This window comes from Citrobacter sp. CK180, assembly GCF_030333655.1.
Taxonomy (GTDB): domain Bacteria; phylum Pseudomonadota; class Gammaproteobacteria; order Enterobacterales; family Enterobacteriaceae; genus Citrobacter_B; species Citrobacter_B koseri.
In genome coordinates this window covers 1-44,118 of the sequence record NZ_JAOWFM010000051.1, presented here as the reverse complement: position 1 = coordinate 44,118, position 44,118 = coordinate 1, and the positions used below count along the sequence as shown (strand labels likewise).

Sequence of the window (44,118 nt, the reverse complement as noted above, 5' to 3'; positions counted from 1 at the left end):
GCCCCCTCCTTACAGATCGTCAGTTCATTACCCGACAGGGTGTGGATTTTCCGGGGCGTTACGGGGATGGCAGGATAATCTCCTGCATCAGGGAACCAGATCCTGACCTTGCCGCCAGGCGCAAGGCCGAACAGAATATTGTTGTACCACAGAGGCTCCCCGCCAAACAGATGATCGGCAGGTGTCTTCATACGCTGCCACATTGCGGGTGAAAATATCACGCGGGTTTCATAAGTCCGGCGATCGATTAAGGAATCCCAGCAGAACACAATAAACTGCGGAGGCTTGTTGATTTTATTGAAATTAACGCTTCCGCCATGCATATTTTTGGTCCATTTATCAATGGAATCAGGATCTCTTGGTGTGGAGTCCAGTGTGTAAAAGGTATAGAGATACCCGTCGGTATCGATTACCCGCGCTTGTGTAACATATGCAGGCAACTGCCAGGGGGTGATAAAAGAAAAACTCCCTTTCCCGTAGGGCAATGTCCAGTCGCCGCTGGCAGCCTGCTTCGACTGTAAGGGATACGTCTGCGGGTGACTGCACCCCGCCAGCGCCAGCAGGACTGCCAGAATATGTAACCATCGTGCGTTCATCATTGTTTCCCGTCCATGTTGTAAACTGTTCTGAGCCATCCTGCGTCAGGCCGGTTAACGAAGCCGATCGTTTCAGAAGCAGAAACCCCGCCTTGTGGTTTACCCGTTTTACTTACGGCGACGGCATTCCAGTTTGCTGAACAGTGGATATAGGTTTTGGCGATAATTTCGATGTCTTGCCCGGAAAAACCGATTGCTGGCTGTCTCAAACGCGCGAATTTACCTATCCTTGTTGCATGTTCATAGAAAGTGAGAAGCTCACCTGGAATCTGAATATCTTTTTTGTTCTCAAGGGGTTCAAACATCACTCCCGCCTCCTTCGCCGCATCGACCATCACCCACAGAATTACCTTCGACCAGTCATTTCGGACAATACGCTGGCGCAGAGTCAGTGCGGCAAAGCTGCGCTTTTGCATCTGACCATAACGGTCAGTAGCGGCGTAGTCGTCTGACCAAACTTCAGGGGTGATTTCATTAGTACGAATAATCGGTGCGATAGCAGGAGAGGCTTCCAGAACCGGTAGTTGTGCCATGGTCTTCCGGTAAGCGCCGGAACGTTCATCAGGCTGATTTAATGGTAAAGTGTCCACCTGTGGGCGGGTAAGAAACAGATCCTCACGCGTCTTAGGCAGGTAACCGCCGCCAATGTCGGAATGCACTCCGGGTAAGGTTATCTCCGGCCAGGCAGGTGCCACGCTGTTAAGCGCAAAGTTATAGCGACATTCATGCTGAGCGGTGATATGGAAAACTTTTTGCGCCACGCCGGGCCGCAAATGAATATTGACGTCGCCCGTATCAGCGCTGTGCGGATTCAGACCATTAAAGGGAGTTCCAACGGCCGTGACGGTATCAAAAATACCCATAAAGCGGGTCTTTCCTGCAGGTTTCCCCGTGTAGACCTGCTTTACCATGCCAGCATTAATGGCATTCACAATTGCGCCGTCTTCTGACTGTACGCGATTCGCAAAATGACGGGCCGCCGCCGCACCGCGACTGAAGCCGAAAATATCAAACAGCAAGTTCTCAATAATAAGTTTGCCCTCCAATATACGTATTGTGGCCTTTATTGCTTCAGCCAGTTGCGCTACCGCATCGTCAGTTTTAGCGATTACACCGTAATCAGACGTGCCAAGCCCTAAGCCGATCATGCTGTCCGCTTCACCAGCCTGCGTACCTATGCCCTCAATATATACGGCATGTTGAATATATTTCCCGTCAGCTGGAAATCGTTGCAAATACAATTCATTTAGCCAGTGTATATTTGTATAGTATCCGTAGTAGCTGGTTGCCTCTGTACCACTCAGCCCCATTTTTTCGGAAGCACTCTTTTGGAGAATTCTTTCCGCATCAGGGTTATCAATGTCAAAATGCTGCGCGGTACAAGCCGCCAGCATATTTCGCGTATTGACCGCGTTATTGCCCGTACCATCGAAGAAGATCCCCAGCACCAGCGTAACCTTTCGTTTCTCCGGCTCCGGGGGAGGAGATATAACCTGCGCCACTGGAAAGAGCTGATTATATCGTTCAGGCGTAACAAGGTAATCGAATTCAGTACCAGCGAGAAGATGCTGACAATGAATATAATCATAATCCAGCGAAATATATTCATAATCCAAACTATTTTGCCGTGATTCAGATACCAGCCGATTTAATCTTGCCCCTCTCAGTTTAATGACATAATACTTCTCCCACCGGCCAAATCTATTGATCCGATAAATATCAAAGCGCATTTTAAGATTTTCATTATTATTGATCGCATTTGTCAGTAACGGTGACGCCCTGTCAATTACTTTACTAAAGGACAGCCCCTGATGCTTCACCCCCATTCCAGTGTTTGATATCCCCTGCGTAAGGCTAAAAACGAAAATTTCATCTTCATGTCCCTGCTGCCAACGATTCCCCACTGAAGTTGTGGTTCCACAACCAGAGGAAATATCCCCTTGATGCTCACCCTCAATGGTTACATAAATAATATCACCCATTTGTGCCCCTGATTTATTACACCATTTTTATGAGAGTAATTCTCTGGGGACAATGATATTTTGTGCATCGTCAAGAAATAACGTATTGCCACCACAATTTAAGAATAATAATGTCGCAAATAAAAAGCAGAACAATAAATACCCTTAAAGCATACTGAACATGAATATCATAAAATTCTCATAAGCATCACATTAAACCCTTATAATAGGCCCTCACTTAAGTTTCATGATAATTTTACTGAGCGATTTTAATAATACGATTAGCGTTAATAGATAACCGTTCAATGATAGAAAATAATACCACCGGGTGAAACCAGTGACTTTATGGGCTATTCCTCCCGGTTCAATTTACCCACTTACAGAAACCAGTGACAGACGCGCCGCCGTGCAGGTATTGCTTTTTGCATAAAACGGTTATGTGTAGCAACCAGGGCTGTGTTATGAGCTGCTTCTCGGCGTTTTACGCAGAACATGGTAAAGTAGAAGATTAACCTTTCACGCAATCCGAGGTGCCACATGGAAAAGACCACCACGCAAGAGCTTTTAGCGCAAGCTGAAAAGCTCTGTGCGCAACGCAATGTGCGGCTGACACCCCAGCGCCTCGAAGTGTTGCGTCTGATGAGTCTGCAGGAAGGCGCGATCAGCGCCTATGACCTGCTGGATCTGCTGCGTGAAACGGAGCCGCAGGCCAAACCGCCGACGGTGTATCGTGCGCTCGATTTTCTGCTTGAGCAGGGTTTTGTTCACAAGGTCGAATCCACCAACAGCTACGTGCTCTGTCACCTGTTCGATCAGCCGACCCATAGCTCGGCCATGTTTATCTGCGACCGTTGTGGCGTGGTAAAAGAGGAGTGTGCTGAAGGCGTGGAAGACATTATGCATACGCTGGCGGCAAAAATGGGGTTCGCTCTGCGCCATAACGTGATTGAAGCACACGGGTTATGCCCGGCGTGTGTGGAAGTCGAAGCCTGTCGCCACCCCGGCGAGTGCCAGCACGACCATTCTATTTTGGTGAAGAAGAAACCACGTTAAATAAATCGGGCGGCTAATCCGCAGACGCCGCCCAAAGCAAGTACGTTGAACAGAGGGGAGTACGTCCTTGTACTCACGGGCAGGAGAAGTTGATTACCAGCGGTAGTCGTTACGGTTTTCCCATTCTTTCACTTCTTTTTCCGCCTCATCTTTTGCGTAACCATAGCGTTCCTGGACTTTACCCACCAGTTGATCACGCTTACCTTCGATGACAGTCATATCGTCATCGGTCAGTTTGCCCCATTGCTCTTTCACTTTACCTTTAAACTGTTTCCAGTTGCCGCCGATTTCGTCTTTATTCATCATCAAGTCCTCATCGTTCGGTTGTGAATAGCGGGAGAACGTCGCTCAAACGCATTACGTTTTCTGCTGAACGTGAGATTAATTGTAGTCAGTGATTCGGCCTTCGTTTTTTAATTCAGAGTTTTTAACCACTGGACTCAGGCAAACCAGGTCCCTTTTCGCCAGTGTCGCCGCCAGATAAATGCCAGAGAAAGCCCACGAAGCGCCAGAAAAACGGTTAGCGCAAGCCACAGTCCGTGGTTCCCCAGCAGCGGTATCGTCAGTAGGGTGAGCGCAAACCCGGCTGCGGCGACGGCCATGCTGTTACGCATTTCAGCCGCCCGCGTCGCCCCGATAAACATACCGTCCAGCAAATAGCACCAGACGCCCACCAGCGGCAGAACCACCTGCCAGATAAGATAGCGATCGGCCAGAAGCTGAATCTGCGGCAGCGAAGTCAGCAGTGCGATGATGTACTCCCCCGCCAGCACATAAACCAGCGCAAACAGCAGCGCCACAATTCCCGACTGGCGACACGCCGCCCGCCATACGTCCAGTAGCTGGCTGCCGTCCCGCGCGCCATAAGCCTGACCCGAATGGGCTTCTACCGCATAGGCGAAGCCGTCCAGCGCATAGGCAGTAAAGGTCAACAACGTCATAAGAACGGCATTCACCGCAATGATATCGCTTCCCATACGGGCGCCCAGTACCGTGATTGCGCCAAAACAGAGTTGCAGCAGCAGCGAACGCAGCATGATGTCGCGATTAAGCGCCAGCAAACGACGGAAGTTCCCGCGCCAGGCCTGTTTCAACATACCAGGAGAGACACCGCGCAAACGAAGGACTTTGCGTACCATCAGCAGACCAATTAACAGCGTGGCATATTCGGCGATGACCGTCGCCAGCGCAGCCCCTTGCACGTTCATGTGCAGCCCCATAACCAGCCACAGGTCGAGGACGATGTTCAGGATATTCCCGACAATCAGCAGGATAACCGGCGCACGGGCGTACTGAACGCCGAGCAGCCAACCAAGCAAAACCAGATTCGCCAGAGATGCCGGGGCGCTCAGCCAGCGGATCGCCAGAAAGCGTCTTGCCTGCTCCAGCACCGCTTCGCTACCGCCAACGATATGCAATGCCAGATCGATAATCGGCGTGCGCAGCAGCGCAATCAGCGCCCCCGCGCTCAGCGCCAGGATGAGTGGTTGCACCAACGCTCTCGCCAGCGCTTGCGGATTTTTCGCGCCAAAGGCCTGCGCCGTTAACCCGGTAGTGCTCATGCGTAAGAAGAGCAACAGCATGAAAAGGAAGCTGGTTGCGGTTGCGCCAATGGCAACACCACCCAGATAGACGGGGCTATCGAGATGACCAATAACAGCCGTATCCACCAGACCCAGTAAGGGGACGGTGATGTTGGAAAAAATCATGGGTAAGGCGAGGCGCCAGAGTGCTTTGTCAGAGGATGTGAAGAAAGGCATGCAGATGAGCCTGAGAAAAAGTCAAATAAACCAATCGATTAATCGCCGGATGGCGGCATAAATGCCTTATCCGGCCTACGGTATTACGGGTACATTTGCCGGATGGCGGCATAAACGCCGTATCCGGCCTACGGTACTATGGGTACATTTGCCGGATGGCGGCGTAAATGCCTTATCCGGCCTACGGTACTATGGGCACATTTGCCGGATGGCGGCGTAAACGCCTTATCCGGCCTACGGGGATATTTGTAGGCCTGATAAGCGCAGCGCCATCAGGCGTTGTGCCAGCGCCTGATTACAGCCATTCACCGTTACGGATAACGCCTACCGCCAGCCCTTCGATGGTGAAGCTCTGCTCACGCAGGTCAACCACGATCGGTTTAAATTCGCTGTTTTCTGGCAAAAGTTCAACTTTATTGCCCTGTTTTTTCAGGCGTTTTACCGTGACTTCATCGTCAATACGCGCCACAACCACCTGGCCGTTACGGACATCCTGAGTTTTATGCACTGCCAGCAGATCGCCGTCCATAATTCCGATATCTTTCATCGACATGCCGCTAACACGCAGCAGAAAATCAGCATTGGGTTTAAACAGCGAAGGATCGACCTGATAATGGCCTTCGATATGCTGCTGCGCCAGCAGCGGTTCACCGGCGGCGACGCGACCGACCAGCGGCAACCCTTCTTCTTCGTCCAGAAGCAGGCGAATACCGCGCGATGCGCCGGAAACAATTTCAATCACCCCTTTACGCGCCAGCGCTTTCAGGTGTTCTTCAGCGGCGTTTGGGGAACGGAACCCCAAACGCTGCGCGATCTCCGCACGCGTTGGTGGCATACCTGTCTGGCTGATGTGATCCCGAATGAGATCAAACACCTCTTGCTGCCTGGCCGTTAACGCTTTCATTCCGCCCCCTGGGTGTATATACAGTTATGCTGTGAGTATATACAGCTAAAGGTGATTTTGGAACCATAAACTGCGCAGAAAACAGGAGTTTTATACCGTTATGGAATCTTTATCGAAAAAACCTTAGCGGAAATGTGACCATAGCAGGAGACCCCAGGTCATCAGCGCGACGAAAATAGACAGCAGCACCGCCGCAGACCCCATGTCCTTCGCGCGGCCGGAGAGTTCATGGTATTCAGAGCCAATACGATCAACAACAGCTTCAATGGCGCTGTTAAGGATTTCAACAATCATCACCAGCATCACGGAACCAATCAGCAATACGCGAGTAATGGCATCCACATCCAGCCAGCAGGCAATCAGCACACCTGCCAGCACGGCGATGCTTTCCTGGCGAAACGCCGCTTCGTTGACCCATGCGGCGCGAAAACCTTTCCAGGAATAGCCTGCGGCTTTAATGATTCGGGTGAATCCAGTGGTATTATTGGCCATTAAAAGAACCTTTTTGCATTATTAGCGTCAATGAAATTATATCGTTGGCCCGTATGATTCGGGCGACGGCAACGCAGCGCGAAGTATGACGGGATACACCAGAAATTCACCAGACTTTCTGATATCCTTGCAGCGCATTTGCATTATTAACCAGAGGCTTTACATCGTTTATGTCCGGCTGGCCACGAATTTACTACAAATTACTGAATTTACCATTAAGCGTGCTGGTAAAAAGCAAGTCTATTCCGGCAGATCCTGCCCCGGAGTTGGGGCTTGATACATCGCGCCCTATTATGTACGTATTGCCGTACAACTCCAAAGCAGACCTGCTGACGCTGCGCGCCCAGTGTCTGGCGCACGATCTTCCCGACCCGCTGGAGCCGCTGGAGATCGACGGAACGCTGCTGCCGCGTTATGTCTTTATTCACGGCGGGCCGCGTGTCTTCACCTATTACACGCCAAAAGAAGAGTCCATTAAGCTTTTCCACAACTATCTCGATCTCCACCGCAGCAATCCCGATCTGGATGTGCAAATGGTGCCGGTATCGGTGATGTTTGGCCGCTCTCCGGGGCGCGAAAAAGGAGAAGAGAACCCGCCTTTACGTATGCTGAACGGCGTGCAGAAATTCTTTGCCGTCTCCTGGCTGGGACGCGACAGCTTTGTTCGTTTCTCGCCGTCCGTGTCTTTGCGTCGGATGGCTGACGAACACGGCACTGACAAGACAATAGCGCAGAAACTGGCGCGCGTGGCACGTATGCACTTCGCCCGTCAACGTCTGGCGGCGGTCGGGCCGCGTCTGCCAGCCCGTCAGGATCTGTTTAACAAGCTGCTGGCTTCAAAAGCCATCGCTCGCGCCGTGGAAGATGAAGCGCGCAGCAAAAAAATCTCCCATGAAAAGGCGCAGCAAAACGCCATTGCGCTGATGGAAGAGATTGCCGCCAACTTCTCCTACGAGATGATCCGTCTGACCGACCGTATTCTGGGCTTTACCTGGAACCGTCTTTATCAGGGGATTAACGTCCATAACGCCGAGCGCGTGCGCCAGTTGGCGCACGACGGGCATGAAATTGTCTATGTGCCCTGCCACCGCAGCCATATGGACTATATGCTGCTTTCCTACGTGCTGTATCACCAGGGGCTGGTGCCGCCGCATATCGCTGCGGGCATCAACCTGAACTTCTGGCCGGCGGGTCCGATTTTCCGCCGTCTGGGCGCGTTCTTTATTCGTCGTACCTTCAAGGGCAACAAGCTCTACTCCACCGTTTTCCGTGAATACCTAGGCGAGCTGTTCAGCCGTGGTTACTCGGTCGAATATTTCGTCGAAGGCGGTCGCTCGCGTACCGGTCGTCTGCTCGACCCGAAAACCGGCACGCTGTCGATGACCATTCAGGCGATGTTGCGCGGCGGCACGCGTCCTATCACGCTGGTGCCGATCTACATCGGCTATGAGCATGTGATGGAAGTGGGCACTTACGCCAAAGAGCTGCGTGGCGCGACGAAAGAGAAAGAGAGCCTGCCGCAGATGTTGCGCGGTTTAAGCAAGCTGCGTAATCTGGGCCAGGGCTACGTCAACTTTGGCGAACCGATGCCATTGATGACTTACCTCAACCAGCATGTGCCGGAGTGGCGTGAATCCATCGATCCTATCGAGTCTATCCGCCCGGCCTGGCTGACGCCGACGGTGAATAACATTGCCGCCGATCTGATGGTGCGCATTAACAACGCCGGCGCCGCCAACGCCATGAACCTGTGCTGCACCGCGCTGCTGGCTTCCCGCCAGCGCTCTCTGACCCGTGAGCAACTGACTGAACAGCTCGACTGCTATCTGAGTCTGCTGCGCAACGTGCCGTACGCGGCAGATTCTACGGTTCCTGCGCAGAGCGCCAGTGAACTGATCGACCACGCCTTGCAAATGAACAAGTTTGAGGTCGAGAAAGACACTATCGGCGATATCATCATTCTGCCGCGCGAGCAGGCCGTGTTGATGACCTACTATCGCAACAACATCGCGCATATGCTGGTTCTGCCTTCCCTGATGGCGGCCATCATTACCCAGCACCGCCACATCTCGCGTGACGCGCTGATGCAGCATGTTGACGTGCTCTATCCGATGCTGAAAGCGGAACTGTTCCTGCGCTGGGAACACGATGAGCTTGCCAGCGTGATTGACGCGCTGAGCAGTGAGATGCAACGTCAGGGGCTGATCGCCGTGCAGAATGATGAGCTGCATATCAATCCGGCACATTCTCGCACGCTGCAACTGCTGGCGGCTGGCGCGCGCGAAACGCTGCAACGCTATGCCATCACCTTCTGGCTGCTGAGCGCGAATCCGTCGATCAACCGCGGTACGCTGGAAAAAGAGAGTCGCACGGTCGCGCAACGTCTTTCCGTTCTGCACGGCATTAACGCGCCGGAGTTCTTCGATAAAGCGGTGTTCAGTTCTCTGGTGCTGACTCTGCGTGATGAGAAATACATCAGCGATACCGGTGACGCCGAGCCTGAGCAGACGATGAAGGTGTATCAGATGTTGGCCGATTTGATCACGTCGGATGTGCGTCTGACCATTGAGAGCGCAACGCAGGGCGAGTGACAATAAAAAGCCGGGTGGCGGCTTCGCCCTACCCGGCCTACATTCTGCGCAATATGTTATGTAGGCCCGGTAAGCGCTACCGGGCTTTTTTTCAGCCAACGTAACTCATCGCCAGCCCTAAAAACAGCACCAGGCCGACGTAGTTATTGTTCATAAACGCTTTAAAACAGGCTTCACGTTCGCGCCCGACAATCAGTTTCTGCTGATACACAAACAGCGCGCCGGCCACCAGCACCGACCAGTAATACCCCCAGCCCAGCCCGTTCAGCCAGCCAATCAGCGCCATTAGCGCCAGCACCGCAATCTGCAAAATCCCGATAATAAGTTTGTCATGTCGCCCGAACAGAATGGCCGTCGATTTAATGCCGATTTTCAGATCGTCGTCCCGGTCAACCATCGCATACTGCGTGTCGTAGGCCACCGCCCAGAGGATATTGGCCAGGAACATCAGCCAGCAGCTCAGCGGCACGGACTCACTCACCGCCGCAAACGCCATAGGAATAGACCAGCCGAACGCCGCGCCCAGCACAACCTGCGGCAAATGGGTGTAACGCTTCATGAAGGGATAGACCCACGCCAGCGCCAGCGCCGCAATCGACAGCAGAATGGTCATCGTATTCAGCGTTAATACCAGCAGGAAGGAGAGCGCTACCAGTACGACAAACAGCGTGCGCGCCTCTTTCTCCGTGACCGCCCCGCTGGGCAACGGTCGGTTGGCCGTGCGTTTCACATGTCCATCAAACTTACGATCGGCATAATCGTTGACCACGCAACCGGCGGCGCGCATTAACCAGACCCCGGCGACAAACACCGCCAGAATCCACAGTTGCGGCACTCCCGGCGTCGCTACCCACAGCGCCCATAATGTCGGCCAGAGCAGCAGTAAGGCGCCGATTGGCTTATCCGTACGCATCAGGCGGTGAAACGCCAACAGCTTATTCTGCGTCAGACTCCACTCCATTTTGTTTTCCTCTTAATACAACGGTGATGCGGGCAAAAACAGCTCGGTAAGCATCAGCGGCTTACCGCTCAGACGCAGGCGGGAACGACGCCCCCACAGTGCGGCATCACGACCAATCTCAATAAAATCTCGGGTCAACGTTGATGATGTAAACAGGTAGCGCCCTAACGGCGTTTTTCCCAGATTTTGTAAGGCCAACTCAGGGCCGCACAACGTTGATTCAGGCACGACGGTACGCCCGGCAAGCCAGGGTTCGCCGTCTGCACATAACAAAATTTCACGTAACCAGTAGCGGGATTCGACCGGTAGCAGCGCCACCTCTTCAGCCACTTCATGTGGACCAACAAACGCTTCCCGAAGCAATGTCACGCTTACCCGTTTCCCTTCTTGCTCAAAACGTTTGGTCATGGAATCTTCCAGAAGTAACCAGTCGAGCAACCGGGAATCCAGCGCAGGAATCTCTTTAAAATAGCGCAGCGCACGCAGTTGCGTTAACGCAGGGTGTGACATGCCGTACTCTCCGTTTCATAACGTAAAGGCATTGTATCGCAGAAAAGAGATTACGGGAGGCGTAAACATAATTAAGTGATCGGTTGCGCAACAGAAGTGTAACAACTCGCATGGAATGCTAAAAAAAAGGTGCGCCAGGAGACGCACCAGTTGTTGCAAAATCAGCAATGTGGGGAGACGCTTACCCCTTGCCTTTTACACTGCTGATAAACGTGGAACGGGCAGATGTCGATCCCAGGCGTTCGGCTTCATCAAGCAGTTTCAGAGCTTTATCAACGTCACCTTTCGCTACCGCGTCCTTAATCGCATTGTTGAAGTAGCTTTCCGTGTCGTTCAGCATTGGCTCGCTTTTCTTCGCCGGGGCAGGCGCTGGCGCGGCAACGGCTGGTGCGGTATAGGCGGTCGCCGGTGCCGCAGTGTTGCCGACGGTGACAGGTCCCGGACCGGAAGAACCAAACAGCGGGCCAACCAGTACGCTGGAGCTGCTGTTGGTTTTCACTTTCAGTTTCAGCAGGCCATCAGTCGTGTGGCGCGCGATCGGATCGGGAATATCCGGGACGGCATTACCCACGCCTTTCGCATACGCTTTTGCCGGGTCAAGCAGCGTGGTGGTCTGCTGGAGATCGTTATTGGTGGTAAACACCAGAACGTACAGCTTCTGCTGGCCCAGCGCAGGCGTCAGGCGCATCACCCCTTCCAGACGATCCGCGCTCATCACGCCGGGGGCCTGGTAGGTAAAGTAGCTGCTGGGGAAAAACGCTGAAGGCGTCAGGTTCTGGTCGAGAATCAGCACGTTCGGTGCAAATACGCTGGTTTGTTTGTTAACTTCGCTGCTCAATGTCAGCGTGAGCTCACCGATATTCGCCGGTACGCTATACGCGGCAACCGAGCCTGTAATACCGGCGACGTCAAGCCGCTGACCACCGGTGGAAAGCTGTGTGGACTGCGTACTGGACTGGTCGACAGGCGTCCAGGTGAGTTGTTGTAGTGCGGCGGTCGGAATCGCAGGCGCTGCGCTGGTGTTTTGCGGAACATAGTTTACCTCCGCCAGGCTGATGCCTGGTGCGCTTGCCAGCAACCCCGCCGATAAACAAAGGGCGACGAGACTTTTCTTCATTTTCATTGTTATCACCTCAGATAGCACGGGTTCAGCGGTGGCCAGGCAATAGCGCGCTAAACCGCGAGAAACGGTGCAGATAATGCCGGATAGCGGCTACGCCTTATCCGGCCTGCATCTCGTTACCGGGGGACTTACGCCCCCCTCGTTATGTCACGTATTACCACCAGATTTCCATCTGGGCGCCGAAGGACCACTCATCGTTGTCGCCACGGCTGGTTGTGTTGAAGCCGGAGTTATTCGATGCGGCATAACGCAATGTGTTATCGCCATCTTTGATATAGCCCCATTTCTCATCCCACTTCGCGTAGGTTGCGAAGAGACGGATGGCCGGGCGGGACCAGATGCTGTCGCCAGCCTGCCATTGTTGCGCCAGGGTGATTTTGTACTGGTTGTTGCGATCGCCAGTCTGCTGAGATTTGACGTTGTCGTAACCGACTTCCAGCAGGGTGCTCATGATCGGCGTCCATTTGAACATCGGACGAACGCCCACGGTCCACCAGTCAGTACCCAGATCGTTATCCAGATCCTGTTTCTGGAACATACCGACGTACATCAGGTCCCAACGGTCGCCCAGAGAGATCGCCCCGTGGTCCAGAATACGCCACAGCTTACCGTTGTTATTGACGTAACGATCGACATAATGGAGCTGATCGTCGCCTTCGCCGATATCAAAAGTCGAGCCGTAAGAACCCTGAGGAATACCTTTACCCTGCGTGGTCATCGCGTCAGTGGCGTACTGAACCACAAACTTGTTGTAGCCCTTCAGCATGCTCTGGGTATGTTCAGCAGTGAACATCCAGCCGTCTTTAGACGCGCCGTCAGCCAGACGATAATCGTCAGTGGTGTTTGCGCGACCATAGTCGACACCCAGTTCCAGCACGCCGTCCGGGTTCGTTTCCAGACCGGCTAAACGCACGTCGAAGACGTCGTTGGCGGTGTCTTTAGAAGAGTTGTAAATATCCTGGCTGCTGAAGGTGTAGGAACCACCGGCTTCCTGAGAGCGGGTCGCTGCCAGAGACAGTTTACCGAAGCCCAGGTCGATGTTTTCGATACCCGCACCAGGACCAGAAATATCCCAGTAGTAGAAGTCGATCATGTGAACGTCATGACGCTGATAGAAGCGCTTACCCGCCCAGATGGTGGAGCCTGGCAGCCAGTCAATCAGGTTTTTACCCTGCACATTGGCTTCACGGAACGCCGGATCGGTTGCTTCCCAGTCATTCTGTTGCGCTACGGAGTAGGCCACGTTAGTGTCGAAATAGAAGCTCTTGTCGCCTTCTTTCCACACTTCCTGACCCAGTTTCAATTCCGCATAGGTTTCACATTCGTTACCAAGACGGTATTTACTTTGAGCGCCAGTTGCCTGGAAACATTGTTGTTCGCCGCCACTACCCGTCCAGCCGATACCGGAACGAGCATAACCATGGAAATCCACTGCCATTGCCTGAGCAGACATAACGCCTGCTGCGACGGCAACCGCCAGAGGAAGTTTGCGCAGAGTAATCATTATTCTATCTCCTGAGATCATTGCTTTTCTTTAAACGCGTCCCCCTTCGGACTGCCTCTTTGTTGGCGGTGTTTTTTCACTTGCCGCCTTGATGCATCCTCGAATGGTTTTGCGTTTTGTTTTTTTAATGGGGACCTTAAACGCCCGGCTCCTTATGCAGCCGACGGCATGCGGAACCATCTTCACGGAACAGATGGCAACGCTCTGGCGGCAGACCGATAGCGAATGTGGCACCCTCTTCTACCAACACCACGTCGTTCTGGCGGTAAACCAGGTTTTGACGAATGGCGGGGATCTGGATATGAATTTGTGTTTCGTGACCAAGTTGTTCGACGACCTGAACCTCGCCTTCCAGGGTGACATCGGCGATGTCGCTGGGCAGCAGATGCTCTGGACGAATACCTAAAGACATATTTGCCCCGACCTGAACGCCGTTGCTTTCTACCGGCAGCCAGACGTTCTGGCGGTTCGGCAGCTCAACCTGCACCTGCTCGATAGCGGTCGCGGTGACTTTCACCGGCAGGAAGTTCATTTTCGGGGAACCGATAAAGCCTGCGACGAAGCGATCCGCCGGATAGTGGTACAGCTCCAGCGGCTTACCGACCTGCGCCACGCGGCCGGCATCCAGCACCACGATTTTGTCGGCCAGCGTCATCGCTTCGACCTGATCGTGGGTGACGTAAATCATCGTGCGGCCCAGACGCTTATGCAGGCGGGAGATTTCGATACGCATCTGCACGCGCAGGGCGGCATCGAGGTTAGACAGCGGCTCATCAAGCAGGAACACGCGCGGTTCCGCCACCAGCGTGCGGCCTATCGCCACGCGCTGGCGCTGGCCGCCGGAGAGCGCTTTCGGCTTGCGCTCCAGCAGGTGCGCCAGTTGCAGCACTTCAGCCACCTGATTCACACGCTGATTCATCACCTCTTTTTTGGCCCCCGCCAGCTTCAAACCAAAAGACATGTTTTCTGCCACGGACAGGTGGGGATAGAGCGCATAGGACTGGAAGACCATCCCCACGCCGCGTTCGGCGGGCGGGATGTCGTTCATACGGGCTTCCCCAATGAACAGATCTCCGCTGGTGATGGTTTCAAGTCCGGCGATCATACGCAGCAAGGTCGATTTCCCGCAGCCTGACGGTCCGACAAACACCACGAATTCCCCTTCGTGAATGTCGAGATTGATATCTTTCGATACCACCACGTCACCCCAGGCTTTCGTTACATTTCGCAGCTGTACGCTCGCCATGCCCTTCTCCCTTCGTTACAACCTGTCATCGACAGCAACATTCATGATGGCCTGACTATGCGTTATCCCTTGATTGCGTAAATCCTCCACCCCCCGGCTTTTTTATGGGGGAGGAGGCGGGAGGATGAGGGAGCAGCGTCTGAGACCCGGGCCGCGCCCCGCCGAGGAATTTCGTGATGTCACCTGCAAAAATCGCGGTGTTTTTATGTGCGCCAACACGCATTACTCACATTTATGCAACACAGATCACATAAAGAAGGGGTGGGGCGTAGGGGTAAGGAGGATGGAAAGAGGTTGTCGTATAAAGAAACTAGATACCGTTAAGCCACCTCTGTGTATCCACGAGCACATCACCAAAAAGGATGGGAGATATGAAAATCAAAACTGGCGCACGCATCCTCGCATTGTCCGCACTGACGACGATGATGTTTTCCGCCTCGGCTCTCGCCAAGATTGAAGAAGGTAAGCTGGTTATCTGGATTAACGGCGACAAAGGCTACAACGGCCTCGCTGAAGTGGGCAAAAAATTCGAACAAGACACCGGCATTAAAGTCACCGTTGAGCACCCGGACAAGCTGGAAGAGAAATTCCCTCAGGTTGCGGCCACCGGTGACGGCCCGGACATCATCTTCTGGGCGCATGACCGTTTTGGCGGCTACGCACAGTCTGGCCTGCTGGCTGAGATCACCCCGGACCAGGCGTTCCAGGACAAGCTCTATCCGTTCACCTGGGATGCGGTGCGTTACAACGGCAAGCTGATCGCCTACCCGATCGCCGTTGAAGCGCTGTCCCTGATTTACAACAAAGACCTCGTTCCGAACCCGCCGAAAACCTGGGAAGAGATCCCGGCGCTGGATAAAGAGCTGAAGGCGAAAGGTAAGAGCGCGCTGATGTTCAACCTGCAAGAACCGTACTTCACCTGGCCGCTGATTGCCGCCGATGGCGGTTACGCGTTCAAGTTTGAGAACGGTAAGTATGACGTGAAAGATGTCGGCGTAGACAGCGCAGGGGCGAAAGCCGGTCTGGGCTTCCTGGTCGATATGATCAAAAACAAACACATGAACGCCGATACCGATTACTCCATCGCGGAAGCCGCCTTTAACAAAGGCGAAACGGCGATGACCATCAACGGTCCGTGGGCGTGGTCAAACATCGACAAGAGCAAAATCAATTACGGCGTGACACTGCTGCCGACATTCAAAGGCAAACCGTCTAAACCGTTCGTTGGCGTGCTGAGCGCGGGCATTAACGCCGCCAGCCCGAACAAAGAGCTGGCGAAAGAGTTCCTCGAAAACTACCTGCTGACCGATCAGGGTCTGGACGACGTGAACAAGGACAAACCGCTGGGCGCGGTTGCGCTGAAATCTTTCCAGGATCAGTTAGCGAAAGATCCGCGTATCGCCGCCACGATGGATAACGCCCAGAAAGGCGAAATCATGCCGAACATTCCGCAGATGTCAGCCTTCTGGTATGCGGTTCGTACGGCAGTTATCAACGCTGCCAGCGGTCGTCAGACTGTCGACGCCGCGCTGAAAGACGCGCAGGGCCGTATCACCAAGTAATGTTCAGGTCGTGTGCCGAATGGCGGCATCAATGCCTTCTCCGGCCTACAGAACAGGTAGGCCGGAGAAGCGCAGCGCCATCAGGCACGCTGACCTACAGGATTTCAAAGTTGTAGAGGAAGATCCCCATGGATGTCATTAAAAAGAAACATTGGTGGCAAAGCGACGCGCTGAAGTGGTCAGCGATTGGTCTGCTGGGCCTGCTGGTGGGTTACCTTGTAGTTTTAATGTACGCACAAGGGGAGTACCTGTTTGCCATCATGACGCTGATTTTAAGCTCTGCTGGCCTGTATATTTTCGCGAATCGTAAAACCTATGCCTGGCGCTATGTTTATCCGGGCATGGCCGGTATGGGACTGTTTGTCCTGTTCCCGCTGGTCTGCACTATCGCCATCGCCTTTACCAACTACAGCAGCACCAACCAGCTCACCTTTGAACGCGCCCAGCAGGTGCTGATGGATCGTTCTTATCAGGCGGGCAAAACCTATAACTTTGGCCTGTATCCGGCGGGTGACGAGTGGCAACTGGCCCTCACCGACGGCGAAACCGGCAAGAATTATCTCTCCGACGCCTTTAAATTCGGCGGCGAACAAAAACTGCAATTGAAAGAGGCTGACGCGCTGCCGACCGGTGAACGCGCCAACCTGCGCATCATCACCCAAAATCGTCAGGCGCTGAACCAGCTTACCGCCGTTTTACCCGATGAAAGCAAGGTCATCATGAGCTCGCTGCGCCAGTTTTCCGGTACCCAGCCGCTCTATACCCTTGCCAGCGACGGCACGCTGACAAATAACCAGAGCGGCGTGGCGTACCGGCCAAACAACGATATTGGCTACTATCAGGCCATCAACGCGGACGGCAACTGGGGCGACGAAAAACTGAGCCCAGGCTACACCGTGACCATCGGCTGGGACAATTTCTCCCGCGTCTTTACTGACGAGGGCATCCAGAAACCGTTCTTCGCGATCTTCGTCTGGACCGTGGTGTTCTCAGTTCTCACCGTGCTGCTGACCGTGGCGGTTGGGATGGTGCTGGCCTGCCTCGTACAGTGGGAAGCGCTGAAAGGTAAAGCGATTTACCGCGTGCTGCTGATTCTGCCGTATGCGGTGCCGTCGTTCATCTCGATTCTGATCTTCAAAGGTTTATTCAACCAGAGCTTTGGTGAGATCAACATGATGCTGAGCGCGCTGTTTGGCCTCAAACCGGCCTGGTTCAGCGACCCGAACACCGCCCGCACGATGGTCATTATCGTCAACACCTGGCTGGGCTATCCGTACATGATGATCCTCTGCATGGGCCTGCTGAAAGCGATTCCAGACGATCTGTACGAAGCGTCGGCAATGGACGGCGCGGGCCCGTTCCAGAACTTCTTTAAGATTACATTCCCGCTGCTGATTAAGCCGCTGACGCCGCTGATGATCGCCAGCTTTGCCTTTAACTTTAACAACTTCGTACTGATTCAGCTTCTGACCAACGGCGGCCCGGACCGCCTCGGCACCACTACGCCAGCCGGTTATACCGACCTGCTCGTGAGCTATACCTACCGCATCGCCTTTGAAGGCGGCGGGGGCCAGGACTTCGGTCTGGCGGCCGCGATCGCCACGCTGATCTTCCTGCTGGTTGGCGCGCTGGCCATCGTGAACCTGAAAGCCACGCGTATGAAGTTTGATTAAGGGAGATAACAACAATGGCAATGGTTCAACCCAAATCTCAAAAGCTGCGTCTCTTCATCACGCACTTAGGGCTGCTGATTTTTATCGCGGCAATCATGTTCCCGCTGCTGATGGTCGTCGCCATTTCGCTGCGTGAAGGCAACTTCGCAACCGGGAGTCTGATCCCGGAACGCATCTCCTGGGAGCACTGGCGGCTGGCATTGGGCTTCAGCGTGGAACACGCTGATGGCCGTGTCACGCCGCCCCCCTTCCCGGTTCTGTTATGGCTATGGAACTCGATCAAAGTCGCGGCGATCACCGCCATTGGCATCGTGGCGCTCTCTACGACCTGCGCTTACGCGTTTGCCCGTATGCGCTTTCCCGGCAAAGCGACGTTGCTCAAAGGGATGCTGATTTTCCAGATGTTCCCGGCGGTGCTGTCACTGGTGGCGTTGTACGCGTTGTTCGACCGTCTCGGCCAGTACATTCCGTTTATCGGTCTGAATACCCACGGCGGGGTGATTTTCGCTTACCTGGGCGGGATTGCGCTGCACGTCTGGACGATTAAAGGCTATTTCGAAACCATCGACGGTTCGCTGGAAGAAGCGGCGGCGCTGGATGGCGCGACGCCGTGGCAGGCTTTCCGCCTGGTGCTGCTACCGCTCTCGGTGCCGATTCTGGCGGTGGTCTTTATTCTGTCGTTCATTGCCGCCATCACTGAAGTTCCTGTCGCCTCGCTGTTACTGCGTGATGTAAACAGCTATACCCTTGCGGTAGGTATGCAGCAGTACCTCAACCCGCAAAACTATCTGTGGGGCGATTTTGCCGCCGCAGCCGTGTTGTCCGCCATCCCGATCACGCTGGTGTTCCTGCTGGCCCAGCGTTGGCTGGTCAACGGCCTGACGGCAGGCGGTGTGAAAGGCTAAGTTTCATTGATGTACCTGCCCGGAAACGGGCAATGCCACTGCAACCCTCAACTTATATTATCCCAACTTGTGACTGTTCTTCGGCGCTCCTCGGAGCGCCTTTTTTTATTCCCGTTTTAGCCGTTTCGAATTACATAACCACAGGGTGATCACCAATAACAGGATCGCCGCAGAGTAGATCAGCACATCCATCGGCGATTTATGATCGACGATGATCAGCCGCACAATCGCGGTGATCCCGATATAGACAAAGTAGCGCAGCGGGAAATGAAAACCTGACTGGAAATACTTCACAATCAACGCAATAAACTCAAAGTAGAGAAAGTAGACCACCAGCCCTTCCACCAGCTCGTATTTGCTGGTTTGCTCCGGCGCGAACAGCACATCCGCCAGATGTAAGGTCTCTTTACCGAGGAAAACGACCAGGATCAGGCCCAGACTTAACAGCCCAAGATTCAGCACGGTCTGTAGGATCGTGGAGATAAACTCCACGCGTGGACGAGATAGTGACGTCATAGCAGCACCCTCTTTCTCAGTAGCAAGGTTCCTGTATAACGCAAAAATGTGACGGAGATCTATATTTTTTGTTTATGTTTTGTGCAGCAAAGGTCAGCGGAGAATGATCTCTGTCACGGCATGTTTCAAAGAGAAGGGAAAAGCGACGGCACAGTGATCGGCGCGGGAAGCGTGGTAAATTGCCGGATGGCGGCGTAAACGCCTTATCCGGCCTACAATAGATGCGGTTTGTAGGCCGGATAAGCGTAGCGCCATCCGGCTGGCAAACGGCTCAATCAGCGGAAATTCACGTTGCGGTCGCTGGTCATATCGTACAGACCAAACTTCCGGCCAAGCTGCTGACCGCCGTCACGCGTCAGCGGCGTCCAGCCAATCGCTGCGCGGCTGCGGGTTGGGCTGGACGAGAAGAGATCCAACGGCACCGACACGTACACGCCTTTGGTGAAATCCCCTTCCCCGTACTCGTCCGGCGACACATCGGTGATCGTGGCATAGCCGCCAACCACCACGCCGCTGTCAAAACGTTTCGCGATTTCCAGCGTACCGCCCTTGTCGCCAGCCAGATATTGACCGACGCTCGCTTTCACCAGCACATCCTGCGCGAACGACGGCGTCCAGTAGGCGGTCAAGTGGCCGGTTTTCACGCTATAATCGGTGAATTTCATCATATCCTGCGCGCTACGCCAGTCACGCTGTTTCACGTAGTTAGCGTCAAGACCAAACGCCCAGTTGCTGTCGACCGGGCGATACAGCACTTCCGCCCCTGCGCCGCCGTACATGGTCTCCAGATAACCGCCGTAAACCTGGCCGTAGAAACCGTTGCCGAGGTACTGGAAGTAGTTGGCTTGCAGGTTATTCACATAGATATCGTTCTGCACATATTCGCGCACATGGGTACGCACACGCGGAAGATGCGAATCGTTCGGTGGGTTGGTGTAGTTAAATTTGTCGTAGTTGTTGGCGATATTGGCAAACAGACTGCCGGTGGTAAGCAGATGATCCGTTACCCACAGATCCGCCGTCCCCATCACGCCAAGCTGGTACATATAGAAATTTTCCGGGCCGCCGACAGACTGGTTCAACACCGGATCGATATGGAAATCAAAGCGCGATTTATCAATATACCAACCCTGCTCGGTTGTTTCCGGCACGATCGGCTCCACACGTTTTTGCGCCAGTGGGGTCTCGTGTCCTAATGGCTCGCCTTCCAGATGGCGTTTCAGGCTGGCGACATCGGTTTCCGTAGTGACCTGCGGCATATTGAGACGGTTTTCCGTCACGCGGATCGTGCGAATCCCTTCTGGCAGATCGTTCATGACGATCCGATTCGCGCGTTCGATCCCTTCCCGCGAGTCACGGTATTTCACCTGCTCGCCAGTGACGTACAGCGTATCGCCTTTCACCTGAATTTTAGGGTCCGCCAGTCCGGCGTTGTATTTTAGCAGCGTCAACTGGTTAGCGACGACCGAGTGTTGCAGGATGGCGTCCTGCGGTTCAGGCTGATATTTCGGTCGCGCGTTATCGTTATACGATGGGCGCAAATCGTTGAAGTTTGTCCGCAGCGTCACGCCAAACATGAAGGTGTTGCCGCGTTCATAGCTGAGGTTAACGTCGGCCCAATCGGTGACGCGGTAAATGGCGCCGACGTTAAACTTGCTCTTCTGCTCCAGCTTACCCGCGAAATCCTGCTGATAATTGTTGCCTTCATACTCCAGTTTCAGGCGCAGCGGCTGCCAGGGCGTTTGATACTCCACCCCGCCAAACAGCGACGCTGGCCCGTGGAACATATCGCTGCCGTTGACGGAACCGGCCTGTTTATAACTGTTATCGCGGTGACAGAATTTATCGCTGTATGAGCAAAACGGATTGCTCACGTTGCCGCTGGTGCCCAGATAACCCCAGCCAAGACCGAGCGAGAAATCAAACGGCCCCCAGGCTTTGTTCGCCACAATGTATTCCGCATCGAACAGCCCCGTCCCGCCGATATCCCTTGCGCCGACCGCCACCTGCGGCATCCAGTAGCTCTCTTCCCATAACCGCAGTTTCAGGTCGAAGGCTTTGTCTTTGTAGGTCTGGTTGCCGGAAAACGACTCCACGCTGCTGTATTGTCTGGTACGCACGTCGGTATAGCGCAGCGTGGTTTCCAGCCACGGGAACAACTGTATCGACGCGGAGTAGTAGCGATACTGATCGTTATCACGATAGTTCAGGCTCATCTCCCCTTCCCGCGCCATTCGCGCCGTTGGCGTTTGCAGCAGCCCCACGCCGCCGAAGTCAGATTGTGACGGCCCAATGGGGGCCGGATATGTTTCGGCATGGCAGGCTGCGCTGATGCCCAGCGCCAGTAAGCTGAGCAGATGTGTTTTTTTCATTATTCGGGTATCCGCTGCGTCAGAGTACGAAGAATGTCGGCGTTAAGCGCATCCGGCGTGTTGCTCCATAGAGAATCCGTAAGACCGACAAAAATGATGCTGCCTGGCATCGGCTCAACGTGACGCTTGTTCCAGTAAGCGACCGGCGCTTTCTGCGTGCGTCCGTCGGGATAGACAACCCACGCATAGCTGCGATCCGCCCCGCTGAGCAGGCTTTGCTCATCAAGGTAGCTGGCCACGTCCCGCCCCGGGCTGAAGGGGCGTTTACCCGGCTGGCTAACCAATCCAAACAGCGTGATATCCGTCGGCTGCCCGCCGACCCACAGCGTGTAATGGCCCTGCAACAGCGGATTGCCCCGTTCGCTGACGCGTACGGTATCCGGGTCAAGGTTAACGAGCTGTCTGCCGGTCACTTTTAACATCTGCACCTGCTGGCGCAGCGTATTGATTGCGGCGGCGTCATCGCCGCTTTTCTCTGCGCCAAACGCAGCCAGGCGGCCCAATAATTCCTGCTGCTGGCGCTGCGCCGTGGCGGTAGCCCGCTCTTCGCTGATAACCGCGCCAGGCCACCAGCTGTTCGCCAGTTTCGGCTGCCCGACCAGATCGATCAGATGTTCCGCGCCGGTGAGCGTCTTCGGTTCAGTGCTGCCTGCGGCAAACACCTTCACGGTGCCTGCGGCAAAAGATGAGGAAGCGCACAAACTCAGGGCCAGCGCTGCAATGGTCTGTTTCATCATTGTTTTGCCGCCTTAATGAGCGTGGTTTTCACCGGGAAGTAGTCCGCCCCCAGATACTGTTCCGACTGGCGGATTTGCCCTTCGCTGTCGATCCAGTAGCGGTTATGCCAGCGCGCCTGGTCGGTTGTAACCTCTTCATCCAGTACGCGAACGGCGGTTACATCGCTACCGACTTTAATGCTGTCAGCGCCATCCCATTTGAAGACCGAGCGGGCGGTGGCGTAACGCACCTGTTTATGTTCCGTCCAGCCCATCGTGCGCGTCCACGTTGCGCCATCTACGATTTGTGCCGGTCTGGCCAATGGGTCAGCCGCCAGATTGTTCACACCGATCAGATTGTCGCCGCCGAGCAGGGTTTTAATCAGGCGACCATGCTGGGTCACGATGGTGGCCTGATCCTGCGTCACCCATTTCTGCTGCCCGTTCTCTGCGAAAGCGAGCACCACAAACAGCTGCGGCCCGCCATTGAGCTGCATGTACTGGCTGGCATAAGGCATGTTTTGAATGTCATCGTCCGTCAGTTGTACGCCCGGCGTACCGAACAGACTGTCCCACAGCGAATTACCCAGACCTTTAGTGGTGGCTGAGCAAGCCTGTAACAGCAGGCAAATGATGATAATTCCAGGTCGCTTCACGACTCTTCTCCGCATTATTGCCGGGTGGCCCCGGCCAGGAAGTCCCACAGGCTCAGGCAAGCTAAAATAACCACACCGAAGTGTGGTTATGATTAAACGTACCGGTGTTACTGGGTACTGGTGGTTGTGGTGGTAGTGGTTCCGGTATTAGAACCATCGCCACCGCCGGTCGCCGCCAGAGCGACGCCCACCGCCGAGCTTACGGTGCTGACGCTGGTTGCGGAGGAACTTCCCGCTGATACCGACGTCGCCGCCGACCCTGCTGCTTCACCCACCTGAACGGGGGCGGCCCAGACAGAAGTCGCCGCAAGCGCAGATATGGCAAAAATGCCATACAGAGCTTTTTTCATCACAATATCCCTTCATTGAATGAATGGAGATTTACCCGAAAAACGTTTCAGGCGGGATCGAGTATACACAACTAAAGCATGTGGATTGCGACAGGTCTAAATAGCGAGACGGTTTTAGGATAATTAAACTTTTGGCTGGAATGGCATTTATATGCTAATTAAATATCTTTTAAAAACATCATATTAAAATAAAACAATGTAATATTTATTATCCGTATACTCTGAAAATAACACCGAGTAACTTACGGGTTATTCATTATTTTAGGATTAAGCTCAATATAAATCTTTGCGGAATAGCACAGACAACCGGAATTATCTTATAAAAAAAGCCGATAATAATATCGGCTTTTTTTACAGATATATCACTTTTCTGCCGGATGGCGGCGGAACGCCTTATCCGGCCTACAGGACGCACCATTTGTAGGCCCGGTAAGCGTAGCGCCACCGGGCGTTACATCATCAGTTTGTAGGCCCGGTAAGCGTAGCGCCACCGGGCGTTACGCCATCAGGCACGCCATGCTTTATAACGGTTAATCAGACCGTTAGTTGAACTGTCATGGCTGGAAATCGCTTTATCATCACCCAGTTCCGGCAGGATACGGTTAGCCAGCTGTTTGCCCAGCTCAACGCCCCACTGGTCGAAGGTGAAGATGTTCAGGATCGCGCCCTGAGTGAAGATTTTGTGCTCATACAGCGCAATCAACGCCCCCAGGCTAAACGGCGTGATTTCACGCAGCAGGATGGAGTTCGTCGGGCGGTTGCCTTCGAACACTTTGAACGGCACCACATGCTCAAGCTGAGACGGATCTTTCCCCTGATCGCGATATTCCTGCTCAACCACCTCGCGGGATTTGCCGAACGCCAGCGCTTCGGTCTGAGCGAAGAAGTTAGACAGCAGTTTCTGATGGTGATCGGACAACGGGTTATGGGTTATCGCCGGGGCGATAAAGTCGCAAGGCACCATCTTCGTCCCCTGGTGAATCAGCTGGTAGAACGCGTGCTGGCCGTTGGTGCCCGGTTCACCCCAGATGATTGGGCCAGTCTGGTAGTCTACGGCATTGCCGTTACGGTCAACATACTTGCCGTTGGACTCCATATTGCCCTGCTGGAAGTAGGCCGCAAAACGGTGCATATACTGGTCGTACGGCAGAATCGCTTCGGTTTCTGCGCCAAAGAAATTGTTGTACCAGATACCGATCAGCGCCAGCAGCACCGGCAGGTTTTTCTCAGCCGGTGTTGTGGAGAAGTGTTTATCCATCGCATGCGCGCCGGACAGCAGTTCAACGAAGTTGTCAAAGCCGACGGACAGGATGATAGACAAGCCAATCGCCGACCACAGAGAGTAACGACCGCCGACCCAGTCCCAGAACTCGAACATGTTGGCGGTGTCGATACCAAACTCACCCACCGCTTTTGCATTAGTGGAAAGCGCCGCAAAGTGTTTCGCGACGTGTTTTTCATCATTTGCGGTGCTCAGGAACCAGTCGCGCGCGCTGTGGGCGTTGGTCATGGTTTCCTGCGTTGTGAAGGTTTTAGACGCCACCAGGAACAGGGTGGTTTCCGGGTTTACTTTCTTCAGCACTTCGGCGATGTGGGTGCCATCGACGTTAGACACAAAGTGCATATTCAGATGGTTTTTGTACGGGCGCAGCGCTTCAGTCACCATGAACGGCCCCAGGTCGGAACCACCGATACCGATGTTGACCACGTCAGTGATCGCTTTACCAGTGTAACCTTTCCATTGACCTGAAATAATCGCTTCAGAGAAGGCTTTCATCTTCTCCAGCACTGCATTCACTTCCGGCATCACATCTTTGCCGTCAACGATAATCGGAGTATTGCTACGGTTACGCAGCGCAACGTGCAGCACGGCACGGTCTTCGGTACGGTTGATTTTTTCGCCAGAGAACATGGACTTAATCGCACCGGCCAGATCGGTCTCTTTCGCCAGATCCTGCAATTTCGCCAGCGTCTCTTCGGTGATGCGGTTTTTGGAGAAATCCACCAGCATCAAATCGTCAAACGTCGCGGAAAATCGGGTAAAACGGTCGCTATCTTTCGCGAAAAGATCCGCGATAGTAACGTCCTTCATGTCGTCGTAGTGTTTTTGTAGTGCCTGCCAGGCAGAAGTCTGCGTCGGATTGATGTTTTTCATTAGCAATACTCTTCTGATTTGAGAATTGTGACTGGGATCGATTGTAACGCCAGTCACAGAAAAGTGTGATTGTTTTAGTGCCGTTAGCCCGAACGCGAATCAAACGCGGATAAAAAGCAGCGAAAAGTATATACCCTAAATAATTCGAGTTGCAGGAAGGCGACAAGGGAAGAAATCCCCAGGAGCATAGATAACTATGTGACTGGGGTTTCTGAGTGCAGCCAACACATCTGCAACTTGAAGTATGACGGGTATAGTCGTTATAAGCACTGTTACTGAGGGCCAGGACAGCATAAAAAATCCGCATAATCCCGGCGTTGACAGTCCCAGCCACACATTTTATTTATAAATACGGTATTTGCGCCTGCACCGGTTTCTGTTCTGCCCTTGTGCCATGGTCGCTTTTTTCATTCCCTGACACGAGGTTGATATGACAACTGCTGTTTCCCCGCTCGTCGTCGCCAAATTTGGCGGAACCAGCGTCGCCGATTTTGACGCCATGAACCGCAGCGCCGACGTGGTGCTTTCCGATGCTAACGCACGCTTAGTGGTGCTTTCCGCCTCTGCGGGCGTCACCAATCTGCTGGTAGCGCTGGCAGAAGGGCTGGAACCGCCAGAGCGCTTCGAAAAACTCGACGCCATCCGTAAAATTCAGTTCGATATTCTGGAGCGTCTGCGTTACCCGAACGTTATCCGCGAAGAGATCGAGCGTCTGCTGGAAAACATTACCACGCTTGCCGAAGCGGCTTCACTGGCGACGTCAATGGCCCTGACCGACGAGCTGGTGAGTCACGGCGAGCTGATGTCCACCCTGCTGTTTGTGGAGATCCTGCGCGAGCGCAATATTCAGGCGCAGTGGTTTGACGTGCGTAAGGTGATGCGCACCAGCGATCGTTTTGGCCGCGCGGAACCGGATATCGCAGCGCTGTCGGAGCTGGCCACGCTACAGCTTGCCCCACGCCTGGCAGAGGGTCTGGTCATCACCCAGGGCTTTATCGGCAGCGAAAGCAAAGGCCGCACAACGACGCTGGGACGCGGCGGCAGCGACTACACGGCGGCGCTGCTTGCAGAAGCGCTGCACGCGGCGCGCGTCGATATCTGGACGGATGTGCCGGGCATCTACACCACCGACCCGCGCGTGGTGCCTGCCGCGCAGCGTATCGATGAAATCGCCTTTGAAGAAGCGGCGGAAATGGCGACCTTTGGCGCGAAGGTGCTGCACCCTGCAACGCTGCTGCCCGCCGTACGCAGCGATATCCCGGTTTTCGTCGGCTCCAGTAAGGATCCAAAAGCGGGCGGGACGCTGGTATGCAATAAAACCCAAAACCCACCTCTCTTCCGCGCGCTGGCGCTGCGTCGCAAACAGACGCTGTTAACGCTGCACAGCCTGAATATGCTGCATTCGCGTGGTTTCCTGGCGGAAGTGTTCGGCATTCTGGCGCGGCACAATATCTCCGTAGATTTAATCACCACCTCGGAAGTGAGCGTGGCACTGACGCTGGATACCACCGGTTCCACTTCAACGGGCGACACGCTGCTGACGCAGTCTTTGCTGATGGAGCTTTCCGCGCTATGCCGGGTAGAAGTGGAAGAAAATCTCGCGCTGGTCGCGCTGATTGGCAACGATCTGTCTAAAGCCTGCGGCGTCGGTAAAGAAGTGTTCGGCGTACTGGAACCGTTCAACATCCGCATGATTTGCTATGGCGCATCCAGCCATAACCTCTGTTTCCTGGTGCCTGGCGCCGAAGCGGAGCAGGTCGTGCAGAAGCTTCATCATAATTTGTTTGAATAAAATTTCCTCACGCGATAAATAATACCTATAGCCGGGCTCGAACCCGGCTTTTTTATAACTAAACAACACGACAATACTGCAAGGAATTTATTATGTTATCCGTTATCACCCGGCTGTTCCCGTTGTGGGCGCTGCTGCTCTCTGTTATTGCGTATTACACGCCATCGACCTTCACCCCCATTGGCTCGTGGGTGACTACGCTACTGATGCTGATTATGTTCGGCATGGGCGTACACCTTAAGCTCGACGACTTTAAACGCGTGCTTTCCCGCCCGGCGCCTGTCGCTGCCGGTATTTTCCTGCATTATCTGGTGATGCCGCTCGCCGCCTGGCTACTGGCGATACTGTTTAACATGCCGCCGGACCTCTCAGCCGGGATGGTACTGGTGGGTAGCGTCGCCAGCGGAACGGCATCTAACGTCATGATCTATCTGGCGAAAGGGGATGTGGCGCTTTCGGTTACTATCTCATCGGTTTCCACGCTGGTTGGCGTGGTCGCGACACCGCTGCTGACGCGCCTGTATGTGGATGCGCATATTCAGGTGGATGTGATGGGGATGCTGCTCAGCATTTTACAGATCGTCGTGATTCCAATCGCGCTTGGGCTGGTCATTCACCACCTGTTTCCTCGCGTAGTAAAAACCGTGGAGCCTTATCTGCCTGCGTTCTCAATGGTGTGCATTCTGGCGATCATCAGCGCAGTGGTGGCCGGTTCCGCCTCGCATATCGCATCCGTTGGTTTTGTGGTGATTGTGGCGGTGATCCTGCACAACACCATTGGTCTGCTCGGCGGTTACTGGGGCGGTCGCCTGTTTGGCTTTGATGAGTCCACCTGCCGCACGCTGGCGATTGAAGTTGGAATGCAGAACTCCGGCCTTGCGGCGGCGCTCGGTAAAATTTACTTCTCTCCGCTGGCCGCGCTCCCCGGCGCGCTGTTCTCGGTCTGGCATAACCTCTCCGGCTCACTGCTGGCCGGTTACTGGTCAGGCAAGCCGATTGCCGAGAAGCCGCGTGATAGGGTGAAGGTGTAGACCTGATAAGCGTAGCGCCATCAGGCGCAATCCGTGCACGTCGCCGGATGGTGGCTAACACCTTATCCGGCCTACACAGCCTCTGCACTTTGCCGTACACTGGGTTATCTGACTGACCGAGGGTACATTTATGGCACTCCCACGCATCACCCAAAAAGAGATGACCGAGCGCGAGCAGCGTGAACTGAAAACGCTGCTCGACCGCGCGCGCATTGCACATGGCCGTCCGCTCACGAATGCGGAAACCAACAGCGTGAAAAAGGAGTACATTGATAAGTTAATGGCGCTGCGCGAAGCAGAGGCCAAAAAAGCCCGCCAGTTGAAGAAAAAGCAGGCTTATAAACCAGATACTGAGGCGTCGTTTTCCTGGTCGGCCAATACGCCGACGCGCGGCAGACGTTAACGCCCTTTCTTCTTCCGCCCCGGCGAGGTAAAGCGTTTTCCGTTTGACGCCGGGCGCGCTTTCTCATTGGTTTTTTCGATTTTCACCACCGGACGCTTAATGCCCGCCGTTTTCGGCTTCGCTTTCGCCTTCGACGTTGGTTTGGCTTCTGATGAAGAGTTTTCGATCAGCTTAAACAGAGCGATGAGTTCGTCATCCGTCAGATCCCGCCACTCGCCGGGCGGCAGACCGGATAAACTCACGTTCATAATGCGCGTGCGTTCGAGTTTCGTCACTTCATAGCCAAAGTGCTCGCACATGCGGCGGATCTGGCGGTTCAGCCCCTGAATCAGGGTAATGCGGAAAACAAACGGCGCTTCCTTCTTCACCTTGCACTTTTTGGTCACCGTGCCGAGGATCGGGACGCCCGCGCCCATACCGCGAATAAAGTCATCCGTCACCGGCTTATCAACCGTGACCAGATACTCTTTCTCGTGATCGTTACCGGCACGGAGGATTTTGTTGACCAGATCGCCGTGATTGGTAAGAAAGATAAGCCCCTGGGAGTCTTTATCCAGGCGGCCAATCGGGAAAATACGTTTGCTATGGTTCACGAAATCCACGATGTTATCGCGTTCGCTGTCTTCCGTGGTACTGACAATCCCTACTGGCTTGTTCAGCGCGATAAAGACCAGATCTTCCGCTTCGCGCGGCTCAATCAACCGACCATTCACCTTCACCACGTCGCCAGGCATCACCTGATCGCCAATGGTGGCGCGTTTGCCATTAATGAAGACATTCCCTTGTTCAATGTAGCGATCCGCCTCGCGACGCGAGCAAATTCCGCTTTCACTGATGTATTTATTTAATCGGACAGATGAGTCGGGCAGCATAAATTCTCCTGTAAAAGCGAAATATACCGCACCTTGCGGTCAGGGAAAAAGCGTCGAATGACAGGAGTGCGGCTCACCGCTGCTCATAAAGCCGATGACATCACGAAATCCCCCTGCAAGACGCGTTCCAGAATATCGATAACCACATCGTGAGCCACATCAGCAAGCGGTAAGATGAGCGGTGGTAGCATCACGGATGTTTTTACTTTTTGATTACTGGAGATGTCATGGAACTGCTGTTATTGAGTAACTCCACTCTGCCGGGAAAAGCCTGGCTGGAACACGCGCTGCCGCTGGTGGCGGAACAACTGCATGGCCGCCGTTCAGCGGTGTTTCTCCCGTTTGCTGGCGTCACGCAAACCTGGGACGACTACACAGCGAAAACCGCCGCAGTCCTTGCGCCGCTCGGCGTCTCAGTGACCGGTATTCATAGCGTCGCCGATCCGGTCGCAGCGATTGCCGATGCGGAAGTGGTGATTGTCGGCGGAGGGAACACTTTCCAGTTGCTAAAAGAGAGCCGTGAACGTGGGCTGCTGGCGCCCATCGTGGCTGCCATTAAGCGTGGCGCGTTGTATATCGGCTGGAGCGCGGGCGCGAACCTTGCCTGTCCGACTATTCGCACCACCAACGATATGCCAATCGTTGACCCACAAGGGTTTGATGCGCTGGGTCTGTTCCCGTTGCAGATTAACCCGCACTTCACTAACGCGTTGCCGGAAGGTCACAAAGGCGAAACCCGCGAACAGCGTATTCGCGAGCTGCTGGTGGTCGCGCCAGAGTTAACGGTGATTGGCCTGCCGGAAGGCAACTGGATTCAGGTGAGCAAGGGGCAGGCGACACTCGGCGGCCCAAACACGACGTATGTGTTCAACGCGGGTGAAGAAGCGGTTCCTCTTGAAGCCGGTCATCGCTTCTGATCGTCGCCATGTAGAATGTAAAATGCCTGATGGCGCTACGTTTATCAGGCCTACAGGATAGTGTTTATAACGTAGGCCGGATAAGGCGTTTCACGCCGCCATCCGGCAATTAGCAATCAATAGTCATCCCGCTCGTCGTCTTCATCCGGCTGCTCCAGCACACTGTAAGCCACCGAACAAAACAGCGAATTCAGGCGTTGCATATCGCCCAGCAGTCCCAGATGCAATGAGCTGGTTTCGATGCTCTGTACGTTCTGCTGGTGCAGGCGATCCACATGCGCATGTGAATAACGACGATTGAGAATACGGAAACGATGTTTGCTGCGACGCAAACGTCGGGCGCTGGTGACGTCGCCGGAGAAAAACACCGACATCGCCAGTTGCAGGTTGCTGAGTAACTGATCATACAGCGCATCCAGCTCCTTCAGCCCTTCAATAGAAAACGCCCGCCGCGCCGCCAGCGACTTGTCGGCAATCTCGCTGCCCATCCGTTCGACGATATCCGAGGCCTGCTCCAGGTTAAGGGACATCTCGATGATTTCCGCCCAGCGCCGCGACTCTTCCTCCGCCAGTTCCTCTTTCGGCATCCGCGCCAGATAGAGTTTGATGGCGGTGTAAAGCACGTTGATATCATCCGCCAGCTTGCGCAACTCTTTCTCTTCGCGCGGCTCGCCGTGCATCACCTTTTTCAGACCTTCCATCATCTGCTCCATCGCATCACCAATGCGCAGCGCTTCCCGGGCGGCATTGGCCAGCGCGAGCGTTGGCGTGTCCAGCGCGCTGACATCCAGATGTTTAGGCTTCAGATGGGCATCCAGTTCCGGTTCATCGCGGATAATACGTTTACAGAAACGCGCCATCGGTTCGGCGAACGGAATCATCACCAGACACCGCGCCAGGTTGTAAAAAACGTGGAAGTAGATAACCAGTTCGGATTTTGGCAGCGGTAACGCATCCATCGTATCGGCCAGCACATGGACAAACGGCAGGATAATCAGGCTGCCCACCAGCTTAAACAGCAGACTGCCCAGCGCCACGCGGCGAGCGGCGGCATTGGCTGCGCTGTTGTTGAGCATCGCCAGCAGGCCGGAACCGAGGTTGGCGCCGATGACCAGGCACAACGCGACCGGGAACGATATGATGCCCGCCGCCGTCAGCGTGGCCGTCAGCAGGACGGCTGCCAGGCTGGAATAGCTGATGATGGCAAACATGGCGCCAATCAGCGCATCCAGCATGATGTCGCCGGTCAGCGAGGCGAAGATGACCTGTACGCCATTCGCCTGAGTAATCGGCGTCACCGCCTGCACAATCAGCTCCAGCGCCAGCAGTATCAGGCCAAGACCGATCCCCACTCGCCCCAGTTGTCCGGCGCGTGACTGCTTACGCCCCAAAAAGAAGATAACGCCGATGAAAATCAGCAGCGGCGATAACCATGACAAATCAAAGGTAAGGATACGCGCCATCAGCGCGGTCCCAACGTCGGCCCCCAACACAATCACCAGTGCAGGCGTCAGGGCGACCAGATCCTGGGCGACAAATGACGTCACCAGCATAGTCGTGGCGTTACTGCTTTGCACCAGCGCAGTAACGCCGATACCCGCGCAGAAGGCGAGCGGTTTCTTTTCAACACTGCGGCTGAGAACGGTACGCAGACGAGCGCCGAAAACGCGCATCACGCCGGTACGCACAATATGGGTGCCCCACACCAGCAGGGCAACAGCAGAAAGCAGGTGTAGCAGAGTTAACACAGAATCAGGTACTCCTTATCATTATTATGATGTTCAGCCTTTTTACCGGATGGCGTACGGAGATATTTGTAGGCCGGATAGGCGTTTACGCCGCCATCCGGCAAGTAGCCCCGTGAACCTTCTTCCAGTATAAGGGTTTCAAAACAATAAAGAGACAGGGCGCCCGATGAGCACCCTGTTTGTTGTAAGGAAAAATGACAGTTTTATGAACTAGTCGGCATCATAGCCCAGGTTGGAGGCCAACCAGCGCTCCACCTCTGCGACCGTCATCCCTTTACGCTGCGCATAATCCTCCACCTGATCGCGCTGTATTTGCGCGACGGTGTAGTACTTGCTGTCAGGATGGCTGAAGTACCAACCGGAAACGGAAGCACCCGGCCACATGGCGTAGGATTCGGTCAGCTTCATGCCGGTGTGTTTTTCCACGTCCAGCAGTTGCCAGATGGTGCCCTTCTCAGTGTGCTCCGGGCAGGCCGGATAGCCTGGCGCCGGACGAATCCCCTGATAGTTTTCGCGGATCAGCTCCTCGTTGCTGAGGTTCTCATTCGCCGCATAGCCCCAGTAGACTTTACGTACCCGCTCATGCAGGTATTCCGCAAAGGCTTCCGCCAGACGGTCGGCGATCGCTTTGACCATAATCTTGTTGTAATCATCATGCTGCGCCTCGAATGCCTCTGCCAGCGCATCCTCTTCCAGACCGCCCGTGACGGCGAAGGCGCCGATGTAATCCTCTTTGCCGCTCTGTTTCGGCGCAACAAAGTCAGACAGGCAATAGTTGGCGAAACCCACCTTCTCCGTTTGCTGACGCAGATGATGGCTGACCGCCAGCACATGGGTACGCGTCTCATCGCGATAAATTTCGATATCATCACCCACACGGTTTGCCGGGAACAGCCCCACCACGCCACGTGGGTTGAGCGTTTTCTCCGCACTCAGTTTATCCAGCATGTCGTTGGCGTCTTTAAACAGGCGTTTCGCCTCTTCGCCCACCACTTCGTCTTCGAGAATGCGCGGATATTTCCCGGCCAGCGACCAGGTCATAAAGAACGGCGTCCAGTCGATGTAGTTGCGCAGCGTTTCGATACTGGCCTCAACGTCCTGCACGCCCAGACGATGAGCGACAGGCGGTGTATAGCTTTCCCAGTCAAATGCCAGGTCATTATCACGCGCGGCGGCCAGCGTCACCGGCGGCGTGCGCGGTTTCTTACGCGCATGCTGGATGCGCACGGTTTCATACTCTTTACGGGTACGGGCGACAAACTCATCGTGCTGGGTTTCAGACAGCAACGCCGCCACGACGCCCACGGTACGCGAGGCGTTCTGGACATAGACCGTCGGGCCGCTGTAGTTCTGCTCAATCTTCACCGCCGTATGCGCTTTGGACGTGGTCGCGCCGCCAATCAGCAGCGGGATGGTGAAGCCCTGACGTTCCATCTCCTTCGCCACGTTGACCATTTCATCCAGCGACGGGGTAATCAGGCCGGAGAGACCAATCAAATCCGCATTCACTTCCTTTGCGGTTTTGAGGATTTTTTCTGCCGGCACCATGACGCCAAGATCGATGATTTCATAGTTGTTGCACTGTAAAACAACGCCAACAATGTTTTTGCCAATGTCATGCACATCGCCCTTCACGGTGGCGATAACCATTTTACCGTTGCTGGAGCCCTGCTCTTTGCTGGCTTCAATAAACGGTTCCAGATACGCCACCGCCTGCTTCATGACGCGGGCCGATTTCACCACCTGCGGCAGGAACATTTTGCCTTCGCCGAACAGATCGCCCACCACGTTCATACCGTCCATCAGCGGCCCTTCGATAACCTCGATCGGACGCGTCGCCTGCTGACGGGCTTCTTCGGTATCCTGTTCGATAAACTCGGTAATGCCTTTTACCAGCGAATACTCAAGGCGTTTTTTCACTTCCCAACTGCGCCATTCCGCCTGTTGCGCATTGGCTGAATCATCGGCTTTGCTGCCACGGTATTTTTCCGCCAGCGCCAGCAGACGCTCGGTGCTATCGTCGCGGCGATTGAGGATCACATCTTCCACCGCGTCGCGCAGCTCGGCGGGCAGGTCGTCATAAATCGCCAGTTGCCCGGCGTTGACGATCCCCATGTCCATGCCGTTACGGATGGCGTAGTAGAGGAACACCGCATGAATCGCTTCGCGCACCGGGTCGTTGCCGCGAAACGAGAAGGAGACGTTAGAGACGCCGCCGGAGATCAGCGCGTGCGGCAGTTCGCGTTTGATATCTTCACAGGCGCCGATAAAGTCCTGCGCGTAGTTGTTGTGTTCGTCGATACCGGTCGCTACGGCAAAAATGTTCGGGTCAAAGATAATGTCTTCCGGCGGGAAGCCCACCTCTTTGGTGAGAATGTTGTACGCCCGGCGGCAAATTTCGATCTTACGCGCGCGGGTATCGGCCTGCCCTTGTTCATCAAAGGCCATCACCACCACCGCCGCACCGTAGCGACGCAGCAGCTTCGCATGGTGGATAAAGGTTTCCACGCCCTCTTTCATCGAAATGGAGTTAACGATGCCTTTACCCTGAATGCATTTCAGCCCTTTTTCGATGACCTCCCATTTTGAGGAGTCGATCATGATCGGTACGCGGGCGATATCCGGCTCACCGGCAATCAGGTTGAGGAAGCGCACCATCGCGACTTCGGCATCGAGCATCCCCTCATCCATGTTGATATCGATAATCTGCGCGCCGCTCTCCACCTGCTGGCGGGCGACATCCAGCGCTTCGCTGTATTTCTCTTCTTTGATCAGCCGCTTAAATTTAGCGGAACCAGTAACGTTAGTACGCTCACCCACGTTTACAAACAGGCTGTCATCGCCAATATTCAACGGCTCAAGGCCAGAGAGACGACAGGCAACCGGAATATCGGGCAGTTTACGCGGCGCTAAACCATCAACCGCGCGGCTCATCGCGGCAATGTGTTCCGGCGTCGTCCCACAGCAGCCGCCGACAATGTTGAGAAAGCCCGACTCCGCCCACTCGCGGATCTGCTTCGCCATCGTATCAGCATCAAGATCGTATTCGCCGAAGGCGTTAGGCAGACCGGCATTCGGGTGCGCGGTGACATAGCATTCGGCAATGCGCGCCAGTTCCTGCACATACTGGCGCAGTTCATCCGGCCCCAGCGCGCAGTTAAGACCAAAGGTGAGCGCTTCGGCGTGACGCAGCGAGTTATAAAACGCTTCGGTAGTCTGGCCGGAGAGCGTGCGCCCGGACGCATCGGTAATCGTGCCGGAGATCATAATCGGCAGCTCGACGCCCAGCGCTTCAAATTCTTCTTTCACCGCAAAAACGGCGGCTTTCGCATTCAGCGTGTCGAAGACGGTTTCAATCAGAATCAGGTCTGACCCGCCTTCCACCAGCGCTTTGGTGGATTCGCGATAGGCCGCGACCAGCTGATCGAAGGAGATATTACGAAACGCCGGGTCGTTCACGTCCGGCGAGATGGATGCGGTGCGGTTGGTTGGGCCAAGCACGCCCGCAACGTAGCGCGGTTTTTCCGGCGTGCGCGCCGTCCATTCATCGGCGCAGGCGCGGGCCAGTTTCGCAGCGGTAAAGTTGATCTCCGCCGACAGGGATTCCATCTGGTAATCCGCCATCGCAATCGTCGTGGAGTTAAACGTGTTGGTTTCGATGATATCCGCACCCGCCTCAAAGTAAGCGTGATGAATCGCGGTAATCACCTCCGGCTTGCTGAGTACCAGCAGGTCGTTGTTGCCTTTCAAATCGCAGGGCCAGTCAGCAAAACGCTCGCCGCGAAAATCCTCTTCACTCAGGCGATAGCTCTGGATCATTGTCCCCATGCCACCATCCAGAACCAGAATACGTTCATCTAACTGCGCACGCAGTTGTTCAACTTTGCTGCTCACGACTTGCTCCCGACAACACTCAACCTGGACCGAAAAAAGGCCAACAAACCATACTGGCATAAACACGACAGGCGGAAAAGAGAACAACGGGCAACATGAGACATGTTCAGCTTCACTCCTCCGATCAGTGCAGGAATTCTTGCATTATATTTTAATAAAACGAAAATGATTTCCACGATACAGAAAAGGAGTCCGCCATGGTTGCCCCTGTCCCCGCGAAACGCGGTAGAAAACCCGCCGCTGCCACTGCGCCCGCAACCGGGCAGGTTCAGTCGTTGACCCGTGGCCTGAAGCTGCTGGAGTGGATTGCCGAATCCAACGGCAGCGTCGCGCTGACCGAACTGGCGCAGCAGGCGGGCCTGCCGAACTCCACGACACACCGTTTGTTAACCACCATGCAGCAGCAGGGCTTTGTGCGGCAGGTGGGAGATCTGGGCCACTGGGCCGTGGGCGCCCATGCGTTTATCGTCGGCAGCAGTTTTTTGCAGAGCCGTAACCTGCTGGCGATTGTCCACCCTATCCTGCGCAAACTGATGGAAGACTCCGGCGAGACGGTCAATCTGGCGGTGCTGGATCAGAGCGATCACCAGGCGATTATTATCGACCAGGTACAGTGCACACAGCTGATGCGCATGTCTGCGCCCATCGGCGGCAAACTGCCAATGCACGCTTCCGGCGCCGGGAAAGCGTTTCTGGCGCAACTCAGCGAAGAGCAGGTGACTGGCCTGCTGCACCGTAAAGGGCTGCATGCCTATACCCACGCCACGCTGGTGTCGCCGGTACATCTGAAAGACGACCTCGCCCAGACGCGCAAGCGCGGTTATTCTTTTGATGATGAAGAGCACGCGCTTGGCCTGCGTTGCGTTGCGTCGTGCATTTACGACGAGCACCGCGAGCCGTTTGCCGCGATCTCAATTTCCGGGCCGATTTCCCGCATCACTGACGATCGCGTCACCGAGTTTGGCGCGATGGTGATTAAAGCAGCGAAAGAAGTCACGCTGGCATACGGCGGGTTTAGATAAGCAAGGCTTGCCGGATGGCGGCGCAAGCGCCTTATCCAGCCTACAGTCACGTGTAGGCCCGGTAAGCGCAGCGCCACCGGGCGTCAAGCCGCAAATCTGAAGCAAAACCGCTGTTTGCGCCGATAGGCGTAAACATCTTCCACGTGCCCTTCGCGGATACGCGTCTGTAACGCCCGCCAGTAGTCGGCGCGGAACAGGTCGGCGTGCATCTCCTCAAATAACGGCCCAATTCTTGGGTCAGCGCACAGCCAGTGGCGAAACTCTTCCGGGAAAACATCCCCTGGCGAAACGCTGTACCAGGGCTCGCTGGCCAGCTCATCTTCCGGGTAGCGCGCTTGCGGAATATCGCGGAAATTCACTTCCGTCATGTAGCAAATTTCATCGTAATCGTAGAACACCACGCGCCCGTGGCGGGTGACGCCAAAGTTTTTAAACAGCATGTCGCCGGGGAAAATGTTGGCGGCGGCAAGCTGGCGAATCGCATTGCCGTACTCTTCAATCGCGTCACGCAGTTGCTGGCCCTCCACCTGCTCCAGCCAGATATTCAGCGGCACCATACGACGCTCAATGTAGAGATGGCGAATCACTATCTGATCGCCAAGGTCGATGATTTTCTCCGGCGCCTCCTGGCGCAACAGCGTCATTAGCGCTGGCGCAATTCGCCGCTTCTCCAGCACAAAGTTCTCGAACTCCTGCGTATCGGCCATCCGCCCGACGCGATCGTGTTCTTTAACGAGTTGATAGCAGGCGCGCACATGGGCGGCCGACATCTCCTTTTGTGGAGCAAACCTATCCTTGATGATCTTAAACACCCGGTCAAAGCCCGGCAGCGTAAACACCAGCATCACCATGCCGCGAATACCGGGCGCTTCAATAAACTGCTCATCGCTGTTCGCCAGATACAGTAAATACTCGCGATAGCTCTCGGTTTTCGCATGCTTCTGACAGCCAATCGCCATGTACAGCTCGGCGGTGGTTTTACCTGGCAGGATCTCACGCAGCCACTCAACCAGCGCAGCGGGCAACGGCGCGTACACCATGAAGTAGGAACGGGCAAAACCAAACACGATACTGGCCTCAGCCGTGGTGGTCAGGCAGGTATCGACAAACAGTTCGCCTTCATCGGTGCGATGAATCGGCAGCAAAAACGGCAACGTGCCGGCTGGGGTCAGCAACTTCCCCACCAGCCAGGCGGCTTTATTGCGATAAAACAGCTCATTCGCCACCTGCAAATGGCTGCGGTGCAAAGCCTCCGCTCCGAACGTTTCCGTCAGGTGAGCAATGATGTAATGAATATCACGGCTTTTGTTTTGCCAGGGCAAACGCAGCGGTAGATCGCTGAGAATACGCGTCAACAGCGGTTCCCAGCCGTGATCGGGGAAGAAATCTTTCGCCAGCGGGCGCGGGATCGTGCGAAACCGGCGTTCAGGCTGGGAGCTAAAGATAAAAAGCCGCTCGGGAGTGAGCGAGCGGTGGTCAAATAACCGACAGTAGACGGAGTTAAAAAAGCTCTCCGCAATCTCGAAGCGCGGGTAATCCGGCAACAGCCGGGTGTAATGCTCTTTGACACGCAGTAAAAAGGCCGCATCGGTGCTTTTGCCGTCAGTAATGCAGCGTAACTGTTCCACCACCAGACCAACGTGATGATCATAGAGGTGGATACGGCTTTTCATCGCCTGCTGCACGGCATGCCAGTCGGCCTGTTCAAAGCGCTGCTGCGCGCCGGAAGTCACTTCCAGAAATCGACCATACTGCGCGTCAAAGCCTTGCAGGATGGTTTGAGCAATCAGTAATTCCAGGCCACGCGACATGGTTTGTCCTCATCGGTTGCCGGATGGCGGAGCAAGCACCTTATCCGGCCTACGGTTCGGGGTAGGCCGGATAAGCGTAAGCGCCATCCGGCATGGATCAGAACTGCGATTCTTCAGTGGAACCCGTTAATGCCGTCACTGAGGAGGTGCCGCCCTGAATGATGGTGGTCACTTTGTCGAAGTAGCCTGTTCCCACTTCCTGCTGATGGGACACGAAGGTGTAACCGTCTTTGGCCGCCGCAAATTCTGGCTGCTGAACCTTCTCAACATAGTGGCGCATGCCTTCACCCTGCGCATAGGAATGTGCCAGGTCGAACATGTTGAACCACATGCTGTGGATGCCCGCCAGGGTGATGAACTGGTACTTGTAGCCCATGTCCGACAGCTGCTGCTGGAAGCTGGCGATGGTTTTATCGTCCAGGTTCTTCTGCCAGTTAAACGACGGCGAGCAGTTGTAGGCCAGCAGTTTACCCGGGTATTTCGCGTGGATGGCATCGGCAAAGCGCTTCGCCAGTTCAAGGTCTGGCGTAGAGGTTTCGCACCACACCAGGTCTGCGTAAGGCGCATACGCCAGCCCACGGCTGATCGCCTGCTCAATACCGGCACGCGTGCGGAAGAAGCCTTCGCTGGTGCGTTCGCCGGTAATAAATTCACTGTCGTACGCGTCGCAGTCGGAGGTTATCAGATCTGCCGCATCCGCGTCGGTACGGGCAATCAGCAACGTCGGTACGCCCATCACGTCAGCCGCCAGACGCGCAGCCACCAGTTTCTGAATGGCTTCCTGCGTCGGCACCAGAACTTTGCCGCCCATATGACCGCACTTCTTCACCGACGCAAGCTGATCTTCGAAGTGAACAGCCGCTGCACCGGCTTCGATCATCGATTTCATCAGTTCAAACGCGTTCAGTACGCCGCCAAAACCGGCCTCCGCATCGGCAACGATCGGCAGGAAGTAATCGACAAAGCGCGGATCGCCAGGCTCAATGCCGGACGCCCACTGGATCTGATCCGCACGACGGAAAGTGTTGTTGATCCGATCCACGACCGCCGGAACAGAGTTTGCCGGGTACAGCGACTGATCCGGGTACATGCTGGAGGCCAGGTTAGCGTCCGCCGCCACCTGCCAGCCGGACAGATAGACCGCCTCAATGCCCGCTTTCGCCTGTTGCAGCGCCTGGCCGCCGGTCAGTGCGCCGAGGCTGTTGATGTAGCCTTTTTTCGCGTCGCCATGCAGCAGACGCCACATTTTGGCCGCGCCAAGCTGCGCCAGCGTACATTCCGGGTTGACCGAGCCGCGTAATTTCACCACTTCCTCCGCGCTATACGGGCGACGGATGCCTTCCCAGCGCGGTTGCGTCCATTCTTTCTGTAACTCTTCGATTTGTTGGGTACGGGTTTTCATGTGCAGATGCTCCATATTGTTATGTGGTGAGTTAAGCCAGCAGGCGGTAGCCTGGCAGGGTCAAGAAATCGATCAGTTCATCAGAGGTAGTGATCTGCTCCATCAGGCGCGCGGCTTCATCAAAGCGCCCGCTGCTGAAGCGGTGCTCTCCCAGCTCGTCCTGGATCACCAGCATCTCTTCGGCCAGCATCTGGCGGAATAGCGCTTTCGTGACGGGTTTGCCGTTGCTCAGGGTTTTCTCGTGATGAATCCATTGCCAGATAGAGGTACGGGAGATTTCAGCCGTTGCCGCATCTTCCATCAGGCCATAAATCGGTACGCAGCCATTACCGGAAATCCATGCTTCGATGTACTGCACCGCCACGCGAATATTGGCGCGCATCCCCTCTTCGGTACGATCGCCCTCGCAGGGCGCCAGCAGCTGTTCGGCAGTAATGGGCGCATCTTCATCACGGGTAACAAACAGCTGGTTCTGGTTTTCGCCCAGCGCCTCGTTAAAGACCGTCATCGCGGTGTCCGCCAGCCCCGGATGCGCGATCCAGGTGCCGTCATGACCGTTATTGGCTTCCAGCGCTTTGTCCGCTTTCACTTTGTTGAGCACTTGATTGTTGCGCTCGGCGTCTTTGCTCGGGATAAACGCCGCCATGCCGCCCATCGCAAATGCGCCGCGCTTGTGGCAGGTTTTGATCAACAGCCGTGAATAGGCGCTGAGGAACGGTTTATCCATCGTCACCACCTGACGGTCCGGCAGGACGCGATCCGGGTGATTTTTCAGTGTTTTGATATAGCTGAAAATGTAATCCCAGCGGCCGCAGTTAAGACCAACAATATGGTCACGCAGCGCGTGCAGGATCTCATCCATCTGGAAGACGGCAGGCAGCGTTTCAATCAGCAAGGTGGCTTTGATGGTGCCGCGTGGCAGATTAAAACGGTCTTCGGCATAGCTGAAGACTTCGCTCCACCAGGCTGCCTCCTGCCAGGCCTGAGTTTTCGGCAGGTAGAAATACGGACCGCTGCCTTTTGCCAGCAACGCTTTATAGTTGTGGAAAAAGTAGAGAGCGAAATCAAACAGGCTGCCAGGAATGGCTTCGCCACGCCAGGTCACATGTTTTTCCGGCAGGTGTAAACCGCGTACGCGACAAATCAGTAACGCCGGGTCCGGCTTGAGTTGATAGATTTTCCCGGCTTCGTTGGTGTAGCTGATGGTGCCGTTCACCGCATCACGCAGGTTGATCTGGCCATCAATCACTTTGCTCCACTCCGGCGCCAGTGAATCCTCAAAGTCGGCCATGAACACTTTCACGTTAGCATTCAGCGCGTTAATCACCATTTTACGTTCTACCGGGCCGGTGATTTCCACGCGACGATCCTGTAAATCGTCAGGAATGCCGCGAATTTTCCAGTCACCATCACGAATGGAAGCGGTTTCCGAAATAAAATCAGGCAACTTACCGTCATCAATATCCTGCTGTTGCTGAATACGAGCAGCGAGGAGTTTGTTACGCTTTGGCGTAAAACGCGTCACCAGTTCGGTCAGAAACTCTACCGCTTCTGCGGTCAGAATTTGCTTCTCCTGCTCACCATAAGGCCTGGTAAAGGTCAGTTCATCGGTTGTCGTTGCCTGTTGATTCATTATGCAGCTCCTCGTCATTGATCCGAATACATCCCCAATGCGAACGAAGGATCGTTGTGTGGTTTTCGTTCAGCACAACTAAGACTACTCAATTAAATTCCAAAATCAAAAACAATTTCCATTTTTAATTTAATTATCAATTAACTTATTGATAACAATAAAAATAAAGTTTAATTACAAGATGAGCGGCATTTCAGAAATAAAAAAGGCACCCGAAGGTGCCTGTTTCAACATGCTGAAACGCTTTAGGATCGTGCGCTACAGAAGATTAATCCAGCGTTGGATTCATGTGACGCAGATCATATGGCGTGATCTGGTAGACGTAATAGTTGAGCCAGTTGGTAAACAGCAAATTACCGTGGCTGCGCCAGGTCGCGCGAGGTTTGTTTTGCGGATCGTTTTTCGGGAAATAGTTGTACGGGACATTCGGACTTAAACCTGCTTCAACATCCCGGAAATATTCACTGGCCAGCGTATGGGCATCGTACTCCGGGTGACCGGTTACAAACGCGATACGTTTATCTTTGCTGGCGAACAGGTAGGCATCTCCATCTTCAGTTTCTGCGAGGATCTCAAGGTCGGTATAGTCCCGAATCAGCGCCGCCGGGAAGTCGGCATAGCGTGAGTGCGGAGCAAGGAATGAATCATCAAAACCACGAGTCAGTAAAGCATGAGGATGAAGGATGTGATGTTCGTAGACGCCGGAAAGTTTATCTGTGCGGGTTTGCTTCGGAATGCCATAGAGAATATTAAGCGCGGCCTGTACCGCCCAACAGACAAACAGCGTTGAGGTGACGTGATCTTTTGCCCACTCCAGCACCTGCTTAATCTGCGGCCAATACGCAACATCATTAAACTCCACCAGACCCAGAGGCGCGCCGGTGACAATCAGCCCATCGAAATTCTGATCGCAGATATCCTCGAAGTTACAGTAGAAGTTGTTCAGATGCTCTGCCGGTGTATTACGCGATTCACGGGCATCAATCCGCAAGAGTTGAACATCGACCTGAAGCGGTGAGTTTGACAGCAGGCGCAGGAACTGGTTTTCCGTTTCAATCTTCTTCGGCATCAGGTTGAGGATAAGCACCTTCAGCGGACGAATTTCCTGGCCAGAAGCGCGGGATGTCGTCATAACAAAGACGTTTTCCTCACGTAAGAAATTGACGGCGGGTAGCTCGTCCAGCACGCGAATTGGCATAACCTGATAACCTCACTACATACGTTTAAACGTTTAGACATCCAGATAGCTGAAGATACCCAGAAATTCTTCTAATGTCGAGCCTGCATGTTGAAGGTGAGAAAGTTTCACGGCGGTGTTTACGATAGAATATAAGCACAAAGAAAAGGAGATAATATGGTTATTAGCATTCGCCGATCGCGGCAGGATGAAGGGGAAAAACTGATTGCTATCTGGTGTCGTTCTGTTGATGCTACGCACCATTTTTTGTCTGCATCCTATCGGAGCGAGCTGGAAGAGCTGGTGCGTTCTTTTTTACCAGAAGCGCCGTTATGGGTGGCAGTGACAGAGCAGGATGAGCCCGTCGCGTTTATGCTGCTGACCGGGCAGCACATGGATGCCCTGTTTGTCGATCCCGACGTTCGTGGCTGCGGCGTAGGGAAATTGCTGGTTGAGCATGCGATTACGCTGGCTCCCGAGTTAACAACCAACGTTAACGAACAGAATGAACAAGCGGTTGGGTTCTACAAAAAGATGGGATTTAAAGTGACAGGACGTTCAGAGGTAGACGATCTTGGCAGACCGTATCCGTTATTGAATCTGGTTCATACGTAGGCCAGATAAGGCGCAGCGTCATCCGGCAGAACAGCGCATATATGCCGGATGGCGGTGTGAACACCTTATCCGGCCTACAGACTGTGTGCAAAATACCCGGGATGTTTTTACAGGCGGGATAAGGCGCAGCCGCCATCCGGCTGCACCCGGGCGCATGAACGCAAAAAGGCCATCCCTCAGGATGGCCTCTTCACT

Annotated in this window: 35 protein-coding genes and 1 pseudogene; 11 read left to right on the top strand and 25 right to left on the bottom strand. The window is 54.6% G+C overall.

Translation table 11 applies throughout. The features are described 5' to 3' along the window. Both OGV50_RS12825 and OGV50_RS12820 read right to left on the bottom strand, forming a co-directional pair. A partial coding sequence (locus tag OGV50_RS12825; RefSeq protein ID WP_286488570.1) for a DUF2931 family protein occupies positions 1-635 on the bottom strand: 635 nt, incomplete at its 3' end. Then, positions 596-2,578, bottom strand: a complete 1,983-nt coding sequence (locus OGV50_RS12820) for an Hcp family type VI secretion system effector (protein WP_115615252.1) — start codon at positions 2,576-2,578, stop codon at positions 596-598. The genes OGV50_RS12820 and OGV50_RS12825, both read right to left, overlap by 40 nt. Before the next feature lie 516 nt (positions 2,579-3,094). Between OGV50_RS12820 and zur the strand changes: the two genes are divergently transcribed. Further along, entirely contained in the window at positions 3,095-3,610 is a 516-nt protein-coding gene (gene zur, locus OGV50_RS12815; RefSeq protein ID WP_012134638.1) for a zinc uptake transcriptional repressor Zur, read from the top strand. A 93-nt stretch (positions 3,611-3,703) separates the two neighbouring features. Here the strand turns inward: zur and OGV50_RS12810 are convergent, their stop codons facing one another. The 4 genes from OGV50_RS12810 to OGV50_RS12795 all read right to left on the bottom strand — a co-directional run bounded on the left by OGV50_RS12810 (position 3,704) and on the right by OGV50_RS12795 (position 6,766). After that, on the bottom strand, positions 3,704-3,913 hold the full coding sequence (locus OGV50_RS12810; protein WP_024130835.1) for a CsbD family protein: 210 nt from the start codon (positions 3,911-3,913) through the stop codon (positions 3,704-3,706). Positions 3,914-4,050: 137 nt separating this feature from the next. Next, complete coding sequence (gene dinF / locus OGV50_RS12805; protein WP_200091034.1) at positions 4,051-5,370, bottom strand: MATE family efflux transporter DinF; 1,320 nt, start codon at positions 5,368-5,370, stop codon at positions 4,051-4,053. A 295-nt stretch (positions 5,371-5,665) separates the two neighbouring features. Next, entirely contained in the window at positions 5,666-6,274 is a 609-nt protein-coding gene (gene lexA, locus OGV50_RS12800; RefSeq protein ID WP_012134642.1) for a transcriptional repressor LexA, read from the bottom strand. Positions 6,275-6,397: 123 nt separating this feature from the next. Continuing rightward, positions 6,398-6,766: a diacylglycerol kinase gene (locus tag OGV50_RS12795; protein ID WP_012134643.1), complete on the bottom strand. Its 369-nt coding sequence runs from the start codon at positions 6,764-6,766 to the stop codon at positions 6,398-6,400. Between the two features lie 170 nt (positions 6,767-6,936). On the opposite strand from OGV50_RS12795, the gene plsB reads away from it, so the two are divergent. After that, positions 6,937-9,357, top strand: coding sequence for a glycerol-3-phosphate 1-O-acyltransferase PlsB (gene plsB / locus OGV50_RS12790; RefSeq protein ID WP_049011993.1), 2,421 nt, complete (start codon positions 6,937-6,939; stop codon positions 9,355-9,357). 91 nt (positions 9,358-9,448) lie between these two features. Here plsB and ubiA read toward each other — a convergent pair whose 3' ends face one another. The 5 genes from ubiA to malK form a co-directional block, all read right to left on the bottom strand. Next, the gene (gene ubiA, locus OGV50_RS12785) at positions 9,449-10,318 is read right to left on the bottom strand and encodes a 4-hydroxybenzoate octaprenyltransferase (RefSeq protein ID WP_012134645.1); all 870 of its coding nucleotides are present in this window, start codon (positions 10,316-10,318) and stop codon (positions 9,449-9,451) included. A gap of 12 nt (positions 10,319-10,330) precedes the next feature. Next, a complete protein-coding gene (ubiC, locus tag OGV50_RS12780; protein ID WP_012134646.1) occupies positions 10,331-10,828 on the bottom strand; it encodes a chorismate lyase in 498 nt (165 codons plus the stop codon). Positions 10,829-11,009: 181 nt separating this feature from the next. Beyond that, the gene (gene malM / locus OGV50_RS12775) at positions 11,010-11,951 is read right to left on the bottom strand and encodes a maltose operon protein MalM (protein WP_286488569.1); all 942 of its coding nucleotides are present in this window, start codon (positions 11,949-11,951) and stop codon (positions 11,010-11,012) included. A 154-nt stretch (positions 11,952-12,105) separates the two neighbouring features. Next, a complete protein-coding gene (locus tag OGV50_RS12770) occupies positions 12,106-13,458 on the bottom strand; it encodes a maltoporin (protein ID WP_024130837.1) in 1,353 nt (450 codons plus the stop codon). Between the two features lie 133 nt (positions 13,459-13,591). Then, complete coding sequence (gene malK, locus OGV50_RS12765) at positions 13,592-14,701, bottom strand: maltose/maltodextrin ABC transporter ATP-binding protein MalK (RefSeq protein ID WP_012134650.1); 1,110 nt, start codon at positions 14,699-14,701, stop codon at positions 13,592-13,594. A 371-nt stretch (positions 14,702-15,072) separates the two neighbouring features. On the opposite strand from malK, the gene malE reads away from it, so the two are divergent. The 3 genes from malE (at position 15,073) to malG (ending at position 18,841) form a co-directional block, all read left to right on the top strand. Then, the gene (malE, locus tag OGV50_RS12760; RefSeq protein ID WP_024130838.1) at positions 15,073-16,263 is read left to right on the top strand and encodes a maltose/maltodextrin ABC transporter substrate-binding protein MalE; all 1,191 of its coding nucleotides are present in this window, start codon (positions 15,073-15,075) and stop codon (positions 16,261-16,263) included. A gap of 128 nt (positions 16,264-16,391) precedes the next feature. Beyond that, positions 16,392-17,936: a maltose ABC transporter permease MalF gene (gene malF / locus OGV50_RS12755; RefSeq protein ID WP_012134653.1), complete on the top strand. Its 1,545-nt coding sequence runs from the start codon at positions 16,392-16,394 to the stop codon at positions 17,934-17,936. A gap of 14 nt (positions 17,937-17,950) precedes the next feature. After that, entirely contained in the window at positions 17,951-18,841 is an 891-nt protein-coding gene (malG, locus tag OGV50_RS12750; protein WP_012134654.1) for a maltose ABC transporter permease MalG, read from the top strand. A 105-nt stretch (positions 18,842-18,946) separates the two neighbouring features. On the opposite strand, the gene psiE is transcribed toward malG, so the two are convergent. From psiE to pgi, 7 genes and pseudogenes are all read right to left on the bottom strand, one after another. After that, entirely contained in the window at positions 18,947-19,357 is a 411-nt protein-coding gene (gene psiE, locus OGV50_RS12745) for a phosphate-starvation-inducible protein PsiE (RefSeq protein ID WP_012907714.1), read from the bottom strand. Between the two features lie 16 nt (positions 19,358-19,373). Further along, positions 19,374-19,616: pseudogene (locus tag OGV50_RS23665) on the bottom strand (hypothetical protein); the annotation flags it as partial. 16 nt (positions 19,617-19,632) lie between these two features. Beyond that, positions 19,633-21,729 (bottom strand): YjbH domain-containing protein, encoded by a 2,097-nt coding sequence (locus tag OGV50_RS12740; protein WP_012134657.1) that lies wholly within the window; start codon positions 21,727-21,729, stop codon positions 19,633-19,635. Then, positions 21,729-22,466, bottom strand: coding sequence for a capsule biosynthesis GfcC family protein (locus OGV50_RS12735; protein WP_115615256.1), 738 nt, complete (start codon positions 22,464-22,466; stop codon positions 21,729-21,731). Before OGV50_RS12735 ends, OGV50_RS12740 begins: the two co-directional genes overlap by 1 nt. Then, positions 22,463-23,101 (bottom strand): YjbF family lipoprotein, encoded by a 639-nt coding sequence (locus OGV50_RS12730; RefSeq protein ID WP_115615257.1) that lies wholly within the window; start codon positions 23,099-23,101, stop codon positions 22,463-22,465. The genes OGV50_RS12735 and OGV50_RS12730 overlap by 4 nt, the downstream gene beginning before the upstream one ends. 107 nt (positions 23,102-23,208) lie before the next feature. After that, positions 23,209-23,451: an exopolysaccharide production protein YjbE gene (yjbE, locus tag OGV50_RS12725; protein ID WP_012134661.1), complete on the bottom strand. Its 243-nt coding sequence runs from the start codon at positions 23,449-23,451 to the stop codon at positions 23,209-23,211. A gap of 505 nt (positions 23,452-23,956) precedes the next feature. Next, positions 23,957-25,606 carry a glucose-6-phosphate isomerase gene (gene pgi / locus OGV50_RS12720; protein WP_012134663.1) on the bottom strand — a complete coding sequence of 550 codons (1,650 nt, stop codon included), beginning with the start codon at positions 25,604-25,606 and terminating at the stop codon, positions 23,957-23,959. A gap of 430 nt (positions 25,607-26,036) precedes the next feature. On the opposite strand from pgi, the gene lysC reads away from it, so the two are divergent. The 3 genes from lysC to OGV50_RS12705 all read left to right on the top strand — a co-directional run bounded on the left by lysC (position 26,037) and on the right by OGV50_RS12705 (position 28,832). Next, complete coding sequence (gene lysC / locus OGV50_RS12715; RefSeq protein WP_047459700.1) at positions 26,037-27,398, top strand: lysine-sensitive aspartokinase 3; 1,362 nt, start codon at positions 26,037-26,039, stop codon at positions 27,396-27,398. Positions 27,399-27,490: 92 nt separating this feature from the next. Then, positions 27,491-28,429, top strand: a complete 939-nt coding sequence (gene panS, locus OGV50_RS12710; RefSeq protein ID WP_101744391.1) for a ketopantoate/pantoate/pantothenate transporter PanS — start codon at positions 27,491-27,493, stop codon at positions 28,427-28,429. A gap of 130 nt (positions 28,430-28,559) precedes the next feature. Continuing rightward, positions 28,560-28,832 (top strand): YjbD family protein, encoded by a 273-nt coding sequence (locus OGV50_RS12705; RefSeq protein WP_012134667.1) that lies wholly within the window; start codon positions 28,560-28,562, stop codon positions 28,830-28,832. Here OGV50_RS12705 and rluF read toward each other — a convergent pair. Further along, entirely contained in the window at positions 28,829-29,704 is an 876-nt protein-coding gene (gene rluF / locus OGV50_RS12700) for a 23S rRNA pseudouridine(2604) synthase RluF (protein ID WP_012134668.1), read from the bottom strand. The two genes, OGV50_RS12705 and rluF, sit on opposite strands and share 4 nt — an antisense overlap. Before the next feature lie 227 nt (positions 29,705-29,931). Between rluF and pepE the strand changes: the two genes are divergently transcribed. Then, positions 29,932-30,621, top strand: a complete 690-nt coding sequence (gene pepE, locus OGV50_RS12695; protein WP_286488568.1) for a dipeptidase PepE — start codon at positions 29,932-29,934, stop codon at positions 30,619-30,621. A gap of 116 nt (positions 30,622-30,737) precedes the next feature. Here pepE and OGV50_RS12690 read toward each other — a convergent pair whose 3' ends face one another. Both OGV50_RS12690 and metH read right to left on the bottom strand, forming a co-directional pair. Beyond that, entirely contained in the window at positions 30,738-32,369 is a 1,632-nt protein-coding gene (locus OGV50_RS12690) for a Na/Pi cotransporter family protein (protein WP_024130841.1), read from the bottom strand. 210 nt (positions 32,370-32,579) lie between these two features. Then, positions 32,580-36,263, bottom strand: a complete 3,684-nt coding sequence (gene metH, locus OGV50_RS12685) for a methionine synthase (RefSeq protein ID WP_024130842.1) — start codon at positions 36,261-36,263, stop codon at positions 32,580-32,582. Positions 36,264-36,460: 197 nt separating this feature from the next. On the opposite strand from metH, the gene iclR reads away from it, so the two are divergent. Further along, entirely contained in the window at positions 36,461-37,285 is an 825-nt protein-coding gene (gene iclR / locus OGV50_RS12680) for a glyoxylate bypass operon transcriptional repressor IclR (protein ID WP_058668403.1), read from the top strand. A gap of 83 nt (positions 37,286-37,368) precedes the next feature. On the opposite strand, the gene aceK is transcribed toward iclR, so the two are convergent. From aceK to metA, 4 genes are all read right to left on the bottom strand, one after another. Then, complete coding sequence (gene aceK, locus OGV50_RS12675) at positions 37,369-39,096, bottom strand: bifunctional isocitrate dehydrogenase kinase/phosphatase (protein ID WP_012134674.1); 1,728 nt, start codon at positions 39,094-39,096, stop codon at positions 37,369-37,371. A 97-nt stretch (positions 39,097-39,193) separates the two neighbouring features. Further along, positions 39,194-40,498 carry an isocitrate lyase gene (gene aceA / locus OGV50_RS12670; protein ID WP_024130843.1) on the bottom strand — a complete coding sequence of 435 codons (1,305 nt, stop codon included), beginning with the start codon at positions 40,496-40,498 and terminating at the stop codon, positions 39,194-39,196. A gap of 31 nt (positions 40,499-40,529) precedes the next feature. Next, entirely contained in the window at positions 40,530-42,131 is a 1,602-nt protein-coding gene (gene aceB / locus OGV50_RS12665; protein WP_200091003.1) for a malate synthase A, read from the bottom strand. 268 nt (positions 42,132-42,399) lie between these two features. Beyond that, complete coding sequence (metA, locus tag OGV50_RS12660) at positions 42,400-43,329, bottom strand: homoserine O-acetyltransferase MetA (protein ID WP_012134677.1); 930 nt, start codon at positions 43,327-43,329, stop codon at positions 42,400-42,402. Between the two features lie 156 nt (positions 43,330-43,485). Here metA and OGV50_RS12655 point away from each other — a divergent pair, with 156 nt between their 5' ends. Next, positions 43,486-43,923, top strand: coding sequence for an acetyltransferase (locus OGV50_RS12655; protein WP_200091001.1), 438 nt, complete (start codon positions 43,486-43,488; stop codon positions 43,921-43,923). Positions 43,924-44,118: the final 195 nt, after the last annotated feature.

What these genes read in the sequence shown, in the direction of transcription:
- rluF (WP_012134668.1), bottom strand. Translation starts at nt 29,704, where the DNA reads ATGCTGCCCGACTCATCTGTCCGATTAAATAAATACATCAGTGAAAGC.
- lysC (WP_047459700.1), top strand. Translation starts at nt 26,037, where the DNA reads ATGACAACTGCTGTTTCCCCGCTCGTCGTCGCCAAATTTGGCGGAACC.
- dinF (WP_200091034.1), bottom strand. Translation starts at nt 5,370, where the DNA reads ATGCCTTTCTTCACATCCTCTGACAAAGCACTCTGGCGCCTCGCCTTA.
- malM (WP_286488569.1), bottom strand. Translation starts at nt 11,951, where the DNA reads ATGAAAATGAAGAAAAGTCTCGTCGCCCTTTGTTTATCGGCGGGGTTG.
- OGV50_RS12795 (WP_012134643.1), bottom strand. Translation starts at nt 6,766, where the DNA reads ATGGCCAATAATACCACTGGATTCACCCGAATCATTAAAGCCGCAGGC.
- aceK (WP_012134674.1), bottom strand. Translation starts at nt 39,096, where the DNA reads ATGTCGCGTGGCCTGGAATTACTGATTGCTCAAACCATCCTGCAAGGC.
- OGV50_RS12820 (WP_115615252.1), bottom strand. Translation starts at nt 2,578, where the DNA reads ATGGGTGATATTATTTATGTAACCATTGAGGGTGAGCATCAAGGGGAT.
- psiE (WP_012907714.1), bottom strand. Translation starts at nt 19,357, where the DNA reads ATGACGTCACTATCTCGTCCACGCGTGGAGTTTATCTCCACGATCCTA.
- pgi (WP_012134663.1), bottom strand. Translation starts at nt 25,606, where the DNA reads ATGAAAAACATCAATCCGACGCAGACTTCTGCCTGGCAGGCACTACAA.
- OGV50_RS12705 (WP_012134667.1), top strand. Translation starts at nt 28,560, where the DNA reads ATGGCACTCCCACGCATCACCCAAAAAGAGATGACCGAGCGCGAGCAG.
- panS (WP_101744391.1), top strand. Translation starts at nt 27,491, where the DNA reads ATGTTATCCGTTATCACCCGGCTGTTCCCGTTGTGGGCGCTGCTGCTC.
- plsB (WP_049011993.1), top strand. Translation starts at nt 6,937, where the DNA reads ATGTCCGGCTGGCCACGAATTTACTACAAATTACTGAATTTACCATTA.
- OGV50_RS12810 (WP_024130835.1), bottom strand. Translation starts at nt 3,913, where the DNA reads ATGAATAAAGACGAAATCGGCGGCAACTGGAAACAGTTTAAAGGTAAA.
- ubiC (WP_012134646.1), bottom strand. Translation starts at nt 10,828, where the DNA reads ATGTCACACCCTGCGTTAACGCAACTGCGTGCGCTGCGCTATTTTAAA.
- yjbE (WP_012134661.1), bottom strand. Translation starts at nt 23,451, where the DNA reads ATGAAAAAAGCTCTGTATGGCATTTTTGCCATATCTGCGCTTGCGGCG.
- zur (WP_012134638.1), top strand. Translation starts at nt 3,095, where the DNA reads ATGGAAAAGACCACCACGCAAGAGCTTTTAGCGCAAGCTGAAAAGCTC.
- malK (WP_012134650.1), bottom strand. Translation starts at nt 14,701, where the DNA reads ATGGCGAGCGTACAGCTGCGAAATGTAACGAAAGCCTGGGGTGACGTG.
- pepE (WP_286488568.1), top strand. Translation starts at nt 29,932, where the DNA reads ATGGAACTGCTGTTATTGAGTAACTCCACTCTGCCGGGAAAAGCCTGG.
- OGV50_RS12655 (WP_200091001.1), top strand. Translation starts at nt 43,486, where the DNA reads ATGGTTATTAGCATTCGCCGATCGCGGCAGGATGAAGGGGAAAAACTG.
- malG (WP_012134654.1), top strand. Translation starts at nt 17,951, where the DNA reads ATGGCAATGGTTCAACCCAAATCTCAAAAGCTGCGTCTCTTCATCACG.
- lexA (WP_012134642.1), bottom strand. Translation starts at nt 6,274, where the DNA reads ATGAAAGCGTTAACGGCCAGGCAGCAAGAGGTGTTTGATCTCATTCGG.
- iclR (WP_058668403.1), top strand. Translation starts at nt 36,461, where the DNA reads ATGGTTGCCCCTGTCCCCGCGAAACGCGGTAGAAAACCCGCCGCTGCC.
- aceA (WP_024130843.1), bottom strand. Translation starts at nt 40,498, where the DNA reads ATGAAAACCCGTACCCAACAAATCGAAGAGTTACAGAAAGAATGGACG.
- OGV50_RS12735 (WP_115615256.1), bottom strand. Translation starts at nt 22,466, where the DNA reads ATGATGAAACAGACCATTGCAGCGCTGGCCCTGAGTTTGTGCGCTTCC.
- malE (WP_024130838.1), top strand. Translation starts at nt 15,073, where the DNA reads ATGAAAATCAAAACTGGCGCACGCATCCTCGCATTGTCCGCACTGACG.
- ubiA (WP_012134645.1), bottom strand. Translation starts at nt 10,318, where the DNA reads ATGGAGTGGAGTCTGACGCAGAATAAGCTGTTGGCGTTTCACCGCCTG.
- aceB (WP_200091003.1), bottom strand. Translation starts at nt 42,131, where the DNA reads ATGAATCAACAGGCAACGACAACCGATGAACTGACCTTTACCAGGCCT.
- metA (WP_012134677.1), bottom strand. Translation starts at nt 43,329, where the DNA reads ATGCCAATTCGCGTGCTGGACGAGCTACCCGCCGTCAATTTCTTACGT.
- OGV50_RS12740 (WP_012134657.1), bottom strand. Translation starts at nt 21,729, where the DNA reads ATGAAAAAAACACATCTGCTCAGCTTACTGGCGCTGGGCATCAGCGCA.
- malF (WP_012134653.1), top strand. Translation starts at nt 16,392, where the DNA reads ATGGATGTCATTAAAAAGAAACATTGGTGGCAAAGCGACGCGCTGAAG.